Origin of the sequence: Cellulomonas chitinilytica (assembly GCF_016862675.1) — a bacterium.
Lineage (GTDB): Bacteria > Actinomycetota > Actinomycetes > Actinomycetales > Cellulomonadaceae > Cellulomonas > Cellulomonas chitinilytica.
This window is the reverse complement of sequence record NZ_BONK01000003.1, coordinates 340,985-387,663: the sequence shown is the minus strand read 5'-3', so window position 1 is coordinate 387,663 and position 46,679 is coordinate 340,985. Positions and strand designations below refer to the sequence as shown.

The window sequence follows — 46,679 nt, the reverse complement described above, 5'->3', positions numbered from 1 at the left end:
GGGCGGCTCGCCGTCAACGGCGAGCCGCCCGACTCCACGGTCAACTCTTGCTCAGGATCAGCGATTCCGCTTTTCCGGTCGCGTCTCGTCCTGCGGATCCACGAAGTGCTGGCCGCCACCGACGGCACCGGTCAGCTCGCCGTGGGCAGCCGCCGGGGCGAGCACGTCGTGCTCCCCGTGCGAGTGGGCCGCAGCCAGCTCGGCGGGCGTGACGGGCTCAATGCGGTCCTCGTAGAACATCTCCGAGAGGCGCTGGCGGATGCGGTCCGTGCGGTAGCCCTTGCGGCGCACACCGCGGGAGTCCTCCGCCGGCTCGATCTCGAGCGGGCGGATCGCGTCGTGCTGCACCCGCAGCCAGCGCTCGTGGGCGTCCAGCGGCTTGTGCACCTCGATGTACTCACCGCTCGCGAACCGCACGATACGGCCCGTCTCGTGGCCGTGGAGCACCAGCTCACGGTCCTTGCGCTGCAGCCCCAGGCAGATGCGCTTGGTGATGTAGAACGCGAACCACGGACCGAGGAAGAACAGGAAGCGGAACGTCCACGTGATGTCGTTGATCGACAGGTGGAAGTGGGTCGCGATGAGGTCGTTCGACCCGGCGAGCACCAGGATGAAGAACGCCACCAGCAGCGAGACACCGAACGCGGTGCGGAACGGGCGGTTGCGCGGGCGGTCGAGCACGTGGTGCTCCCGCTTGTCACCCGTCGCGAACGCCTCGACGAACGGGTACGCGGCCAGCAGCGTGAACAGGATCCCGGGCACGACCATCGCGGGGATGATGACGTTGAGCGGGATCGTGAACCCGGCGATGACGATCTCCGCCTGCCCCGGCATGAGTCGCAGCGAGCCCTCGAGGAACAGCATGTACCAGTCGGGCTGTGCGCCGGCCGACACGGGCGAGGGGTCGAACGGGCCGTAGTTCCACACCGGGTTGATCGCCATCGTGGCGCCCATGAGCGCGATGACGCCGAACACGATGAAGAAGTAGCCGCCGGCCTTCGCCGTGTAGATCGGGAACAGCGGGTAGCCGACGACGTTCGAGTTCTTGCGGCCCGAGCCCGGGTACTGCGTGTGCTTGTGCAGCACGACGAAGAACAGGTGCAGACCGATGAGCGCGAGGATCAGGCCCGGCACCAGCAGCACGTGCACCGTGAACAGGCGCGGGATCAGGTCCTGGCCCGGGAACTCGCCACCGAAGATGAAGTACGACATGTAGCTGCCGATGATCGGGATCGCCCGGACCACGCCGTCGGTGATGCGCAGGCCGTTGCCGGAGAGGACGTCGTCCGGCAGCGAGTAGCCCGAGAAGCCGGCGGCGAGCCCGAGGATCAGCAGCGTGAAGCCGACGACCCAGTTGAGCTCACGCGGCTTGCGGAAGGCGCCCGTGAAGAACACGCGCATCATGTGCGTGACGATCGCCGCCATGAAGATGAGCGCAGCCCAGTGGTGGATCTGCCGCATGAGCAGCCCGCCACGGACCTCGAACGACAGGCGCAGCGTCGAGGCGAACGCCTCCGACATCTCGACGCCCTTCATCGTCGCCCACGGTCCCTCGTACACCGTCTCGTTCATGCTCGGCACGAAGAACATCGTGAGGAACACGCCCGAGATCAGGATCGTGATGAAGCTGAAGAGCGCGATCTCGCCGAGGAGGAACGACCAGTGGTCGGGGAAGATCTTGCGGGCGAACGTCTTGACGGCGGTGCCGAGACCGGTCCGCTGGTCGAGGTAGTCCGCCGTGCCGGCCGCCGCGCGTGCCGTCCGGGTCGGGGTCGAGGTCGTCGTCGTCACTTGAGACGCTCCCAGAAGCTCGGGCCGATGGGCTCGTGGAAGTCGCTCTGCGCGACCAGGTAGCCCTCGTCGTCAACCGTGATCGGCAGCTGCGGCAGGGGCCGCTTCGCCGGTCCGAACACGACCTTCGCGCCGTCCGCCACGTCGAACGTCGACTGGTGGCACGGGCAGAGGAGGTGGTGGGTCTGCTGCTCGTAGAGCGCGACCGGACAACCCACGTGGGTGCAGATCTTCGAGTACGCCACGATCCCGTTGTAGGACCAGCCCTCGCGGTCCGGGGCCTCCTTGAGGTCCTCCGGGGCGAGCCGGACGAGCAGGACGACGGACTTCGCCTTCTCGTCGAGCGGGTGGGGCTTCTCGTGCAGGCCCTCGGGGATGACGTGGAAGACGGAGCCGATGGTGACGTCGGACGCCTTGATCGGCCGGCCGTCAGGGTCGGTCGTCAGCTTGAGGCCCTTGCGCCACATCGTGCGCTTGAACTTCGAGACGTCCCAGTCCTCGCCGATGTTGCCGATGAGCGGCAGCACGATCGAGAGCGGGAAGAGGGCGAGCGCACCGATCATCGAGACCTTGAGGACGCCTCGGCGGCCGATGGCCGAGTCCGCTGCGCCCTCCTTGAGGACCTCGACGGCCGCCTCGCGGGTCTCGTCGGTGCTGCGCTGCGCGTGGCGCTCCTCGGACTTCTCGTGGTCGTTCATCAGGGCCTTCGCCCAGTGCACGGCCGCGGTGCCGATGCCGAGCAGCGCGAACGCCATGCTCAGGCCGAGCGTGATGTTCGACCGGCGCATCGTCTCCGGCGACGTGCCCGGGGGGAACGCGAAGTACGCGACGATGAACGCGAGCGTGCCGAGGATCGAGATGGTGAACAGGAAGACGACCTGACGCTCGGCCTTCTTGTTCGCCTTCGGGTCGTTGTCCCCCAGACGCGGGTGGTGCTCCGGGTGGCCCGGGTCCTCGAACCGGTCGGGACCGGTCGTGTCGCGCAGTGCGACGTCGGTGGTGGCCTCGTGGCCGCTGTCGTGGTTGCTCACGAGGACTTCGCTCCGATCCACACTGCTGCGCCGATGAGCAGGCCGATGCCGACCACCCACGCCCACAGGCCTTCACTGACAGGTCCGAGACCACCGAGGGTCATGCCCCCGGGAGCCGTGTCGCCCTGCTGGTCGATGAACGCGATGATGTCGCGCTTGCCCTCGGGCGTGATGTTCGCGTCGTTGAAGACGGGCATCGACTGCGGGCCGGTCAGCATGGCCTCGTACAGGTGCCGCGGGGAGGTCTCCCACAGCTTCGGCGCGAACTTCCCCTGGGACAGCGCACCGCCCGCACCGACGGCGTTGTGGCACATCGCGCAGTTCGTGCGGAACAGGGCCATGCCGTTCGCGGGGTCGCCCAGCGCAGGGTCGACCTGCTCGTCCGTCGGGATCGCAGGGCCGACGCCGAGCGACGCGACGTAGGCCGCGAGCTGGCTGATCTGCTCGTCGTCGAACTGGACCGGCTTGGCCTCGATCTGCGGGCCGCTCATCTGCGCGGGCATGCGGCCGGTGCCGACCTGGAAGTCGACCGCTGCGGCGCCCACACCGATGAGCGACGGGCCGCTCTCGGTGCCGGACGCGGACGGCCCGTGGCAGGTCGCGCAGTTGGCCTGGAACAGCTTCTCGCCGGCCGCGATGTCGTCGGTGCTCGCCGTCACCGGCGCCGCGTCGGCCGATGCGGGTGCGAGCACCGCGTACAGGCCACCGGTGAGCAGCAGCGCCAGCAGGAGCAGCACGACCGGCGCACGCCGGTCTTGCCTGCGGGCTGCGAGTGCCTTCACGGATCGATCCTCGTCTCGCTCATGGGGGGTGGGGGCGGGTGCGCGGGCGACGATGCCCGCGCGGGTCACTTCAGCAGGTAGATGACCGCGAAGAGCGCGATCCAGACCACGTCGACGAAGTGCCAGTAGTACGACGTCACGATGGCGGTGGTGGCCTCGTGGTGGCCGAAGCGCTTGGCGGTGAAGGACCGGCCGAGCAGGAACAGGAAGGCGATGAGACCGCCGAGGACGTGCAGGCCGTGGAAGCCCGTCGTCAGGAAGAACACCGACCCGTACGGGCTCGAGGAGATCGTCAGGTTCTCGCTGACGAGCGCCGCGTACTCGTAGATCTGGCCGCCGATGAAGAACGCGCCCATGAGGTACGTGAGCGTCATCCACTCGTTCATGCCCCAGCGGTTCACCTGGAGCACGGAGCCGGTGCGCACCGGCTGGAAGCGCTCGGCGGCCCAGACGCCCATCTGGCACGTCACGGACGACAGCACCAGCACGGTGGTGTTGACCGACGCGAAGGCGATGTTGAGCTTCGCCGTCTGCACAGCCCACTCCTCGGGCACCGCTGCCCGGAGGGTGAAGTACATCGCGAAGAGGCCGGCGAAGAACATGAGCTCGCTGGCCAGCCAGACGATCGTCCCGACCGACACAGGGTTCGGACGGTTGACGCTCACGTGGGTGGCGGTGCGAGGGGCAGCCATGGCGGTCGACACGTTCGCCATTATGGCTGATGAGTGGTCCGCATGGGCCATAGGGCCCAGGTCGTGGCGAGCGTTAAATGTCACACCGTCAGGATCTGGGGGCCCGCGGCGGGGCAGGACGGCTGGTCAGGCCCGTCATTGAGCGGCAGAGCGGCCTTCACGGGGCCTCCATCGACCGCACACCGCCGGCGCACGGACGGTGGACCCGTCCAGACCGTCCCGACGCCGTGCTATGGCTGCTCCCGACCGGCTCCCGACCAGTTCCCGACCACGCGGCGGTAACCGCGCCGCGATCGTGGCCCGCCGTGCCAAGATTCCCCTCGGACGCACGTCGACGACGAGTGATGGGACGACCATGAGCACCGCGCAGCCCGACCGGACGACCGCCGCAAGCACCACCGGTCCGCGGATCCTGCTCTACAGCGACGACGTCGACACGCGCGCCGAGGTGCGCCTCGCCGTCGGGCGGCGCCTCGGCCGGGGCGAACCCGACATCGAGTGGGTCGAGGTCGCCACCGCGCCGGCCGCGATCACGACGACCGAGGCGGGGAACCTCGACCTGCTCATCCTCGACGGGGAGGCGGACAAGGTCGGCGGCATGGGCCTCGGGCGCCAGCTCAAGGACGAGGTCTACCGCTGCCCGCCCGTCCTCGTGCTGACCGGCCGGCCGCAGGACGCATGGCTGGCGTCCTGGTCGAACGCCGACGCCGCGGTGTCCCGCCCGCTCGACCCGATCGAGCTGCAGCGCGTCGTCGCCGAGCTCCTGGCGCGCCAGGGCGTCACCGGATGAGCGCCGCCACGACCTGGTCCGACCTGCTCACGGCGCTCGTCGCGCGCCAGGACCTGACAGCCGAGCAGACGTCCTGGGCGATGGACGAGATCATGCGCGGCGAGGCCACGCCGATCCGCGTCGCAGGCTTCCTCGTGGCGCTGCGTGCCAAGGGGGAGACGGTCGACGAGCTCACCGGGCTCGCCGACGCGATGCTCTCGCACGCCGTCCGCATCAGCGTCCCCGGCCGCACGGTCGACATCGTGGGCACCGGCGGGGACCGCGCGCACACCGTCAACATCTCCACCATGTCGGCGCTCGTCGTCGCCGGCGCCGGCCTGCGGGTCGTCAAGCACGGCAACCGGGCGGCCTCGTCGTCCTCCGGCTCCGCCGACGTCCTCGAGCAGCTCGGCATCCGGCTCGACCACCCGCCCGAGCGCGTCGCGGCGCTGGCCGACGAGGTCGGGATCACCTTCTGCTACGCCCAGGTGTTCCACCCCTCGATGCGGCACGCGGCCGCCGCGCGCGCCGGCCTCGGGATCGGCACGGTGTTCAACTTCCTGGGGCCGCTCACCAACCCGGCGCAACCCCAGTCAGGCGCCATCGGCGTCGCCGACCGCCGCATGGCCCCCCTCCTGGCGGGTGTGTTCGCTGGTCGCGGGACCGCCGCGCTCGTGTTCCGCGGGGAGGACGGCCTCGACGAGATCGCGCCCACCGGACCGACGCGGATCTGGGAGGTCCGCGCCGGCGAGGTGCGGGAGCACGTCGTCGACTGGACCGCCGAGCTCGGTGTGGGACACATCGACCTCGCCGAGCTGCGCGGGGCCGACGCCGCCTACAACGCGGACGTCGCGCGTCGCCTGCTCGACGGCGAGCACGGTGCCGTGCGCGAGACGGTCGTGCTCAACGCGGCCGCAGCGATCGTCGCGGACGCCTCGCTGCCCGGGCTCACCGAGGGCACGCTGCCCGACCGGCTGCGCGTCGCGGCCGACCTGGCCCGGCAGTCGCTCGACACCGGGGCTGCGGCCGACGTCCTCGCCCGGTGGCAGAAGGCCAGCGCCTGAGGCGCTGCCGTCGAGCTCCGGCTCAGTCCTCGAGCCCGAGGGCGAACGCCTGCTCCAGGTCGTGCTGCGAGTACGTCCGGAAGGCGATGTAGGTCTGCGTGCGGACGACGCCCTCGATCTTGCCGACCTTGTCGGCGATGACGTCGGCGAGGGCGTCGTGCTCGCGCACGCGGACGACGGCGATGAGGTCGACCTCGCCGGTCACGGAGTAGACCTCGCTCACCCCGCGGATCTCGGCGATCGCCGAGGCGACCTCGGGGATGCGGGCGGCGTCGGCGTCGATGAGCACGATGGCGGTCAGCATGCTCGCATCATGCCGCGCCGGGCGGTGCTGCGACGACAGGAACGCCGTGGTCCGCCCACGGGTGCGGGACGACGACGGGGACCGCGCTGCGGGCGTGCGTGAGCGAGGCGACCGCTGCGACGGGGTCACGGACCGCCTGGGCGGACCTCACCGGCGCCGCCCATCCGCCGTCCACCTCGACGAGTCGCACCCCTGGCTGCTCCAGCCAGGTCAGCACGAGGTCGGTCTCCTCAGGATGGGCGGCCGTGCAGGGGGCGACGGGCGCGGTCACGTGCTCTCCGGTGCTCTGGAGGGTCGCGACGACGGGCCGAGGGTCGGTCGCCCGGTCGGTCCGCGCCGTGCCGGCGAGGCGGCCGTAGCGCACGAGCACGATCTCCCAGCCTCCGTCGTCCACGCGGCGGGCCGCGACGAGCTCGGGGCAACGGGCGAGCGGCTCGAAGCGCTGGGCCCGCGCCGCGCCGCGGAGGAACGACGCGAGGCGGTCGCGGACCGACGCGGCCTCCTCGAACCGTTCCTGCGCGACCAACCACGTGAGCCGGTCGGCGTGCGCGCGGATCACGGGTCGGGGGTCGCTGAGCATGGCGGCGCGCACGAGCTCGACGACGACCCCGTACTCGACGGGGGACTGGTGCCCCGTGCACGGCGCACCGCAGCGTCCGAGCTCGGCCAGCACGCACGCCGACGCCGAGGGCGATGCGACGAGGGGAAGGCGCCGCGTGCACTGCCGGACCGGGAACGACTCGTGCAGGGCGTCCACCGCGAGCTGCGCCGACGACGTGCTGCCGAACGGCCCGATGTGCACGGTGCCCTCGTCGGCGCGGACCTCACGGACGACGGACAGGCGTGGGTACGGCTCGGCCGTGAGCCGCACCCACGGCATCCGCTCGGGGAAGCGCGACCGGCGGTTGTACCGGGGGGAGTGCTCCGTGATGAGTCGCAGCTCGCGGACCCGCGCCTCGAGGGGGGTCGCGCAGACCACCGGGTCGACACGTTCGGCGATGCGCACCATCTCCGTCATCCGCCGACGCTTCTCGGCGGCGGTGAAGTAGGACCGCACGCGCTGCCGCAGCGAGGTCGTCGACGTCCCGACGTAGAGCACCTCGTCGCGTGGACCGCGGAACAGGTAGACCCCCGGCGCGTCGGGCAGCCCGTCGGCGAGCGTGCGCTTGCGACGCACGTCGGACGGGACCGGGTCGGTCGCGGTGGCGAGGTCCTCGAGGTGCGTGACCCCGAGTGGGGCCAGCCTGCCCAGGAGGGCGTGCAGGACGTCCACGGTCGCCCTGGCGTCGGACAGCGCACGGTGGTTCGGGGTGACGGACGCCCCGAACAGGGCGGCGAGGCTCGAGAGCTTGTGGTTCGGCGCCTCGTCGCGCGTGACCACACGGCGGGCGAGCCGCACCGTGTCGACCACGCGGTGCCCGGGCCAGGCGTGCCCCGTCCGGGCGGCAGCCGCCTTGAGGAAGCCCACGTCGAACGGCGCGTTGTGCGCGACGAGGACCGCACCCCGGGAGAACTCGAGGAAGCTCGGCAGGACCTCCTCGATCCGCGGCGCACCGACGAGCATCGAGGTCGTGATGCCGGTGAGGACCTGGATGAACGGCGGGACGGGGCCGCCGGGATCCACGAGCGTCTGGAACTCGCCGAGCACCTCGCCGCCGCGGACCTTGACGGCCCCGATCTCGGTGATCGCGCACTCCGCCGGGGTGCCGCCGGTGGTCTCGAGGTCGACGACGACGAACGTGACGTCCGACAGCGGGGTCCCCAGGTCCTCCAGGCTCGGTTGCACGGGCCGTGCGCCGGGTGCGGGGGAGGCGTCCGCCCAGACGGGGCGCAGGCGGCGGACGGGCGGCATGGCGGGAACGGTACCCAGCCGGTCTGACACGACAGGGTGAGCCACGCCGGAGCCCGGCGCCACCTAGGGTGACGACATGACGGACCCGGGCGTCGACGCCGACCCGCCGCCCGCCGCACGCGAGACGGCGGACGGTCGTGACGTGCCTGCGCCACTGCGGGCGGTGCTCGTGCAGGCCGCGTCCGACGTGCTCGGCGCCCTCGACCCGGTCGAGATCCCTGCGACCCTCCGGGCTGTCCGCCAGTTCGCGCCCCGTCGGCGTGCGTCTGCGGGTGCCGGGCCGTTGTGGGCGGCGTTGTCGGACGACGCGTTCCGGGCGCGTGTCCGCCGGGCGTGGTCGGCCGACCACCCGGAGCCGGTGGACGAGGAGCGGGGACCGCTGACGCCCGGGTGGGAGGCGGCGGCGGGGGTGTGGCTCGCGGGAGACCCCGCGTGGCGCGAGCTCGTGCCCGCCGCACCGGAGATCGCCGACGACGCGGTGCCGCGGGCCGTCGAGGAGCTGCTGCGCGCCCAGGCCGACGTGGCGCGACTGCGGCTGGAGCTGACGCGCGCACAAGGTGACGCGCGGGGTGCCGCCGACGAGCTCGCCGCGCTCCAGCGCGACCTGCGCCGGCTTCGGTCCGACGCCGACCGGGCGCGCAGCGAGGCGCGGCGGGCCGCCGACGACGCCCGGGCCGTCCTCGAGACGGCGCAGGCCGAGCACCGGGCGGCCGCCGAGGAGCGGGCCGCGGCCGCGGCCGACCGGCGTGCCGCCGACACCGAGCGCACCGCGGCCCGAGCCGAGCTGCGGTCGGCCCGCAAGCTCGCGGACGCCCGGGTCCGGCTCCTGCTGGACACGATCGTCGACGCCGCGAGCGGGCTGCGCACCGAGCTCGCGCTGCCGCCTGCGGGAGAGCTCCCGGCGGACCTCGTGGCCCCGGCGCCCGACGGTGCACCGCGCCGACCGGGGTCCCGCGGCCGCTCGGTCGAGGACCCTGCGCTCCTGGACGAGCTGCTCCGTCAGCCGCGGGCGCACCTGCTCGTCGACGGCTACAACGTGTCGAAGTCGGGGTTCGGCGAGCTCACCCTCGTCGAGCAGCGGCACCGGCTGGTGGACGGCCTGGGACGGGTCGCCGCGCGGACCGGTGCGGAGGTGACCTGCTGCTTCGACGGGCAGGACGCCGCGCAGGCGCCGGGCAGCCTCGCCCGCGGTGTCCGCGTCCTGTTCTCCGCCGGTGAGATCGCCGACGACCTCATCCGCAGGCTCGTGCACGCGGAGCCGCGTGGTCGGGTGCTCGTCGTCGTCACGAGCGACCAGGAGGTCACGCGCGACGTCGAGGCCGACGGGGCGTGGGTGGTGCCGTCACCGACGCTCGTCGCACGGCTGCAGCAGCTCTGACCCGTGTCGGAGGTCGTCGCTACGGTCCCCGCATGATGATCGACTGCGACAGCTGCTCGGTGCGTGGCGCCGCCTGCACCGACTGCGTGGTGACCTTCCTGACCGTGACGGTCCGGCCGGGCGCCCTCGCCCCGGCGCCCCGCGTGCGCGCCGGGGTCGTCGAGCTCGACACCGCCGAGCGTCACGCGCTGGGCGTGCTCGCGGCGCAGGGGCTGGTCCCGCCCCTGCGCCTCGAACCCGCCGGATGAGTCAGTCGCGGTCGGACGTGTCGTACAGCGCCTCGACGTCCGAGGCGAAGTCCTTGAGCACCTCGCGACGCCGCACGCTGAGCTTCGGGGTCAGGTACCCGTCCGCGATCGTGAGGTCCCGGTCGAGGATCCGGTACTTGCGGATCGACTCCGCGCGCGAGACGGCGCGGTTCGTCTTCTCGACCGCCTTGTCGATGGACGCGAGGACGTCCGGGTCCTTGGCCGCCTCGTCGAGCGACATCGCCGGCTTGCCGTGCGCGGAGAGCCAGCCGGGCACGCCCTCGGGGTCGAGCGTGATGAGCGCCCCGATGAACGGCTTCTGGTCGCCGACGACGACGACCTGGCTGACGAGCGGGTGGGCCCGGAGACGGTCCTCGAGCACCGCAGGGGCGACGTTCTTGCCGCCGGCGGTCACGATGATCTCCTTCTTGCGTCCGGTGATCCGGAGGTAGCCGTCCTCGTCGATCGACCCGAGGTCGCCCGAGCGGAACCAGCCGTCCTCGAGCGACTCCCGGGTGGCGGTCTCGTTGGCGTGGTAGCCCTGGAACACCTGGATGCCCTTGATCTCGATCTCGCCGTCCGCGGCGATCCGCACGGACGTGCCCGGCAGCGGCAGGCCGACGGTGCCGATCTTCGTCTTCTCGGGGCGGTTCACCGTGGCGGGCGCCGTCGTCTCGGTCAGGCCGTAGCCCTCGAGGACGTGCAGGCCGAGCCCGCGGTAGAAGTGGCCGAGCCGCTCGCCGAGCGGCGCACCGCCCGAGATGGCCCACCTGGCCTGACCGCCGAGCGCTGCCCGCAGCTTGTGCAGGACGAGGACGTCGGCGACCTTGTGCTGCAGGCGCAGCCACGGGCTGGGCCCGCGCGGGGTGTCGAGCGCCCGGGAGTACACGATGGAGGTCTTCGCGGCTCGCTGGAAGATCGCTCCCTTGCCGCTCGATGCCGCCTTCTGCTCGGCGGAGTTGTAGACCTTCTCGAACACGCGCGGGACGGAGAGGATGAACGTCGGCCGGAACGAGCCGAGGTCCTCCACGAGCGTCTTCGTGTCGGGGGTGTGCCCGAGCACCGCGCCCGCCGGGATGCACAGCACCTCGATGAACCGGGCGAACACGTGCGCGAGCGGCATGAACAGCAGCGTCCGGGCACCCTCGCCCGCGACGACCTCGGCGAGGCCCGCGACGGTGTTCACGGTCAGCTCGGCGAAGTTGCCGTGCGTGAGCTCGACGCCCTTCGGCCGGCCGGTCGTGCCCGACGTGTAGATGACCGTGGCGACGTCGGCGAGGACCGCGAGACCGCGGCGGCGCGCGATCTCCGCGTCGTCCACCCCGGCGCCGGCGGCCACCAGCGCGTCGATCGCGCCGTCGTCGATGACGAGGACCTCGCGGACGTCGGGGGCGTCCGCGCGCACCTCCTCGACGACTGCGGCGTGGGTCGAGGACTCGACGACGAGGAGGGAGACGGCGGCGTCCGTGAGGATCCAGGACACCTGCTCGGCGGAGGACGTCTCGTACAGCGGGACGGGGACCGCACCGACGGCCCAGACCGCCCAGTCCAGCAGCGTCCACTCGTAGCGCGTGCGCGACATGATCCCGACGCGGTCGCCGGGCTCGACGCCCCGGGCGACGAGCCCCTTCGCCACGGCCACGACCTCGGCGTCGAGCTCTCGCGCGGTGAGCGGGATCCAGGGTCCGCCCGGCTGGGTCTTGTGCTCGACGACCACGCGGTCGGGGGTCCCCTGCACCCGCTGCGCGAGCAGGTCGTTGAGGTTGCTCGAAGGGTCGACCTCGACGAGCAGGGGGCTGTGGAACTCGTCCATTCTGGCTCCAGTGACAGGTGGCGAAGTGTGACGAGGATACGGGACGTTCGGCCTACTCCGAGTACCACTTACCTGGTACTCGGGGGGACCCGTCGGGCGGTCGAGGGGCGCTCCCGGACACGTGCACGAGCACGGTCCGCAGCCCGCTAGCGTGGGTCCGAGCGAACCGCACGACGGCGGTATCGGCACAGACGCGTAGGAGCACACACGGACATGCATGCCATCGGTGTGGACATCGGCGGGACCAAGATCGCAGCCGGGGTGGTCGACGAGCAGGGCACGATCCTGGCACAGACCCGTCGCGACACGTCGCCCGACGACGCGGCCGGGATCGACCGTGCGATCGCCGACGTCTACACCGAGCTGAGCGCGTCGTACGAGGTCAACGCGATCGGGCTCGCCGCCGCGGGCTTCGTGTCCGCCGACCGCTCCCAGGTCCTGTTCGCGCCGAACATCGCGTGGCGGGACTACCCGCTGCGGGACAACGTGGCCGCGCTGATCGGCCCGGGCGTCACCATCGTCGTCGAGAACGACGCGAACGCGGCCGGCTGGGCGGAGTTCCGCTTCGGTGCCGCGCGGGACGTCGACGACATGCTGCTGCTCACCGTCGGCACGGGTCTGGGCGGTGCGATCGTCACGAACGGCGAGCTCGTCCGTGGTGCGTGGGGCGTCGCGGCCGAGATCGGCCACATGCGCGTGGTCCCCGGAGGCCACTACTGCGGCTGCGGCCACGAGGGCTGCTGGGAGCAGTACGCGTCGGGCAGCGCCCTCGTGCGCGACGCCCAGGCGGCCGCGATCGCGCAGCCCGAGCGTGCCGCCCGCCTGCTCGAGCTGGCCGGCGGCGACGCCGAGAAGATCGTGGGACCGCAGGTGACGAAGGCGGCCGCGGAGGGCGACCCGCTCGCGATCGACCTGCTCGCCGAGCTGGGTCGCTGGGTGGGCGAGGGGGCCGCCTCGGCCACCGCGCTGCTCGACCCGGCCCTCATCGTGATCGGCGGCGGCGTGGCCGCGGCGGGCGACCTGCTGCTGGCCCCGGCGCGCAAGGCGTTCGACGAGCAGCTCTCGGGCCGGGGTCACCGGCCGGAGGCCGAGATCGTCACGGCGTCGATGGGCAACGACGCGGGCATGGTGGGCGCAGCCGACCTCGCCCGTCTCTGAGCCGGACCCCGGGGTCCGTCGCGACGTCGGATCCCGCGCGGGGTGACCTAGACGACGGCGCCGGAGTCGTCGTCGCCGGGGTCACGCCGGTGGGGCATGCGCCACACCAGCACGCCGACGCCGAGCACGAACACGACGGCTGCGGCCTGCACGAGCGCCTGCGGGGCCGAGCGCCACGCGACGACCACGACGAGCAGGAAGATCGGCATCCCGGCCGCCGCGAGCCACGCCATGGTGAGCAGCGGGTCGCCGCCGAGCACCGGTCCCGGGTCAGGGGGCACGAAGTGCTCCTCGGCGTCGACGGCCGCCTCGGCGTCGTCGTACTGCGAGGTGCCGTCCCAGTCGCGGCCGGTCATGGCCTCGTCCTGCGCCGGACGGATGACACGAGGCTCGGCGACCCAGGGCGCGACCGGGAACGACAACGACGGTCGCGCGGCGTCCGGCGGCGGAGCGTCCTCGGGCGCCGGGCTCGGCTCCTCGTCCTCGGACCCGTCGTACTCGGCGAGGTCACCGAGCTGTGCGACGATCGCGGCCCACTGCTCGTCGTCGTCCCCGCGCCCCTCCCGGGCGGAGCCGTCGGGCGTGGGTTCCGGCGCTCCGGCGTCCGGCGGCGGAACGGCGTCGTCGGGCTCGTCGGGGCGTGCGGCCATGGGAGCACTCTAGAGTCGGACGAGGCGTGTGGGTCGGGTGGAGAGGTGAGCTCTTGTTCTACTGGTTGATGAAGCGGGTCTTCGTGGGCCCGCTCCTGCACCTCATCTACCGTCCGTGGGTGCGGGGGGCGGAGCACGTGCCGTCGGAGGGCGCGGCGATCCTCGCGAGCAACCATCTCGCCGTGATCGACTCCTTCTTCCTGCCGCTCGTGCTCGACCGCGAGATCGTCTTCATCGGCAAGCAGGAGTACTTCACCGGACACGGGCTCAAGGGCCGGGTCACGGCGGGGTTCATGCGCGGGGTCGGGACGATCCCGGTGGACCGCGGGGGCGGCAAGGCGAGCGAGGCCGCGCTCAACACGGGACTGCGCCGGCTGGCGGCGGGGGACCTGTTCGGCATCTATCCCGAGGGGACGCGCAGCCCCGACGGGCGCCTGTACCGCGGGAAGACGGGTGTCGCCCGGCTCGCCCTCGAGTCCGGCGCACCGGTGATCCCCGTCGCCATGGTCGGGACCGACGTGGCGCAGCCCCTGGGGCGCAAGATCCCGAAGGTCATGCGCATCGGGGTCGTCATCGGCGAGCCGCTGGACTTCAGCCGGTACCGCGGCATGGAGAACGACCGGTTCATCCTGCGGTCCGTGAGCGACGAGATCATGTACGCGATCATGAGCCTGTCGGGCCAGGAGTACGTCGACGTGTACGCGGCGACGCAGAAGGCCCGTATCGCCACAGGTCACCCGGCTGTCGCCGGGTCCGCGGCCGACCACCTGCCCGTCGCCCCCGGCGGTCGCCCCGCGCCGGACGTCCAGGTGCCGGTACCGCCGCAGGACGACGCTCCCACGTCAGTAGGATGACCCGGTCGGCGTGAGCCGACCCAGCGCGCCGTCTGGCCTCGTCGTGAGGCTCTCCCGGGTGTCGCGCGTCCTGGCGGGCGTCACTGCCCGCCGTGAAGATCAACGAGAGGTGTGTCTCATGTCGGTTCGTCGCGTCGCCCTCCTCACCGCGGGTGGCTTCGCTCCGTGCCTGTCGTCGGCCGTCGGTGGGCTCATCGAGCGCTACACCGAGATCGCTCCCGACATCGAGATCATCGCCTACGAGCACGGCTACTACGGCCTCCTGCGCGGCGACAAGATCGTCATCGACGCGGAGACGCGCGCCAAGGCCGGCATCCTGCACCGCTTCGGCGGGTCGCCGATCGGCAACTCGCGGGTCAAGCTCACCAACGCCGCCGACTGCGTCAAGCGCGGCCTGGTGCAGGAGGGCCAGGACCCCCTGCAGGTCGCGGCCGAGCAGCTCAAGGCGGACGGCGTCGACGTGCTGCACACGATCGGCGGCGACGACACCAACACGACCGCGGCCGACCTGGCCGCCTACCTCGCGGCGAACGACTACGGCCTGACCGTCGTGGGCCTGCCCAAGACGATCGACAACGACGTGGTGCCGATCCGGCAGTCGCTGGGGGCGTGGACCGCCGCCGAGGAGGCCGCCGGCTTCGCCGCGAACGTCATCGGCGAGCACCGGTCGGGCCCGCGCATGCTCATCGTGCACGAGGTCATGGGCCGGCACTGCGGCTGGCTGACCGCCGCGGCCGCCGTCGAGTACCGCAAGTGGCTCGACCAGCAGGAGTGGGTCCCCGGCATCGGCCTCACGCGTGAGCGCTGGGACATCCACGCCGTCTTCGTGCCGGAGCTCGCGCTCGACATCGACGCGGAGGCCGAGCGGCTGCGCAAGGTCATGGACGAGCAGGGCAACGTCAACATCTTCCTGTCCGAGGGTGCGGGCATGCACGAGATCGTCGAGCAGCTCGAGGCGTCCGGCGCCGAGGTGCAGCGTGACCCGTTCGGGCACGTGAAGCTCGACACCGTCAACCCGGGCCAGTGGTTCGCGAAGCAGTTCTCCAAGAAGCTCGGCGCCGAGAAGACGATGGTCCAGAAGTCCGGCTACTACTCGCGTGCGGCGGCGGCGAACGCCGAGGACCTGCGGCTCATCAAGTCGATGACGGACCTCGCGGTCGAGTGCGCGCTGCGCGGCGAGTCCGGCGTCATCGGGCACGACGAGGAGCAGGGCGACGTGCTGCGCGCCATCGAGTTCCCGCGCATCGCGGGCGGCAAGGCGTTCGACGTGTCGCAGCCGTGGTTCGGCGCGCTCCTCGCCGACATCGGCCAGGAGCTGGTCCCGGCGGACCACTCATGAGCGTCGAGCCCGACCCGAAGGTCGTCGCCGGCCTCGACACGTGGCGCACCCTGCCGGCCGGGCAGCAGCCGAGCTGGCCCGACGCCGCTGCGCTCGAGGCGGTCTCGACGCGTCTCGCGACCCTCCCGCCGCTCGTCTTCGCCGGTGAGGCCGACGCGCTGCGCACGCAGCTCGCGGCCGCGGGTCGTGGTGAGGCGTTCCTGCTCCAGGGCGGGGACTGCGCGGAGACGTTCGCCGAGGCGACCGCGGACAACATCCGGAACAAGATCAAGACGATCCTCCAGATGGCGGTCGTGCTCACGTACGGCGCGAGCCTGCCCGTCATCAAGATGGGCCGGATGGCCGGGCAGTACGCCAAGCCGCGCTCGTCGGACAGTGAGACGCGGGACGGGCAGACGCTGCCCGCGTTCCGCGGCGACATCATCAACGGCTACGACTTCACCCCGGAGGCGCGCGTCCCGGACCCGCAGCGGCTGCTCGAGGCGTACCACACGTCCGCGTCGACGCTGAACCTCATCCGCGCGTTCACCACGGGCGGCTTCGCGTCGCTGCTGCGGGTGCACGAGTGGAACCGCGGGTTCACGACGAACCCGTCGTACTCGCGCTACGAGGAGATCGCGGCGGAGATCGACCGGGCGATCCGGTTCATGGCGGCCTGCGGCGCGGACTTCGAGGCGCTCCGGTCCGTCGACTTCTACTCGAGCCACGAGGGGCTGCTGCTCGACTACGAGCGGCCGCTCACGCGGATCGACTCCCGGACCGGTCTGCCGTACGACTGCTCGGCGCACTTCGTGTGGATCGGCGAGCGGACCCGGCAGCTCGACGGCGCGCACGTCGACTACTTCTCGCGCGTGCAGAACCCGCTCGGCATCAAGCTCGGTCCGACGACGACGGGTGACGACGCGCTCGCCCTGATCGACCGGCTCAACCCGAGCGGCGAGCCCGGGCGGATCACGTTCATCACGCGCATGGGTGCGGGCAAGGTCCGCGACCTGCTGCCCGGGCTCGTGGAGAAGGTCACCGCTGACGGCAGGCCCGTCACCTGGGTGTGCGACCCGATGCACGGCAACGGCATCACCTCGGCGTCGGGGTACAAGACGCGGCGGTTCTCGGACGTCATGGACGAGGTCGCCGGGTTCTTCGAGGTGCACCGTGCGCTCGGCACGGTGCCGGGCGGCCTGCACATCGAGCTCACGGGTGACGACGTCACCGAGGTGCTCGGCGGGTCCGAGGAGATCGACGACGAGGGTCTGGCGCGGCGCTACGAGACGCTCGTCGACCCGCGCCTGAACCACCAGCAGTCGCTGGAGATGGCGTTCCAGGTCGTGGAGCTGCTCCGCAAGGCGTGACCTGGGCAGGACGTGACGAAGGGCCGGGCCGCGACGGCGACCCGGCCCTTCGTGCGTCCGTGAGCTGCGCGGATCAGAACACGTTCAGCGTGATGGTGCTGCCCTTCGGGGCGGTCTTCCCCTCACCGCCCGCGGGGCTCTGCGAGTAGACGAGGTTCAGGGGTGAGATCCCCTGCGGGTGCTGCACCTTCACGACGAACCCGAGGTCCTCGAGCGCCTTCTGCGCCGTCTTGACGTTCTGGCCGTACGTGTTCGGCAGCGCGATCGGCTCGGGGCCCTTCGACACGACGACGTCGACGGTGTCGCCGCGGTGGCCCTGCGTCCCGGACGGCGGGTCCTGCGAGATGATCCGCCCAGCCTCGACGGTGTCGTGGAACGCCTCGGTCGCGACGAGCTTCATGTTGTCCGTCAGGAGCGACGCGGTCGCCTGCTCGACGGTGTCGCCGACGACCGACGTGATCGCGGCCGGGGCGGGTCCCTTCGAGACGACGAGCGTCACCTCGGTGCCACGGGTCGACTGCGTGCCCGGCGCGGCCGGCGTGCCGTCGGGGAGCGTGGCGCTGAGGACGTACCCGTTCGCGGCGGTGTCGTCGTACTTCGGCTCGTCGTACCGGGGTGTGAGGCCGGCCGTCGTGAGGGCGTTCGCGGCGTCCTTCTGGAGGACCAGGACGACACCGTCGGGCACCTGCACGTAGTCAGGCCCCTTGGACACGGTGAACACGACGACAGTGCCCTTGCGGACGCGGGAGCCGACGCCGGGTTCGGTGGCGAAGACGGTGTCGACCGGCGCGGCGGTGTCGAAGTCATGGGTCGCGTGGGCGCCCAGCCCGGCGTCCTCGAGAGCGGCCGTCACGGTGGCCTCGTCGCCACCGAGGACCCGTGGGACCGTGGTGAACGCGCCCGGCCCGGCCTGCACGTACCACAGGACGCCGGCGCCGACGAGAGCTGCCAGCACGGCGAGCACCACCCACCACCGAGCCCGGTGGCGACGCGCGTCGGTGGGGGCCGGGCGGTCCGGGGGCGCGTCCGCGGGCTGGACGCCGAGGCCGATGGGCAGCGCGACCGTGGCTCCGCGCGCCGACGACGCGTCGAGGCGGGTCGTCTCCTGCCCGTCCTCGTCGGCGGTGGTCGGCGTCGTGCCTTCGTCGAGGTCGTCGAGGTCGGTCTCGTCGGGGTCGGTCGCGAGGGGCAGCACGATCGACGGGGCGACGTCGGCACGGCGTGCGAGGGTCTCCGGGTCGAGCGCGGCCCGGGTACGGCGCAGCAGGACGAGCGCGGCGGCGGCGTCGACCGGCCGGTCGTCGGGAGCCCGTGCGGCGAGCGCCTGCACGAGCTCGTCGACCTCCATCGGAAGCCACGTGAGCTCGTCGCTCGGAGCGGGGACGTCGGAGTTGACGTGCTGGAACGCGACCTGGATGGGGGTCTCGCCGGTGAACGGCTGCCGACCGGTGAGCATCTCGAACAGCAGGATGCCGCACGCGTACACGTCCGTCCGGGCGTCGCTGGCGCCCCGGACGACGAGCTCGGGCGCGAGGTAGGCGACGGTCCCGAGGACGGTGCCCGTGGTGGTCGACGTCACCTCCGTGACTGCGCGCGCCAGTCCGAAGTCGGCGAGCTTGACGCGGCCGTCCGTGGCGAGCAGGACGTTCTCGGGCTTGATGTCACGGTGCACCAGGCCGGCGCGGTGTGCCGCCGCGAGCGCGTCGAGCACGCTCTCGCCGACCCGCAGCGCCTCCTCGACGGTGAGGGCGCCGCGCTCGCCGAGGCGCCGCCGCAGGTTGGAGCCGTCGACGTGCTCCATCGTGAGGTAGCTGGTCTCGCCGTCGACGCCCTGGTCGTAGACGCCGACGAGCCCCGGGTGCGTCAGGCGTGCGGCGGCGCGGGCCTCGCGGCGGAACCGCGCGACGAAGTCGCTGCCGCTGGCGCCCTCGGCGAGGTGCGGGTGCATCACCTTGAGCGCGACGTCGCGGTCGAGCCGACGGTCGACGGCGAGGTACACCGTCGCCATCCCGCCGCGGGCGATCCGGGAGACGACTTCGTACCGCCCGTCGACCAGGCGGCCCACGAGCGGATCGGTGACGGTGGCTCCCACGCGCAGGAGTCTACGGTCGGGCGTGCCCGGTTCGTCGGAGCCGGGGCCGCTCAGGCGAAGCGCGTCATGTGCGTCTGCACGTTGGCGACGTACCGCCGCGTGTCGGCGAACATGCCGTTGCGCTGCACGGACGCCGCACCCTGGTAGTAGCCGGCGATCGCGGTCGGGACGTCGGGGGACGTCCGCAGGAGCGCGCGCAGGATGGCGACGCCCGCTACGACGTTGTCGTCGGGGTTCAGCAGGTCGAGGCGCCGGCCCACCAGGTCCGAGGCCCAGGCGCCGGAGCTCGGGATGACCTGCATCGTGCCGATCGCGTTCGCGGGGGAGACCACGGCATGGTTGAAGCCCGACTCCTGGAACGCGATCGCCTGCGCGAGCGCGACGTCGACGCCCATGGCGCGCGCGGTGGCGGCGACCTTCGCCTGCATCGTGGCCTTCGACGGCACGCCGTTCGCGCGCAGCGTCGCGAGGTTCGTGTTGGCGGCGTCGACGACGGCGTCCGGGTACGTGCGACCGGCGAACGTGTTCCCGACGGCCTGGGGCGCGGTCCCGGGGATCGTGAGGGTCTGCCCGATCCGGATGAACGCGCGTGCGTCGAGCCCGTTCGCGGCGACGATCGTCGCGGCGCTCGTCCCGAGACGGGCGGCGATGCTCGTGACCGTGTCGCCCTTGACGACGGTGTACGTGCCTGCGGGGGCCGTCGTGGCGGCGGAGGCGGCCGGTGCGGTCGCGGTGGCGCCGGACGCGCCGGGGACGGTGAGCGTCTGCCCGATCCGGATGAACGCGCGCGCGTCGAGCCCGTTCGCGGCCACGATCGCGGCGACGGTGGTGCCCTGCTGGCTCGCGATACGGCCGACGGTGTCGCCCGCGCGGACCACGTAGGTCGCGGCCGGGGGAGCGGCGGCGGGGGCGGGAGCGGTGGCTGCGGCACGCGTACCCGCCGACGGGATCGTCAGCACCTGCCCGATCCGGATCTTCGAGACGTTCGCGAGGGCGTTCGCCTGCGCGATGGCCGCGACGGAGGTGCTCGTGCGTGCCGCGATGTGGCTGACGGTGTCCCCTGCCCGCACCGTGTACTGCTCGTCCGCGTGCGCGCCGGTGCCCGTGGCCGTGACGGCGACGGCGGCCAGTGCGAGCGTGGCCCCGGTACATGTGGCGGCTCGACGCAGTCCCTCGGAGGGGGCGTTGACGGACTGGGCCATGGCGGTTCCTTCGGTGGGGCTCGAGTGAACATGTGTTACTGGTGTGACAGGAGTGACAGAATGTGAACGTAGCCCAGCGACACGCATTCCGAAAGCGCGAGGGCGAATTGCGCGGCTGTAATTCATGCATGCGTACTCTTGTCGGGTGAATGACTCCCCGAGCACGCTCGATTCCCTGGTCGACGAGTGGCTGACGGTCCCTGACCTCTCCGAGCGGCTCGCCCTCGACGCGGGCAAGGTGCGCAGGCTGCTCCAGGAGCGCCGGCTCGTCGGGGCCCGCCGCGGCGAGCCCAAGGTCCTGTCCGTGCCGGCGCAGTTCCTCGTGGCCGGGCACCTCGCGAACCCGGCCGCACCGTCACGCACGGAAGGTGGTCCGCAGTGGACCGTGCTGAGCGCCCTGCAGGGCACGTTCACCGTGCTCGCGGACGCAGGTTTCTCCGACGAGGAGGCCATCGCCTGGCTGTTCACCGACGACCCGTCGCTGCCCGGCACCCCGATCGAGGCGCTGCGTGCAGGGCGCAAGACGGAGGTCCGGCGCCGGGCGCAGGCCGAGCTCTGACCTGAGGGACGCAGCGATCCCGTCCGGGTGCGGCCCCGGTCAGGAGTGGCGGTCGACCGCGGCGTGGGCGAGGGCGGCGAGCCGTGACCGCGCAGGCTCCGGCCAGGCGAGCCCGTCCATGACGGCGAACGCGCGACCGGAGAGGTCGTCGATCAGCTGCTCCACCTCGTGCGGTGCGCCCGTCGCGTCGATCGCCGACGTCAGCAGGTCGACGACGTCCGACGTCATGCCCCGGTCCCCGAGGTGCTCACGGAGCAGCGCGACGGTGCCGTCGTCGCCGGTCTCGAGCGCCCGGGCGAGCGACCGTGCGACCAGCACCGTGCGCTTGCCCTCCCGCAGGTCGTCGCCCGCGGGCTTGCCCGTCGCGTCGGGGTCGCCGAACACCCCCAGCAGGTCGTCGCGCAGCTGGTAGGCCTCACCGAGGGGCAGACCGAGTGACCGGCACGCGGCGAGCTCCGGCTCGTCGGCGTCCGCCAGCGCCGCGCCGAGGACGATCGGGTGCTCGACGCTGTACCGCGCCGACTTGGCCCGGATCACCTCCCGTGCGCGCGCCTCGTCGGCGGCCGGGTCGTCGCCCCAGGGGAGGGCCTGGGCGAGCACGTCGAGGTACTGGCCGATCGTCACCTCGGTCCGCATCAGGTCGAACACGGCGCGGGCGCGCTGGATGCGCGGCCACGGCTGCAGCGCGAGGGCGCCCGCGAACTCCTGCTCGCTCGCCACCAGGGTGAGGTCACCGAGGAGGATGGCGGCCGACTCGCCGAACTTGTCGGCGTCACCCGTGAAGCCGTGCGCCGCGTGGACCGCGGAGAAGGACCGGTGGGCCGCCGGGAAGCCACGGCGGGTGTCCGAGTCGTCCATCACGTCGTCGTGGAACAGCGCGGCCGCCTGGAACAGCTCCAGCGCGGCGCCGACGCGCAGGACGGCCTCGGCCTCGGGCGTGCCGGGCTGCCCCCCGTGCGCCCTCCAGGACCAGTAGCAGAACGCCGCGCGGAGGCGCTTGCCGCCGGACAGCATCTGCTCGACGGCGTCCGCGAGCACGTCGGCGTCGGCGCTCGCCACGGCGAGCACGGAACGCAGCTGCGCGACGTGCTGCTGGAGGATCGCGTCGACCCGGGGACGGACGTCCTCGACGTCGACGAGGGCGGGGACGTCCTGACTCACACCTGGCACCCTAGGGGACCGCGGCCCGGACCTTGCCACCGAGCGTGAGCGTGCGCTCGCCGTCACGGTCGAGGACGCCGACCACGAGCAGCTCGGTGCCGTCGGCGCGGGAGAACGTCGACTGCGCGGCGAGGCCGGGCTCGACGACCGGTGGCGCACCCTCCACGAAGCCCGCAGCGAGCAGCGGCGCGCGGACCGCGCCCATGAGGCCGTCGGTGTCCTGCGCGGTGCGCAGGTTCAGGCTGATCTGGACGAGGTCGGTCGTGGGCACCGGCTCGACCGAGGAGACGAGCACCGTGGCCCCCGCCGGGACGGGCAGGAGGTCGGCGGGGAAGCCGTCGGCCAGCGACCCGACCGTCGACCCGTCGCTCTCCGGGGTGCCGAGCAGGGTCTCGGTCGGCGCCGGGTCGGACTGCACCGCGGCAGCGGACCCGGTGGGGGCCAGCGCGGCTGGTTCGCTCGACGAGCACCCTGCGAGCGCCACGACGACGGCGACCGTGAGGCCGCCGGCGAGGCGGGCGCCGACGGCGCGGAGGCGAGGCATCGGGCCAGGGTAGTGGGCTGACCGGCGGCGCGCCGACGCGACCACAGGCCGCCGTGGTGCGTCTCGAGGCGACCACATCCCGGCGTCGAGGTCGTCGGCCCACAGCCCGGGAGCCGAGGCCGCCGCGGCGCGGCCGGCGTGCGATGGGCTGCGACGCATGCAGCCATCCGCCACGACTCTGCGCGTCAACGAACCCGCCGAGATCCTCGCCCTCGTCCCGCACCGCCTCGGGTTCCGCCCGCAGGAGAGCGTCGTCGCCGTGAGCCTGCGCCCGCCTCGCGGGCTCGTGGGCGTCGTCGCCCGTGTCGACCTCCTCCAGCTCGCCGACCCGCACGACGGCGCCGACCGTGCGCGCGCGCTCACCACGCTGCTCGACCGGGACGGCGCCACGCGCGTGCTGCTCGTCGTCTACACCGACGACGACCCTCGAGGTGCGGCCGAGCATCCCGCGCACCGCGCGGTCGAGCTGTTCCGCGAGGCGGCCGAGGCGCCCTTCGGCGACGTCGTGGTGTGGGTCGTGACGTCCACGGGCTACCTCGCGCTCGACTGCCGTGACGACTGCTGCCCGTCCGGCGGGCGCCCTCTGCGCGAGCTCGACTCGACGCAGGTGGGCGCCGAGCTCGTGCTCGCCGGGTCGGCGGTCGCCGACTCGCGCGCCGACGTCGCGACCATCCGGCCCGCGAGCGCCGAGCGGCGGCGCTCGGTGGCCCGGGTGCGGCGCCGGTGGGAGGCCCGTCGCGAGGAGGCGCTCCAGGCCGGCGAGGAGGCGGCAGCCCGGTGGAGGCTGGACTCGGTGGCCGCGTGGCGGGCCGCGGTGTCGCACGCGTGCGCCGGTCCGGCACCGGGCGGGGCCCCGTGGGGCCGCCTCGAGGCGGGGCTCGCCGACCGCCGTGTCCGGGACAGCGTCCTCGTCGCGCTCGTGCCCGGTACGGGTGAACTTCCGGAGCGGTGCGTCCGGGGTGCGGCACCGGCGCCGCGGGACGAGGCGGCGCTCGCCTCGGCGGTCGCGACGATCCTCGACCCGGGGTGCGCCGCGCCGCCGCCGGTGGTCGCCACGCGCGTCCACGAGGACGTGCTCGAGCACGTCGTGGCGCACGGACGCGCGGGTCAGCAGGCTCCCGCGCTCACGCTCCTCGCCCTGCTCGCCTGGTGGCGCGGCGACGGTGCGCGTGCCGCCGTGCTGCTCGACCGGGCCCTCGGCGACGACGGGCGCTACCGGCTCGCGCTCCTGCTGCACGGGCTCGTCGAGGCGGGCGTCGGGCCTGGTTGGACGCGCCGCGGGGCCTGACCGGGCGTGGATGCCGACCAGCGCTCGTCCTGCTCGCACGCCTCGGGTAGCGTCCGTTCCACGGCGTGTCCGGCCGCATCGACGAGGAGGACCGATGAGCATCGTGGTCGGCTACCTGGCCACCCCGGAAGGTCGGGCGGCCCTGGACGCGGCGGTCGACGAGGCGCGACGCCGCAGCACGAACGTCGTGGTCGTCGTGAGCGCGAGGCCGGACGAGCCGACCGACCAGCGTGCTCTGGTGGAGACCGCCCTCTCGCAGGTCGACGCGGACCTCTCCGGCGCCGGGATCTCGCACGAGGTCCGCCTCCTGGACGGCGGCGATGTCGCGGACGACCTCATCGCGACCGCGGAGGAGGTCGACGCCCAGCTCGTCGTGATCGGCCTGCGGCGGCGCAGCCCCGTCGGCAAGCTGATCCTCGGCGCGAACGCCCAGCGGGTGCTCTTCGACGCCCCGTGCCCGGTGCTGACCGTGAAGCCGACGTCGGCCTGACCTCGGTCGGCGAGCGGTCGGGTCACGCCGCGAACCGGTGGTTCGACGATCGGACGGCCACATCGGGAATCACCTGCGGGCCTCGCCCGTTGAACTAGGGCGTTGACTCGTCAAGGGCCGTCATCGACGCCCCCGACCGTGCCCGATGAGCCGTCCTGCCGGGACATCGTCGGTACAATGTCTGTCTACCTCCCGGACACGTCCCGGGTGTCTTGCTGCCGAAAGGTCGTTCGTGTCGTCCCAGACCCCGCATCCCGCACTTCCGCGTGAGTTCGAGCACCCCGCCATGCAGGACCTCGTGCTGCGCGGCCGGACGCACGGCAGCGTCGGAGCCGAGGAGCTGCGCTCCGCGTGCGAGCAGGCCGACGTCCAGGACGCCAAGCGGCTGCGCGCCGTCGTCCGCGGTCTCGCGACCGCCGGCATCGGTGTGCGCGAGCCTGCCGTGCCCGCCACGACGCGCGCCGTGGCCGCCACCAGTGCGAAGGCTCGGCCCTCGGCGAAGGCCGTGGTCGCCTCCGCCGACGGTACGGAGGAGGCCGTGAGCGCCAAGCCCGCAGTGCGGGCGACGAAGGCTGCCGCGACGAAGACCGCCGGCGCGAAGTCGACGGCCAAGGCTCCCGCGGCGACCAAGGCCGCCCCGAAGGGCGCGACGGTCGCCGATGCTCCCGACGTGGACTCCGAGGAGGAGCCCGAGGAGCTCGAGGACGTCGAGATCGACGTCACCGACGAGGTCGTCGCGGACGACGTCGACGTGGCCGAGGTCGTCGAGGCGGACGCGGACGGTGACGACTCCGAGGACGGCGAGACGGCGAAGCCCGCCGCTGCGGCCGAGGAGGAGGAGACCGAGGACAAGGGCTTCGTCTACTCCGACGCCGACGACGACGACGCCCCGGCGCAGCAGGTCGTCACCGCCGGTGCGACCGCCGACCCGGTCAAGGACTACCTCAAGCAGATCGGCAAGGTCGCGCTCCTCAACGCCGAGCAGGAGGTCGAGCTCGCCAAGCGCATCGAGGCCGGTCTGTTCGCCGAGGAGCGGCTCAACGCGGGCGTCGCGATGGAGCCCAAGATCCGTCGTGAGCTCGAGTGGATCGCGCAGGACGGCCGTCGCGCGAAGAACCACCTGCTCGAGGCGAACCTGCGTCTCGTCGTCTCGCTCGCCAAGCGGTACACCGGCCGCGGCATGCTGTTCCTGGACCTGATCCAGGAGGGCAACCTCGGTCTGATCCGTGCGGTCGAGAAGTTCGACTACACCAAGGGCTACAAGTTCTCGACCTACGCGACGTGGTGGATCCGTCAGGCGATCACCCGCGCGATGGCCGACCAGGCGCGCACCATCCGCATCCCGGTGCACATGGTCGAGGTCATCAACAAGCTGGCGCGCGTCCAGCGGCAGATGCTCCAGGACCTGGGCCGCGAGCCCACGCCCGAGGAGCTCGCCAAGGAGCTCGACATGACGCCCGAGAAGGTCGTCGAGGTCCAGAAGTACGGCCGCGAGCCCATCTCGCTGCACACGCCGCTCGGTGAGGACGGCGACAGCGAGTTCGGTGACCTCATCGAGGACTCCGAGGCCGTCGTGCCCGCAGATGCGGTGAGCTTCACGCTCCTGCAGGAGCAGCTGCACCAGGTCCTCGACACGCTCTCCGAGCGCGAGGCCGGAGTCGTGTCCATGCGGTTCGGTCTGACCGACGGCCAGCCGAAGACTCTCGACGAGATCGGCAAGGTGTACGGGGTCACGCGTGAGCGGATCCGTCAGATCGAGTCGAAGACGATGTCCAAGCTGCGCCACCCGTCGCGGTCTCAGGTGCTGCGCGACTACCTGGACTGATCCGCCGTTCGTCGACGCCCCGCTCCGCTCCTCGCGGCGCGGGGCGTCGTCGCATCTGGACCCGACCGTGCCGAGCGCGACCTGCCGTGCCGGACCGCGGCACCGGTGCGGTAGGACTGAGGGCATGTCGACGCGCTACGTCGTGCTGTACGAGTCCGCCGCGGACGTCCTGCGGCGTGCGCCCGACCACATGGTCGAGCACACCGCGCACTACGAGAGCTACGCGGCGCGGGGCCTGCTGGTCGGCATCGGGACGTTCGAGGACCCGGCCGTCAACGGCGCGATGTGCGTCCTGGTGAGCCGCGACGCGGCCGAGGAGTTCGCCGCCGGCGACCCGTTCGTGGTGCACGGGCTCGTGGTGTCGTACCGGATCCTCGCGTGGAACGACGTCCTCGGCTGACCAGCGACGCCGGTCGACGCGGCGCGACCGACCGGACCGCGACCGGGGACGCGATGGCCGGCGCGGCCGGCGACTGCGAGAGACGCGACGAGGCCCGGACCGTCCGGTCCGGGCCTCGTCGTCGTCTGTCGGGTCTGGCGACCGTCAGCGTGCGGCGCCGGCTCCCGCGCCGTGCTCCTCGAGCAGGCGCTGGGTCTCGTCGTGCACGTGTGTGGCGACCGCCTCGAACTTCGGGGCGTGCTCACGAGCGTGGTGCGCGCAGAAGAGCAGCTCGCCCACGGGCAGCACCACGCGAACGTAGGCCTGCGCGCCACAACGGTCGCAGCGGTCGGCTGCGGTCAGCGGTTCGGTCGTCGTCCCAGTCACGAATCCATACAACCATCCCGTTCCCACATCCATGGCACCCAGAGCGGGTGGTTCGCTGTGCGCGTACCCCGAGGAGGGTGAAGCACCCGCCGACGGCATGGTGCCGACGGCCTGTCAGGTGCGGCGGATACCATTCGGGCCGTGACGACGACATCTCCGCAGCAGGGCTACACCGCCCGGCACCTGTCGGTGCTGGAGGGTCTCGAGGCGGTCCGCAAGCGGCCCGGCATGTACATCGGGACCACGGACAGCCGCGGTCTCATGCACTGCCTGTGGGAGATCATCGACAACTCGGTCGACGAGGCCCTGGCCGGGCACGGCGACCGCATCGACATCGTGCTGCACGCCGACTCCTCCGTGGAGGTCCGGGACAACGCGCGCGGGATCCCGGTGGACGTCGAGCCGAAGACCGGTCTGACCGGCGTCGAGGTCGTGTTCACGAAGCTGCACGCGGGCGGCAAGTTCGGCGGCGGCTCGTACGGCGCGTCCGGTGGCCTGCACGGCGTCGGTGCGTCCGTGGTGAACGCCCTGTCCGCCCGCCTCGACGTCGAGGTGGACCGTGACGGCAAGACCCACCGGATGACGTTCCACCGCGGCGAGCCGGGCATCTTCGACGACGCCGCCGGTCGCGGTCCGGACTCGCCGTTCGAGCCGTTCGTCTCGGGCTCCGAGCTGGCGGTCGCCGGCAAGGTCGCCCGGGCGCGTACAGGCACCCGCGTGCGGTACTGGGCGGACCGCCAGATCTTCCCCAAGACGGCCGTGTTCTCGTACGACGAGCTCGTCACCCGGGCCCGGCAGACGAGCTTCCTCGTCCCCGGCCTCACGCTCGTGGTGCGCGACGAGCGGGGCATCTCCGGTACGCCGGGCGCCGACGGGCCGCACGAGGAGACGTTCTTCCACTCCGGCGGTGTCGTCGACTTCGTCGACCACCTCGCACCCGACGCCGCGGTGACGGACACGTGGCACCTGACGGGGACCGGGACGTTCACGGAGACCGTGCCGGTGCTCGACGACCGCGGGCACATGACTCCGCAGGAGGTCACCCGGACCTGCGAGGTGGACATCGCGCTGCGGTGGGGGACCGGCTACGAGACCGAGGTCCGCAGCTTCGTCAACATCATCTCGACCCCCAAGGGCGGCACCCACCTCGCCGGTTTCGAGGCGGGGCTGCTGCGCACGCTCCGCAAGGCCGTCGAGGCGAACGCCCGTCGGCTGAAGATCTCGGCCAAGGACGCCGCGACGGAGCGGATCGAGAAGGAGGACGTCCTCGCCGGCCTCACGTCGGTCGTGACCGTCCGGCTCGCGGAGCCGCAGTTCGAGGGCCAGACCAAGGAGGTCCTGGGCACGGCTCCCGTCCGCAACATCGTGGCGAAGGTCCTGGACACCGAGCTCGGCGCGATCTTCGTGTCGCCGAAGCGGGACCACAAGGCCCAGTCGAGCCTCCTGCTCGACAAGGTCGTCGGCGAGATGCGCGCGCGGCTGTCCGCCCGCAAGCAGAAGGAGATCTCGCGGCGCAAGAACGCGCTCGAGACGTCGTCGCTGCCGGCGAAGCTCGCGGACTGCCGGATCGACGACGTCGCCCGCAGCGAGCTGTTCATCGTCGAGGGCGACAGCGCGCTCGGCACCGCGAAGCTGGCGCGCAGCTCGGACTTCCAGGCGCTGCTGCCCATCCGCGGCAAGATCCTCAACGTCCAGAAGGCGTCCGTGACGGACATGCTGAAGAACGCCGAGTGCGCGGCGATCATCCAGGTGCTCGGCGCCGGGTCGGGCCGCACGTTCGACCTCGAGGCGGCGCGCTACGGCAAGATCGTGCTGATGACGGACGCCGACGTCGACGGCGCCCACATCCGCACGCTGCTGCTGACGCTGTTCTTCCGGTACATGCGTCCGCTCGTCGAGGCCGGCCGTGTGTACGCCGCCGTCCCGCCGCTGCACCGCATCGAGCTCATGGGTGGGCGGCGGAGCGACGACCCGGCGGACAAGTACATCTACACGTACTCGGAGGCCGAGCTGGCGACGACGCTGAAGCGGCTCGACCGGTCCGGGAAGAAGTACAAGGACGACATCCAGCGGTACAAGGGCCTCGGCGAGATGGATGCCGACCAGCTCGCGGAGACCACCATGGATCCCCGTCACCGGACGCTGCGACGGGTGACCGTCGAGACGGCGCAGCGGTCCGAGGAGATCTTCGAGCTGCTCATGGGGTCGGACGTGGCTCCCCGCAAGGACTTCATCGTCGCGGGCGCCCACGCGCTCGACCGGGGCCGCATCGACGCCTGACCGTCACGCGCCCGACGGGGCGAGCCGTCCGAAAGTCGGTTGCCGTCCCGTCGTGCCGCGGGAAGGGTGGCGAGCGTGACCGACACCTCGCTGTCCCCGCTCGCCGACCGTGCGGACGCCCCGGCCGCACCGCCTCGCCCGCCCGACGGCCTGGGCCTGACGTGGCGCCCGCTGCGGCGCGACGACGCCGAGGCCCTCACACGCCTGCTGAACGCCGTGGAGGAGGCCGACGGTGCGCCGTACCGGACGGCGGTCCCCGAGGCGCAGGAGCGGTTCGACGGCGACTGGCACGACCCCACGACGGACACGATCACCGGCGTCGACGCCGATGGCGTGCTGCGCGCGTACGCGCAGGTCACCGCCCTGCCCGGTGACGTCCGCACGATCCGTGCGTTCCTCGACGGCGGGGTCGACCCGCAGTGGCGGGGGCGGGGTGTCGGCCGTGCCGTGCTCGCCTGGTCCGAGGGGCGCGGGCGCCAGCTGCTGGCGCGCTCCACCGCGGCTGTCCCCGGGCGTCTGGCGGTGCACATCCAGGAGTCCGCGACGGCGACCGCGCGCCTGCTCACCGCGGCGGGCTTCCGGCCCGTCCGGTACTACGACGACATGCGCCGCTCGCTGGCCGAGCCGCTGCCTCTCGCGGACCCGCCCGCCGGCATCCGTCTGGTGCCGTGGAGCGCCGACCTCGAGGAGCAGGTCCGGCTCGCGCACAACGAGGCCTTCGCCGACCACTGGGGGAGCGAGCCCCGCAACGCCGAGCAGTGGGCGCAGCACCGCAGCATGTTCGCCCCCATGTGGAGCACGGTCGCGGTCGACGAGGCCACCGGCGAGGTCGCCGGGTACCTGATGTCCGGCCGGTACGAGCAGGACTGGGCGGTGAACGGCTTCTCGTTCGGGTACGTCGAGCTGCTCGGCGTGCGGCCCGGATGGCGGCGCCGTGGGCTCGCGCCGAGCCTGCTCGTCGCGGCGATGACCGCGTACCGGGCGGACGGCATGCAGTACGCGGTGCTCGGCGTGGACAGCGCGAACCAGTCCGGCGCGCACGGTCTGTACGAGCGGCTCGGGTTCGAGGCGCAGCACCGCGAGATCATGTACTCGATCGAGCTCTGAGCAGGTCGTCGGCACCGTCCGCGAAGCCACCCGGTGGCCGCGTCGAACCTGCCACCGGGCAGGCGGCCCGGGGGTTAGCATCGGCCCACGCCCGGACGACGAGGTCCGGGCATCGGCATGCCGGACGACGACGTCCGGTCCGCGAGGAGGTCGCTGTGGTGCGCACGCTGTCCACCGCCGCACGTGCATGGGTCGGGGCGTTCGTCGTCGTGAGCGTCGTGCTGCTCGTCGCGCGGCTCGTCGGCGCGGACGCCGTCGGCGAGGTCGCCCAGTGGCTCGCGATGCCTGCGCTGGCCGGTGTGCTGCTCTCCGTCGCGCGGTGGCCGCGGGGCCGGCTGGTCAACCTGGTCGCCGTCGCGCTCGGGCTGTCGTGGCTCGGCGACCTGCTGCCGGCGTTCGCGGGGGAGCAGGCGTTCCTCGTGATGGTGGGCTGCTTCCTGGCGGCGCAGATCGTCTACGTGGTCGCGTTCACGCCGTACGCGCGCCGGTCCGTCGTGCACCGCCGGCCCGTCGCGCTCGTCGCGTACGGCGCGGTGCTCGTCGGGCTGGTGGCGGTGTGCGCGCCGCACGCCGGCGGCCTGCTGGTCCCGGTGGCGGTGTACGGGGGCTGCCTGGTGTCGATGGCCGTCCTCGCGACGGGTCTCGGGCGGACGGCTGGCCTCGGCGCGGCCGTGTTCGTCGTGTCCGACTCGCTGATCGCGCTGGAGCAGTTCGTGCCCGGCTGGTCCCTGCCGGGGCAGGACTTCTGGGTGATGCTCACCTACCTCGCCGGGCAGGCGCTGCTCACCGCCGCCGTCCTGCAGCACAACCTCGCCCAGCGCAAGGCCCCGCCCGTGCCGGTCCGGCTCGCGGTGCCGCAGGCGGCGAAGCGCGACAACGTGACCGTGCTCGTGTAGGTCAGCCGATCGCGTGGACCGGTGCGCCGAGGGGCGTACCGGACCCGTCGCGCCGGGGGTCCGGCACGGGCAGGTCGATCGGCTGGCCCGCCGAGCCGCTGGCCCACGCCGGCGCCGCGCCGACCCACGCGAGGATCAGGGCGTCCTCGCCCTTGAGGAACCGGTGCGAGCGGACGCCGCCCGTGGCCCGGCCCTTGCCCGGGTACGCGTCGAAGGGGGTGACCTTCGCCGCGCCCGCCTGCGTGCCGGGGAGTGCGGTGGACGACCCCGACACCGTGACCAGGACGGCCTCGGACGCCCGGTCCTCGGGCACCGCGGCGAACGCCACGACCCGGTGCCCCGGGGCGAGCTTGATGCCCGCCATGCCTCCTGCCGCACGGCCCTGCGGACGGACCGACGAGGCGGGGAAGTGCAGGAGCGACGAGTCGGAGCTGACGAGCACGAGCTCGTCGGTCTCGCGCACCGCGACCGCGCCGACGACCGTGTCGTCGTCCTTGAGCGCGATCACGTCCCACGCGTCCCTGTTGCCCGGCACGTCCCCCTGGGCGACGCGCTTCACGGTGCCCTGGGCGGTGGCCAGCGCGAGAGTCGGCGCGTCGGTGGCGAGGGAGGTGAGGGCGACGACCTGCTCGCCGGGTTCTACGGCGACCACCTCGGCGAGCGGCACGCCGCCCGACAGCGACGGGTGCCCGTCGGTCGGGGGCAGCGCGGGCAGGTCCAGGACGGAGAGCCGCACGACACGACCGCGGGAGGTCACGGCACCGATCTCGGCGCGCGCCGTCGTCGGCAGATATGACGCCAGGACGTCGTGGCGGGCACGACGCGTGCCGTCGTCACGGACCGGCTCCTCGTCGCCCGCGGTCCGGGCGAGCAGCCCCGTGCCGGACAGCAGCACCCAGCAGGCGGTGTCCGCGATCTCCAGCGGTGCCGCGGAACCGCGGGCCGCCGGCGCGCCCGTGACGGTCGCGCCGCCGGCGGACTCGAGCAGCACCGTGCGCCGCGGGGTGCCGTACGTCGCGGCCGCCTCCGCCATCTCGTCCGAGACGACGGTCCGCAGCCGGGCGTCGTCCGCGAGGATCGCCTGCAGCTCCGCGATCTCCTCGGTGAGCTGCTGCTGCTCGCGCTCGAGCTCGATGCGGGAGAACTTGGTGAGGCGGCGCAGCCGCAGCTCGAGGATGTACTCGGCCTGCGGGTCGGACAGGTCGAACACGGTGCGCAGGCGCCCGCGCGCCTCCTCGGCGTCGTCGGACGTGCGGATGACCTGGATCACCTCGTCGATGTCGACGATGGCGACGAGCAGGCCCTCGACGAGGTGCAGGCGCTCCTGCCGGCGACCGAGGCGGTGCGTCGTGCGCCGGCGTACGACCGAGATCCGGTGGTCCACCCAGACCTGCAGCAGCTCGCGCAGCCCCAGCGTGCGGGGCTGGCCGTCGACGAGCGCGACGTTGTTGATCGAGAACGAGTCCTCGAGCGGCGTGTACCGGTAGAGCTGCTCGAGGACCGCCTCCGGGTTGAAGCCCGTCTTCACCTCGATCACGAGGCGCAGGCCGTGCACGCGGTCCGTGAGGTCGACGGCGTCGGAGATGCCGGAGAGCTTCTTGGACTGCACGCCCTCCTTGATCTTCTCGATGACCTTCTCGGGCCCGACCGTGTACGGCAGCTCCGTGACGACGATGCCCTTGCGGCGCGGCGTCACGTTGTCGATGCGCGCGGTGGCTCGCGTCCGGAACGCCCCGCGGCCCGTGCGGTAGGCGTCGCGGACGCCGTCGAGCCCGACGATCTTCCCGCCGCTCGGCAGGTCCGGCCCGGGCACGAAGCGCATGAGGTCGTCGAGCGTCGCGTCGGGGTGCATCACGAGGTGGCGCGCGGCGGCGACGACCTCGACGAGGTTGTGCGGCGCCATGTTCGTCGCCATGCCGACCGCGATGCCCGACGCGCCGTTGACCAGCAGGTTCGGCACGGCCGCCGGCAGCACCTCCGGCTGGGTCAGCTTGTTGTCGTAGTTCGGGACGAAGTCGACGACGTCCTCGTCGAGCCCCGCCGTCATCGCGATCGCCGACGGCGCCATCCGCGCCTCGGTGTACCGGGCCGCAGCCGGGCCGTCGTCGAGCGAGCCGAAGTTGCCGTGCCCGTCGACGAGCGGCAGGCGCAGGGAGAACGGCTGCGCGAGACGCACCATCGCGTCGTAGATCGCGGCGTCGCCGTGCGGGTGCAGCTTGCCCATGACCTCGCCGACGACGCGCGCCGACTTCACGTACGGACGCTCCGGCCGGAGGCCCATGTCCGACATCTGGAAGAGGATGCGGCGCTGCACGGGCTTCATGCCGTCACGCGCGTCGGGGAGCGCACGCGAGTAGATGACCGAGTACGCGTACTCGAGGAACGAGCCCTCCATCTCGGTCGCGACGTCGATGTCGACGATGCGCTCGACGAGGTCCTCGGGGGGCAGGTCGGGGGTCGCGGGGCGGCGCGCCATGCGTCTGTGCTCCTCGGTGCGGGTCGGTGGTGCGGCGTCCATTGTGGACCGTCCGGCGGCGCAGCCCGGCACCGGCGCGCGGATCGGTGCGGACGTGGGACGTCCCGCCGCTAGCCTGGCGAGCATGGCAGTCGTCGCAGGAGACGCCGCCCCCTCGGGCCGACCCGCGTACCCGGCCGCGTGGGAGGCGGACGTGGTCCTCGCCGACGGCTCCACGACGCACGTCCGCCCCATCCTCACCACCGACGCGGACGCGCTCCAGACGTTCCACGTGGGCCAGTCCGAACGGTCCACGTACCTGCGGTTCTTCGCACCGCTGCAGCGGCTGCCCGAACGGGACCTGCAACGGCTCGTCACCGTCGACCACGTCGACCGCGTGGCGCTCGTCGCGGTCGCGAGCGACGGCAGCGGCCTCGAGCACATCCTCGGCGTCGCCCGGTACGACCGCGTCGGCACCGACGAGGCAGAGGTCGCGTTCAACGTCGCGGACGCGGTGCAGGGCCGCGGGCTCGGGTCCGTCCTGCTCGAGCACCTCGCCGCCGCGGCGCGCGAGCGTGGCGTCCGGCGGTTCGTGGCGGAGGTCCTCCCGCAGAACGGCCGCATGATCGCCGTCTTCCGGGAGGCCGGCTACGAGGTGCGCCAGCGCACCGAGGACGGCATCGTCGCGGTCGGCTTCGACATCGACCCCACCGACCGGTCGCTCGCCGTGATGGCCGACCGGGAGCACCGGGCCGAGTCGCTGTCGATGCGCGCGCTCCTCGAAGCCCGCTCCGTCGTCGTCGTCGGACCGGGGCCGGACGCGGACGCGACGCTGCACGGCCGCCAGGCCGCCCGGGCCCTGCAGAACCTCACGGCGTCAGGGACCGGCGTGTCCGTGCACGCTGTCGGCCTGCCCGCCGACGTCGCCGCAGACGCCGGCGTGAGGCTGTACCCGCAGGTCCACGACGTGCCCGGGCCCGTGCAGCTCGCGGTCGTGGCCGTGCCCGCACCCGAGGCGGTCCCGGTGGTGCGAGCGCTCGGCACGCTCGGAGTGCGCGGCGTCGTCCTGCTGTCCGCGGGCTTCGGCGAGACCGGGCCCGACGGGCTCGAGCTGCAGCGCACGCTGCTGCGCACCGCGCACAGCGCCGGCATCCGGGTCGTCGGGCCTGCGTCCTACGGGCTGCTCAGCCTCGGCGAGGACGTCACGCTCAACGCGTCGCTCGCCGCCGAGCAGCCCGACCGGGGCAGGATCGGGCTGTTCTGCCAGTCCGCACCGCTCGCGGTCGCACTGCTCGCGGCGGTCCGGCGGCGGGGGCTGGGCATCGCCGAGCTCGTCTCGTCCGGCCACCGGGCGGACGTCTCCGGGAACGACGTCATGCAGTTCTGGGGCGACGACGACGGCACGGACGTCGTCGGCCTGTACCTGGAGTCGATCGGCAACCCCCGCAAGTTCTCCCGCATCGCGCGGCGGCTCGCGCTGACCAAGCCCGTGGTCGTCGTCACCGCCGGACGGTCGGGCCAGGTCGTCCCGCCCGGTCACGCCGTGCGGCCCACGTACGCACCGCCCCGGACCCTCGAGGAGGTCCTGCGCCAGGCCGGCGTCATCCGCGTCGACAACACCCACCAGCTCCTCGATGTCGCCCAGCTCCTCGCGCACCAGCCGTTGCCCGCCGGCCGCCGCACCGCGATCCTCGCGTCGTCCGCGTCCGTCGCGGCGCTCGTCGCGGAAGCGGCGTCCGCGAGCGGGCTGCAGGTGTCCGGGCTCGTCGAGCTCCTGCCGGAGGACGCCGACGACGAGACGGTCCGCTCGACGGTCGGGCGGCTCTACGCCGACCCCGAGAGCGACGTGGTGCTCGTGGTCAGCATCCCGACCGTCGGCGACGTGTCGTCCACCCTGCCGTCGTCGGTCGCGCACGCCGCCGCGTCCACCGGGAAGGCGACCGCCGCGTGCCTCCTGGACCTGCACGGCATCACCCCGGCGCTCACGGCGCCCGGCGGCGACGGCCGCTCGTGGACGGTCCCTGCCTACAGCACCCCGGAGGACGCCGCCCTCGCCCTCGGCCGGGCGGCACGCTACGCCGTGTGGCGGGCAGGGGACCGCGGACGACCGGTGCACCCGACCGGCGCGGACACCCGGGCGGCGCGGCGGCTGGTCGCCCGGTGGCTCGGCGAGCCGGGCGTCGGGGCCGTCCTGCCTCTCGACGCCCTGCGCACGCGCGAGCTCCTCGCCACCGTCGGCGTCGACGTGCTGCCCTCCTACCCGGTGCACGACGCCGACGAGGCGGTCGACGTCGCCCGGGCGATCGGCTGGCCCGTCGCGGTCAAGACGACCGTGCCGGCGCTGCGGCACCGCGCCGACCTGGGCGGTGTCCGGCTCGACGTCGCCGACGAGGTCGAGCTCCGGGCCGACGTCGAGGCGGTCCTCACGCTCGCGGCCGCCCACCGCGGCGACGCGACCGACGCCCCGCTCGAGGTGCAGTCGATGGCCCCGCACGGCTCGGCGTGCGTCGTCCGCTCCGCGGAGGACCCGCTGTTCGGGCCCATCGTGAGCTTCGGCCTCGGGGGCGACGCGTTCGACCTGCTCGGCGACGTGACCTACGGCTTCCCGCCCCTGACCGACGTCGACGTGGGGGAGCTCGTCCGTTCCGCCCGCGCGACGCCGCGGCTGTTCGGCTACCGCGGCCTGCCGGCCGTCGACGTGGCGTCCCTGGAGGACCTGATCGCCCGCGTCGCGGTGCTCGCGGACGACCTGCCCGAGCTGAGGATGCTCGAGGTCAACCCCGTGGTGGTGTCCGAGCACGGCAGCGTGGCGCTCGGGGCCCGTGCGACCCTCGCCCCCGCCGACCGGACGGACGCCACGAGGCGGCTGGCCAGCACGTGACGGGCGGCGTCATCCGGGTGGCTGCCGGACGACGCCCTGCGAGGTGGGAGGATGAGCGGGTGCCTGCCGTCTCCAACGACCTGCGCGGCGACCTGCACCGCGCCGGCTACTACCCGGACCTCGTGGCCGACGTCCTCGACGTCGCGCTCGCCGACGAACCGGTGGTCGCCCACCTCGTCCATCCCGAGACCACGTTCGACGCCGCGGAGGTCCGTCGCCACGTGACGGTCCTCGCGCTCACGCCGACCCGTCTGGTCGTGACCCACGTGGACGACCATCCCGCCGACTCGGAGCACCCGTCGGCCAGCGCCTCCGCCACGACCGAGGCCGTCCCGCTCGCCGAGCTCCGGTCGGTCGCGGTCACGCACGTCGTGCCCAGCCCGGAGCAGCACGTGCCCGGCAGCCCGGCGACGGAGCTCACGCTCGTGATCGGGTGGGGTGCGGTGTCGCGGGTCGACCTCGAGCCGGCGACGTGCGGCGACCCCGCCTGCGACGCCGACCACGGGTTCACGGGCACGATGACGCCCGACGACGTCGTCGTGCGCGTCAGCGCCGCCGCCGAAGGCGTCGACTCCGTCCGTGCCGCGGCCGCGTTCGCCCGTCGCCTCTCGGCGGCGAGCACCCGTCCGCGATGACGGCGACCGAGCGCGCGACGGTCGAGACGAGCGCCACGGACCGGTTCGCCGCGGCGGACCTCGTCCTGCCGGGCTCGTCGTGGCCGTGCCTGGGCAACGTCCTGCCCGCGGTCGCAGGGGCGCTCGGCGTCGACGCCGTGCCCGGGGCCGGCGACGCGCGGACGACCCTCGGTCTGCCGACGGCGTCGCGGGCGTGCGTCGTGCTGGTCGACGGCCTCGGCTTCGCGAACCTCGCCGACCGCGCCGGGCACGCGCCGTTCCTGCGGGGCAGGCTCGGTGGATCGACGCCGCTGACGAGCACGTTCCCGTCGACCACGGCGACCGCGATGGGCACGTTCGGCCTGGCGGAGCCGCCCGGCGGCACGGGGATGCTGGGCTACACGGTGCGCGTCCCGGGCACGGGCACGCTCGGGAACCTGGTCTCGTGGACGGGCCTCCCGCCCGCGCGCGAGTGGCAGCCTGCGCCGACGGTGTTCGAACGCCTCGCCGACAGCGGCACGCCTGTGACCAGCATCGGACCGGCCAGGTTCGCCGGGTCGGGCCTGACGGAGGCCGCCCTGCGCGGCGCGGCCTACCGCACCGCCGAGAGCCTCTCCGACCGGGTCGACGCGACGCTCGACGTGCTGCGGCGCCCCGGCGTCGCGTACCTGTACTGGGGCGACGTCGACAAGGCCGGCCACCACCACGGCTGGGGCTCGAGCCAGTGGGGCGACGCGCTCGCCGACCTCGACGCGGAGCTCGGCCGGTTGGCCCGGCGGCTCCCGCGCGACACGGTGCTCGTCATCACGGCCGACCACGGCATGGTCGACGTCGACCGCACGCTGCGGTGGGACGCCGGGACGCACCCCGTGCTGTCGACCGACGTCGCGCTGGTCGCCGGCGAGCCGCGAGCGCTGCACCTGCACCTCGACCCGGGGGCCGACGCCGACGTCGTCGCGAAGCGGTGGCGTGACGTGCTCGGCGAGCACGCCGTCGTGGTGACGCGCGACGAGGCGGTCGCGTCCGGCTGGTTCGGTGCGGTCACGCCGCGCGTCGAGCCCGTGGTCGGACAGGTCGTCGTCGCGATGACCGGCCGTGCCACCGTGGTGGACTCCACGACCCAGACGGCCGCCTCGCTCGAGCTCGTCGGCGTGCACGGCTCGCTGACCCGGCACGAGATGCTCGTGCCCTGCGTGGTCGTGGCATGACGACGGAAGGTGCGTGACCGTGGCCGAGCTCGTGTTCTTCTCCGGCACGATGGACTGCGGCAAGTCGACGCTCGCGCTGCAGATGCACCACAACCACGCGGCGCGCGGTCGTGACGGAGTGCTGTTCACCCGGCACGACCGGGCCGGGACGGCGACGATCTCGTCCCGGCTGGGGCTGACCCAGCGGGCTCACGAGGTGGGCGACGACACGGACTTCTGGTCCGAGGTCATCACCCGCCGGACGCACGGCCGGGCCGTCGACTACCTCGTCGGCGACGAGGCGCAGTTCTACACCGCGGAGCAGGTCGAGCAGCTCGCGCGCGTGGTCGACGAGCTCGCCGTCGACGTGTACGCGTTCGGCATCTCGACGGACTTCCGTGCCCGGCTGTTCCCCGGCTCGGCGCGCCTCGTCGAGCTCGCCGACCGGGTCGAGGTGCTGCAGGTCAGGGCCCTGTGCTGGTGCGGTGCGCGGGCGACGCACAACGCCCGCACCGTCGGCGGCACGATGGTCGTCGAGGGGGCGCAGGTGGTCGTCGGGGACGTCGCGGCCGGCGCCGACGAGGTCGGGTACGAGGTGCTGTGCCGACGGCACCACATGCGTCGGATGACCGCGGCGGCCGCACGTGCCGCCTCACCGAGCCCGCAGACGCTCGGCCTCGCGCCTGCCGCCGACCAGGGACGCCTGCCGCTGGACGCCTGACCGCTTCCGCCTACTCGGGCTTCGCCCCGAACACGATCTCGTCCCAGCTCGGGACCTTCGCGCGGCCCCGGCGGGCACGTGGCCGCTCGGCGTGCACGTCGTCCTCGGCCGGTGCGTCGACCACCGACGGCTCCGCGGCGGGCACGGGCAGCACCACGGCCTCGGCCTCGTGGTCGGCGTCCACCGGGTGCGCGCCCGGCACCGATTGCTCGAGCCGCTGGAAGTCGAACGCGTGCTGCGGCCCGAACCCCTCGAACTCGTCGGTGTCGTCGTCCTCCAGCTCGAGCGCCTGCCGTGTGCCGCGTCGGGCGCGCAGGTCGTCGAGCAGCGTGTGCGTCTCGTCGACCGGGTCGGGCTCGGGCGCGGACGGTGCGACCAGGTCCCCGGACAGCACCGAGCCGTCCGCCTGGAAGTCGAACACGACGTCCCGCACGGCGGCCAGGTGCCGGCGGGACACCGGCTCGTCGGCGATCTCGGTCTCGGAGAGCCACCGGGCCTCGTCCTCGTCGGCGACGACGGTCCGCCGCGACGCGTCGAACGTCCAGCGCGCCTCACGGGTCTCGTCGGCGACCGAGAAGCGGGCGAAGACGGTCCACGGCCCCGACGCCTCACGGGCCGCGTCCCAGGCGAGCGACGACAGGTCGACGCCACGCGTAGCGAGCCGGTCGGTCACCAGGTCGCCGAGGGTCGGCGCGCCGGCGTCACGACCGACGCGCGTGCCGCGGGCCTGCTCCGCGACGTACTCGCGCTCCGCGAGCACGGGCCCCTCGTAGCGGCGCACGTGCTCCACGGGGATGCCCGCGGTGTCGGCCACCTCCTGCGTCGTCGCCCCGGCCCTGATCCGCGCCTGGATCTCCCGGGGGCTCAGCGTCCCCGCGCTCTCCGCGCGCAGCTGCTCCAGCTGCGGCCGGTCACGGCGCACGGCAGCCCGCAGCGCCTCGTCGATGCGCAGGCGGAACTGCTCGCCGCCCGGGCCCACGAGGACCAGGTGCTCCCCGTCCTCGTGCAGCCCCTTGAGCTCGAGCTCATTCATACGACCTCCCGGTACCTCGGGAAGAGCCTGCCACCTCTCGGCGCGCGCCGTGCGGATCCGCGGCGGTGCGCCGCCCGGGAGGTGCGCGCTGCGATGATGCGGGACGTGATCACCGAGATCCCGCTCGAGCCCGTCCTCGAGATCGGCGGCGTCTTCGTCGGCGCGATGGCAGGGGCGCTCGCGGGGGTGCGCAAGCAGCTCGACGCCTTCGGCATCCTCGTGCTCGGCTGGGCCGCGGGCCTCGGCGGCGGCATGCTGCGGGACGTCCTCATCGGGGCCGTGCCGCCGGTCGGGATCTCGGACTGGCGGTTCATCGTGACCGCGGTGCTCGGCGGGACGGTCATGTACTTCTTCCACCCGCGCCTCGAGCGCGCCCGGCGGTTCATCGTGGTGCTCGACGCGGGGGCGCTCGCGCTGTTCACGGTGGTCGGCACGCTCAAAGGTCTCGAGTACGGTGCGACGCCGGTCGCGGCCGCGCTGGTCGGGGTCATGACGGGCGTCGGCGGGGGAGTGCTGCGTGACCTGCTCACCGCCGAGGTGCCCGTCGTGCTGCAGGACCGGCAGCTCTACGCGACACCGGCCCTGCTCGGCGCGACCCTGACCGTCGTGCTCGCGGAGCAGGGCGTGCTCGGCACCGCGGGCAGCGTCGCGATCGTGCTCGGGGTGTTCGCGCTGCGGGTCGCCGCCCTGCGCCTGCGGCTGAGCGTGCCCGGTCCGTGGCGGGGGAAGGCGGGGCTCTGACGCCGTCCGGCAGGATGGACGACGTGACCGACCTCCCGATGGCAGCGGACCAGGTGGACGAGCTCGTGGCGATCGCCGAGGGGCTCGCGCGCGAGGCGGGGCGGATGGTGCACGAGGGCCGCCCCGACCGCGTCGAGGTGGCCGCCACGAAGTCGAGCGCGGTCGACGTCGTGACGGCGATGGACCTCGCGTCGGAGGAGCTGCTGCGCCGCCGGCTGGGGGAGCTGCGGCCGCGGGACGGGATCCTCGGTGAGGAGCAGGGGTTCGTGCCGGGGACCTCGGGTGTCACGTGGGTCGTGGACCCGATCGACGGCACCGTCAACTACCTCTACGGCATCCCGTCGTACGCGGTGTCGGTCGCCGCGGTCGTCGGCCCGGCCGGCGACGACGGGCGTGCGCCCGACCCGGCGACGTGGACGGTGCTCGCGGGGTGCGTGCACGCCCCGTCCGACGGTCGCACGTTCACCGCCGGCCACGGTCGGGGCGCCTACCTCGACGGTCGCCGGCTCAGCATCGGCGAAGCGCGCCCGCTGAGCGGATGCCTGGTCGGCACGGGCTTCGGATACCTCGCCACGCGTCGGCGTTCCCAGGCGCGCGTGCTCGTCGAGCTGTTGCCCCGAGTACGTGACATTCGTCGCAACGGTTCCGCGGCGATCGAGCTGTGCACGCTGGGGTTCGGAGGTCTCGACCTGTTCTACGAAAGGGGTCTCGCGCCGTGGGACCTGGCGGCCGCCGGACTCGTCGCGCAGGAGGCAGGCGCCCTGGTCACAGGCCTGCGCGGGCGTCGTGCGGGTGTCGACATGACCGTGGCCGGGCACCCCTCGCAGGTGGCCGAGCTGGTGGGTCTTCTCGAAGAGATGCGGGCCGACTCGGACATGTGAAAACGGGCGCGAGAGGCCCCCACGAATGTGGTCACGTGTCCGTGTTCGCAACCGCGCCGGATGTGGTGCAGAATCCCACCGCGCACGGGAACAAAACCTGTCTCTGCGGCATTGATCCCGCGTACGACAATCCACCTGGACCACGGAGTGTGACGCCACACATGGCTACCGACTACGACGCCCCGCGCAAGACCGAGGAGGACCTGAGCGAGGACTCGCTCCAGGAGCTCCAGACTCGGCGCTCGGACAAGAACTCTGGCGTGGTGGACGAGGACGAGACCGAGGCCGCCGAAGGGTTCGAGCTCCCTGGTGCCGACCTCTCGGGCGAAGAGCTCTCCGTGCGGGTCCTGCCCCGGCAGGCGGACGAGTTCACGTGCTCCCACTGCTTCCTGGTGCACCACCGCAGCCAGCTCGCCTACGAGCGCGACGGGCACCCCGTCTGCTCGGAGTGCGCTGCCTGACGCTGCGCGCAGCACCGATCGACCCACGCGACGGCCGATCACCCTCACGGGTGGTCGGCCGTCCGTCTGTGGGAGCGTGACCGCAGGCTGCCGCGCCGCCCAGGCGGCGCGGACGGGTCAGGCGCCGCGGACGGCGGCGACGAGCTCGGCCGGACGCCGCGACGACACCACCCAGTAGGGCGTCGGGTCCCGCGGGTCGTGCACCTCGACGCGCACGGCCGTCGGCACCCAGCCGCGGTGGCACAGGTGCGCCCGCGCATCCAGGCGCGGCCCGAGCTCGGCCCGCGTCGCCACAGCGTCCAGGGCCCGCGCGTCGCCCAGGAGGGCGAGCGGGATGCGGGCGGAACCCGCACGCAGCATGCCACCGGAGACCTCCACCACCGGTGACGTGCGCAGCAGGGCGACCGTGCCCACGGCCACCGTGAGCGCCGCGACCGCCGCACCCGCTGTGGCGTCCACCGGGACGAGCGCGATCCCGACCATCACCGCGACGACCCCCAGCAGGACCCACGCCAGGGCACCGGGCCACAGCCGCTCGGAGTACGCGGGCGACGTCCCCGACGGGACCGGGCCGGTCTCGGGGCCGCTCGCGGGCGCGGGAAGGCGGTCGGGCACGTCGGGCATGGCCCCAGCATCCCACCCCTGCCGGTAGGGTCGGGCCCCGTGACGGCCGAACCCAGCACCGAGGTGCTCCTGCTCCGCCTCGACCCGGACCTCCCCGCCCCGGCGTACGCGCACCCCGGTGACGCCGGTGCCGACCTGGTCGCCCGGGTCGACGTGACGTTGCCGCCGCAGGGTCGGGCGACCGTCCCGACCGGCGTCGCGATCGCGCTGCCCGACGGCTTCGCGGCGTTCGTGCACCCGCGCTCGGGCCTCGCGGCGCGGCACGGTCTGACGATCGTGAACGCTCCGGGGACGGTCGACGCCGGGTACCGCGGCGAGATCGCCGTGACGCTGCTCAACACCGACGCCCACGAGCCCCTCGTGCTGCACCGCGGTGACCGCATCGCGCAGCTCGTGGTGCAGCGCGTCGAGCGGGTCCGGTTCGTGGACGTCGAGCGCCTGCCCGGCTCGCACCGCGGCGAGGGCGGCTTCGGCTCGAGCGGCGGCTGGAACGCACCGAGCGAGTCCCGCGGCACCGCAGAGGTGGCGGGCTAGGTGGCCGCCGAACGCGGGGCTACCGTTGCCAGGTACGGCACGCACGTGCGTGCCGAGGAGGAGTGAGTCGTGGGTCTGTTCCGGCGTGGCGGCAAGGACTCCGCCACCGACGACGTCGCCGAGCCCACGGGCGCGGACGACGTGAGCACCGACGAGACGACCGAGGAGGCGCCGCCGCTGCCGGTGCGCACCTCGGGTCCGTGGGACGTCGACGAGGTGGACGACGAGCTGCCGCGGGTCGACCTCGGCGCGATCCGGCTCCCCGGTGTCCCGGGCATGGAGCTGCGCATGGAGATCGACAAGGCCACCAACGTGGTCTCGGCGGCCTCGGTGCTGCTCGACGGCTCCTCGCTGCAGGTGCAGGCCTTCGCCGCCCCCCGGCGCGAGGGCATCTGGGACGAGATCCGCGCGGAGATCGCCGAGTCGGTCAGCCAGCAGGGCGGCTCGGTCGACGACCTGCCCGGGCCGTTCGGGCGGGAGCTGCTCGCTCGCCTGCCCGTCCGTACGCCCGAGGGCCGGACGGGTCACCGCCCGGCGCGCTTCATCGGCACGGACGGCCCGCGCTGGTTCCTGCGCGGCGTCCTGTCGGGTCGCGCCGCGGTCGAGCCCGAGGCCGCCCAGACGCTCGAGCAGGTGTTCGCCGGGATCGTCGTGGTCCGCGGCACGGAGGCGCTGCCGCCCCGCGACCTGCTGCAGCTGCGCCTGCCCGGTCCGGCGGCCCCGGCCGCCGAGGCCGCCGAGGCCGCCGAGGCCGCCGAGCAGGCGCCCGGGTTCGACCCGTTGACCCGCGGACCGGAGATCACGGAGATCCGATGACGCTCAAGGACCGCCTGCGCAAGGTCGTCGCCTCGCAGGCCGAGATCGAGGCCGACGAGGAGCGGGCCGACGCGGTCCGCGTCGTCGGCTGCACGCCCGTCGACCAGCTCACGAACCGCTCGCGCGCGAGCGTGTCGGGCGTCATCCGCTCGGTGACCCTGCGTCCGCGTGAAGGCGTCCCGGCGCTCGAGGCCGAGCTCTACGACGGCAGCGGGACCCTGGACCTCGTGTGGCTCGGACGCCGGGAGATCGCCGGCGTCGCGCCGGGCCGCCGGGCGAAGATCGAGGGGCTGGTGTGCCTCGTCGACGGCCGCCGGACCGTGTTCAACCCGAAGTACGAGCTGCGGCCGCGTCCCGGTGAGTGAGCGCGAGCACCCCCAGGAGCAGCCGCAGGAGACCCGCGTGGACCACGCGCTCGAGGCGGTCGACGACGTCGTGCAGCCCGAGGAGGGCGGCCTGCGCGGGATGCGGGCGCTGACCGGCGAGGAGTTCTCCGCCGCGGACGCCGTCGGCGGGGTGCGCGGGGTCGTCGAGTCGGTGGCCCCCGGGCTGCTCTTCGTCGTCGTGTACCTCGTCACGGGGCAGCAGCTCACGCCCGCGCTCGTCGCCGCGTCCGCGGCCGCCCTCGTCGCGGTCGCCGTGCGGCTCGTGCAGCGCACGCCCGTCACGCAGGCCTTCTCCGGGCTGCTCGGTGTGGGCATCGGCGTCATCTGGGCGTGGAAGTCCGGGCAGGCGCAGAACTACTTCCTGTACGGCCTGTGGGTCAACGTCGTGTACCTCGTGGGGACGCTCGTGTCGATCCTCGTGGGCTGGCCCCTCGTGGGGCTCGTCGTCGGCCTGTTCCACAAGGACGGCCCGATCACCGGCGGCACGTGGGGGGCGGCCGTCGCGTGGCACGACGACCGGGCCCTGCGTCGGCGCTACGCGCTCGCGACGTGGCCGTGGGTGGCCATGTTCGCCGCCCGGCTCGCGGTTCAGGTGCCGCTGTACCTCGACGCGGAGGTCGGGTGGCTCGGCACGGCGAAGCTCGTCATGGGCATCCCGTTGACGGCCCTCGCGCTGTGGATCAGCTGGACGCTGGTCCGCGGGTCAGGATCTGCTCCAGCTCGGACTCGTCCGCGTCCCGTCCCGTGACGAACAGCAGCTCGTCGCGGGCCTCGAGCGTGTCGTCGGGGCTGGGCGCGATCGGGCGGGTGTCCCGCACGATGCACGCGAGCACGGTGTCCTCGGGCCACTCGACCTGACCGACGCGCACGCCCGCGAGCGGCGAGTCCTCGGGCAGCGTGAGCTCGAGGATGTCCGCGCGGGACTGGTGGAACGTGAAGATCCGGACCAGGTCGCCGACGGTCACGGCCTCCTCGACCATCGCCGTCATGATCCGGGGCGTCGACACGGCGACGTCCACGCCCCAGGCCTCGTCGAACATCCACTCGTTCTTCGGGTTGTTCACGCGCGCCACGGTGCGCGGGACGCCGAACTCCGTCTTCGCGAGGAACGCGATGACGAGGTTCGCCTTGTCGTCGCCCGTCGCGGCCACCACCACGTCGCACTCGTCGGCCTTGGCCTGGCGCAGCGTCGGCAGCTCGCACGCGTCCGCGAGGAGCCAGTCGGCGTCGGCGACGGACGCGACGCGCATCGCGGACGGCTGCCGGTCGATGATCGTGACCTCGTGGTCGTGGCCCAGCAGCTCCCGGGCGATGGACCGTCCGACGGACCCGGCGCCGGCGACGAGGACCCTCACTCGGTCACCGCCGGCGCGTTCGCGAGGGTCCGCTCGACGAAGGCGGCGTCGTCGGCCTTGAGCAGCACGTGCACGGTGTCGTTCTCCTGGAGGACGGTGTCCGACGTCGGCAGCACGCCGTCGCCGTAGCGGGTGAGGTAGGCGATCCGTGAGCCGCTGGCGGACTCGAGCGCGCGCAGCGGGCGACCGATCCAGCCCTCGTGCACGTCGACCTGGGCGAGCTGGATCTGCCCGGACGAGTCGCGGTAGTCGTCCGTGGCGCCCATCGGGAGCATCCGGCGCAGCACCTGGTGCGCGGTCCACCGCACGGTCGCGACCGTGGGGATGCCGAGGCGCTGGTAGATCTCGGCGCGGTGCGGGTCGTAGATGCGCGCGACGACGTTCTCGATGCCGAACGTCTCGCGCACCACGCGGGCGGCCAGGATGTTCGAGTTGTCGCCGTCGGAGACGGCCGCGAACCCGAACGCGTCCTCGATCCCCGCCTGGGTCAGGGTGTCGCGGTCGAACCCGAGGCCCGTGACCTTGTTCCCGCCGAACTCGGCGTCGAGGCGGCGGAACGCCTCCGGGTTCTGGTCGATGACCGCCACCGAGTGGCCGTTGCTCTCGAGGGTCTGCGCGAGCGTCGCGCCGACGCGGCCGCATCCCATGATCACGAAGTGCACGAGGCGCACGCTATACCGTGCCGGCGTCGCGGGGTGCAGCGCGG

The 46,679-nt window shown here is 73.1% G+C and carries 45 protein-coding genes; 27 read left to right on the top strand and 18 right to left on the bottom strand.

Annotated elements, in window-relative coordinates; translation table 11 throughout:
* Positions 1-57 precede the first annotated feature (57 nt).
* The 4 genes from qcrB to ctaE all read right to left on the bottom strand — a co-directional run bounded on the left by qcrB (position 58) and on the right by ctaE (position 4,317).
* Positions 58-1,791 carry a cytochrome bc1 complex cytochrome b subunit gene (gene qcrB / locus Cch01nite_RS06475; RefSeq protein WP_203750060.1) on the bottom strand — a complete coding sequence of 578 codons (1,734 nt, stop codon included), beginning with the start codon at positions 1,789-1,791 and terminating at the stop codon, positions 58-60.
* Positions 1,788-2,822 carry a cytochrome bc1 complex Rieske iron-sulfur subunit gene (qcrA, locus tag Cch01nite_RS06470; protein ID WP_203750057.1) on the bottom strand — a complete coding sequence of 345 codons (1,035 nt, stop codon included), beginning with the start codon at positions 2,820-2,822 and terminating at the stop codon, positions 1,788-1,790. The genes qcrB and qcrA overlap by 4 nt, the downstream gene beginning before the upstream one ends.
* Positions 2,819-3,604 (bottom strand): cytochrome bc1 complex diheme cytochrome c subunit, encoded by a 786-nt coding sequence (qcrC, locus tag Cch01nite_RS06465; protein WP_203750054.1) that lies wholly within the window; start codon positions 3,602-3,604, stop codon positions 2,819-2,821. The genes qcrA and qcrC overlap by 4 nt, the downstream gene beginning before the upstream one ends.
* Before the next feature lie 65 nt (positions 3,605-3,669).
* Entirely contained in the window at positions 3,670-4,317 is a 648-nt protein-coding gene (gene ctaE, locus Cch01nite_RS06460; protein ID WP_203750051.1) for an aa3-type cytochrome oxidase subunit III, read from the bottom strand.
* Between the two features lie 334 nt (positions 4,318-4,651).
* On the opposite strand from ctaE, the gene Cch01nite_RS06455 reads away from it, so the two are divergent.
* Positions 4,652-5,086, top strand: coding sequence for a response regulator transcription factor (locus Cch01nite_RS06455; RefSeq protein WP_203750049.1), 435 nt, complete (start codon positions 4,652-4,654; stop codon positions 5,084-5,086).
* Positions 5,083-6,129: an anthranilate phosphoribosyltransferase gene (gene trpD, locus Cch01nite_RS06450; protein ID WP_203750046.1), complete on the top strand. Its 1,047-nt coding sequence runs from the start codon at positions 5,083-5,085 to the stop codon at positions 6,127-6,129. The genes Cch01nite_RS06455 and trpD overlap by 4 nt, the downstream gene beginning before the upstream one ends.
* Positions 6,130-6,151: 22 nt before the next feature.
* On the opposite strand, the gene Cch01nite_RS06445 is transcribed toward trpD, so the two are convergent.
* Positions 6,152-6,433, bottom strand: coding sequence for an Lrp/AsnC family transcriptional regulator (locus tag Cch01nite_RS06445; protein WP_203750043.1), 282 nt, complete (start codon positions 6,431-6,433; stop codon positions 6,152-6,154).
* Positions 6,434-6,440: 7 nt separating this feature from the next.
* The gene (locus Cch01nite_RS06440) at positions 6,441-8,285 is read right to left on the bottom strand and encodes a DEDD exonuclease domain-containing protein (protein ID WP_203750041.1); all 1,845 of its coding nucleotides are present in this window, start codon (positions 8,283-8,285) and stop codon (positions 6,441-6,443) included.
* 76 nt (positions 8,286-8,361) lie between these two features.
* Between Cch01nite_RS06440 and Cch01nite_RS06435 the strand changes: the two genes are divergently transcribed.
* On the top strand, positions 8,362-9,663 hold the full coding sequence (locus tag Cch01nite_RS06435) for an NYN domain-containing protein (protein WP_203750039.1): 1,302 nt from the start codon (positions 8,362-8,364) through the stop codon (positions 9,661-9,663).
* A 32-nt stretch (positions 9,664-9,695) separates the two neighbouring features.
* The gene (locus Cch01nite_RS06430; RefSeq protein WP_203750037.1) at positions 9,696-9,911 is read left to right on the top strand and encodes a hypothetical protein; all 216 of its coding nucleotides are present in this window, start codon (positions 9,696-9,698) and stop codon (positions 9,909-9,911) included.
* A 1-nt stretch (position 9,912) separates the two neighbouring features.
* On the opposite strand, the gene Cch01nite_RS06425 is transcribed toward Cch01nite_RS06430, so the two are convergent.
* The gene (locus tag Cch01nite_RS06425; RefSeq protein WP_203750035.1) at positions 9,913-11,724 is read right to left on the bottom strand and encodes an AMP-dependent synthetase/ligase; all 1,812 of its coding nucleotides are present in this window, start codon (positions 11,722-11,724) and stop codon (positions 9,913-9,915) included.
* Between the two features lie 213 nt (positions 11,725-11,937).
* Between Cch01nite_RS06425 and Cch01nite_RS06420 the strand changes: the two genes are divergently transcribed.
* Positions 11,938-12,882: an ROK family glucokinase gene (locus Cch01nite_RS06420; protein WP_203750032.1), complete on the top strand. Its 945-nt coding sequence runs from the start codon at positions 11,938-11,940 to the stop codon at positions 12,880-12,882.
* A gap of 47 nt (positions 12,883-12,929) precedes the next feature.
* Here Cch01nite_RS06420 and Cch01nite_RS06415 read toward each other — a convergent pair whose 3' ends face one another.
* Positions 12,930-13,532, bottom strand: coding sequence for a hypothetical protein (locus Cch01nite_RS06415; protein WP_203750029.1), 603 nt, complete (start codon positions 13,530-13,532; stop codon positions 12,930-12,932).
* A gap of 53 nt (positions 13,533-13,585) precedes the next feature.
* On the opposite strand from Cch01nite_RS06415, the gene Cch01nite_RS06410 reads away from it, so the two are divergent.
* The 3 genes from Cch01nite_RS06410 to Cch01nite_RS06400 all read left to right on the top strand — a co-directional run bounded on the left by Cch01nite_RS06410 (position 13,586) and on the right by Cch01nite_RS06400 (position 17,074).
* Positions 13,586-14,386: a lysophospholipid acyltransferase family protein gene (locus tag Cch01nite_RS06410; protein ID WP_239069976.1), complete on the top strand. Its 801-nt coding sequence runs from the start codon at positions 13,586-13,588 to the stop codon at positions 14,384-14,386.
* Positions 14,387-14,504: 118 nt separating this feature from the next.
* Positions 14,505-15,725: a pyrophosphate--fructose-6-phosphate 1-phosphotransferase gene (locus tag Cch01nite_RS06405; RefSeq protein ID WP_203750026.1), complete on the top strand. Its 1,221-nt coding sequence runs from the start codon at positions 14,505-14,507 to the stop codon at positions 15,723-15,725.
* Positions 15,722-17,074, top strand: a complete 1,353-nt coding sequence (locus Cch01nite_RS06400) for a class II 3-deoxy-7-phosphoheptulonate synthase (protein ID WP_203750023.1) — start codon at positions 15,722-15,724, stop codon at positions 17,072-17,074. Before Cch01nite_RS06405 ends, Cch01nite_RS06400 begins: the two co-directional genes overlap by 4 nt.
* Before the next feature lie 73 nt (positions 17,075-17,147).
* Here the strand turns inward: Cch01nite_RS06400 and pknB are convergent, their stop codons facing one another.
* Together pknB and Cch01nite_RS06390 are read right to left on the bottom strand one after the other, a co-directional pair.
* Positions 17,148-19,166 (bottom strand): Stk1 family PASTA domain-containing Ser/Thr kinase, encoded by a 2,019-nt coding sequence (pknB, locus tag Cch01nite_RS06395; RefSeq protein WP_203750020.1) that lies wholly within the window; start codon positions 19,164-19,166, stop codon positions 17,148-17,150.
* A gap of 50 nt (positions 19,167-19,216) precedes the next feature.
* Positions 19,217-20,368 (bottom strand): LysM peptidoglycan-binding domain-containing protein, encoded by a 1,152-nt coding sequence (locus Cch01nite_RS06390; RefSeq protein WP_203750017.1) that lies wholly within the window; start codon positions 20,366-20,368, stop codon positions 19,217-19,219.
* A gap of 145 nt (positions 20,369-20,513) precedes the next feature.
* On the opposite strand from Cch01nite_RS06390, the gene Cch01nite_RS06385 reads away from it, so the two are divergent.
* On the top strand, positions 20,514-20,927 hold the full coding sequence (locus Cch01nite_RS06385; RefSeq protein WP_239069974.1) for an Rv2175c family DNA-binding protein: 414 nt from the start codon (positions 20,514-20,516) through the stop codon (positions 20,925-20,927).
* Positions 20,928-20,966: 39 nt separating this feature from the next.
* Here the strand turns inward: Cch01nite_RS06385 and Cch01nite_RS06380 are convergent, their stop codons facing one another.
* Positions 20,967-22,088, bottom strand: a complete 1,122-nt coding sequence (locus tag Cch01nite_RS06380) for a polyprenyl synthetase family protein (RefSeq protein ID WP_203750012.1) — start codon at positions 22,086-22,088, stop codon at positions 20,967-20,969.
* 10 nt (positions 22,089-22,098) lie between these two features.
* Entirely contained in the window at positions 22,099-22,632 is a 534-nt protein-coding gene (locus Cch01nite_RS06375) for a hypothetical protein (protein ID WP_203750011.1), read from the bottom strand.
* Positions 22,633-22,789: 157 nt separating this feature from the next.
* On the opposite strand from Cch01nite_RS06375, the gene Cch01nite_RS06370 reads away from it, so the two are divergent.
* From Cch01nite_RS06370 to Cch01nite_RS06355, 4 genes are all read left to right on the top strand, one after another.
* The gene (locus tag Cch01nite_RS06370) at positions 22,790-23,920 is read left to right on the top strand and encodes a DUF4192 domain-containing protein (RefSeq protein ID WP_203750009.1); all 1,131 of its coding nucleotides are present in this window, start codon (positions 22,790-22,792) and stop codon (positions 23,918-23,920) included.
* A 94-nt stretch (positions 23,921-24,014) separates the two neighbouring features.
* Positions 24,015-24,410: a universal stress protein gene (locus Cch01nite_RS06365; RefSeq protein ID WP_203750006.1), complete on the top strand. Its 396-nt coding sequence runs from the start codon at positions 24,015-24,017 to the stop codon at positions 24,408-24,410.
* Between the two features lie 286 nt (positions 24,411-24,696).
* The gene (locus Cch01nite_RS06360) at positions 24,697-26,235 is read left to right on the top strand and encodes an RNA polymerase sigma factor (RefSeq protein ID WP_203750153.1); all 1,539 of its coding nucleotides are present in this window, start codon (positions 24,697-24,699) and stop codon (positions 26,233-26,235) included.
* A 124-nt stretch (positions 26,236-26,359) separates the two neighbouring features.
* Positions 26,360-26,635, top strand: a complete 276-nt coding sequence (locus Cch01nite_RS06355) for a YciI family protein (RefSeq protein WP_203750004.1) — start codon at positions 26,360-26,362, stop codon at positions 26,633-26,635.
* 144 nt (positions 26,636-26,779) lie between these two features.
* Here Cch01nite_RS06355 and Cch01nite_RS06350 read toward each other — a convergent pair whose 3' ends face one another.
* A complete protein-coding gene (locus tag Cch01nite_RS06350; RefSeq protein ID WP_203750001.1) occupies positions 26,780-27,034 on the bottom strand; it encodes a DUF7455 domain-containing protein in 255 nt (84 codons plus the stop codon).
* 108 nt (positions 27,035-27,142) lie between these two features.
* On the opposite strand from Cch01nite_RS06350, the gene Cch01nite_RS06345 reads away from it, so the two are divergent.
* From Cch01nite_RS06345 to Cch01nite_RS06335, 3 genes are all read left to right on the top strand, one after another.
* Positions 27,143-29,281 carry a DNA gyrase/topoisomerase IV subunit B gene (locus tag Cch01nite_RS06345; RefSeq protein ID WP_203749998.1) on the top strand — a complete coding sequence of 713 codons (2,139 nt, stop codon included), beginning with the start codon at positions 27,143-27,145 and terminating at the stop codon, positions 29,279-29,281.
* A gap of 75 nt (positions 29,282-29,356) precedes the next feature.
* Entirely contained in the window at positions 29,357-30,388 is a 1,032-nt protein-coding gene (locus Cch01nite_RS06340; RefSeq protein ID WP_203749995.1) for a GNAT family N-acetyltransferase, read from the top strand.
* A 155-nt stretch (positions 30,389-30,543) separates the two neighbouring features.
* Complete coding sequence (locus tag Cch01nite_RS06335; RefSeq protein ID WP_203749992.1) at positions 30,544-31,284, top strand: lysoplasmalogenase; 741 nt, start codon at positions 30,544-30,546, stop codon at positions 31,282-31,284.
* Between the two features lies 1 nt (position 31,285).
* Here Cch01nite_RS06335 and Cch01nite_RS06330 read toward each other — a convergent pair whose 3' ends face one another.
* The gene (locus tag Cch01nite_RS06330) at positions 31,286-33,760 is read right to left on the bottom strand and encodes a DNA gyrase/topoisomerase IV subunit A (protein ID WP_203749990.1); all 2,475 of its coding nucleotides are present in this window, start codon (positions 33,758-33,760) and stop codon (positions 31,286-31,288) included.
* Between the two features lie 124 nt (positions 33,761-33,884).
* On the opposite strand from Cch01nite_RS06330, the gene Cch01nite_RS06325 reads away from it, so the two are divergent.
* The 4 genes from Cch01nite_RS06325 to Cch01nite_RS06310 are packed head-to-tail and all read left to right on the top strand — an operon-like array spanning position 33,885 to position 39,142.
* Positions 33,885-36,620, top strand: a complete 2,736-nt coding sequence (locus Cch01nite_RS06325; protein WP_203749988.1) for a bifunctional acetate--CoA ligase family protein/GNAT family N-acetyltransferase — start codon at positions 33,885-33,887, stop codon at positions 36,618-36,620.
* A 59-nt stretch (positions 36,621-36,679) separates the two neighbouring features.
* Complete coding sequence (locus Cch01nite_RS06320; RefSeq protein ID WP_203749986.1) at positions 36,680-37,255, top strand: DUF5998 family protein; 576 nt, start codon at positions 36,680-36,682, stop codon at positions 37,253-37,255.
* Positions 37,252-38,442 carry an alkaline phosphatase family protein gene (locus tag Cch01nite_RS06315; RefSeq protein ID WP_203749984.1) on the top strand — a complete coding sequence of 397 codons (1,191 nt, stop codon included), beginning with the start codon at positions 37,252-37,254 and terminating at the stop codon, positions 38,440-38,442. The genes Cch01nite_RS06320 and Cch01nite_RS06315 overlap by 4 nt, the downstream gene beginning before the upstream one ends.
* 19 nt (positions 38,443-38,461) lie before the next feature.
* Positions 38,462-39,142 (top strand): thymidine kinase, encoded by a 681-nt coding sequence (locus tag Cch01nite_RS06310; protein WP_203749982.1) that lies wholly within the window; start codon positions 38,462-38,464, stop codon positions 39,140-39,142.
* 10 nt (positions 39,143-39,152) lie between these two features.
* Here Cch01nite_RS06310 and sepH read toward each other — a convergent pair whose 3' ends face one another.
* Positions 39,153-40,175 (bottom strand): septation protein SepH, encoded by a 1,023-nt coding sequence (gene sepH / locus Cch01nite_RS06305; RefSeq protein ID WP_203749979.1) that lies wholly within the window; start codon positions 40,173-40,175, stop codon positions 39,153-39,155.
* A 96-nt stretch (positions 40,176-40,271) separates the two neighbouring features.
* On the opposite strand from sepH, the gene Cch01nite_RS06300 reads away from it, so the two are divergent.
* The 3 genes from Cch01nite_RS06300 (at position 40,272) to Cch01nite_RS06290 (ending at position 42,258) form a co-directional block, all read left to right on the top strand.
* A complete protein-coding gene (locus Cch01nite_RS06300; protein WP_203750150.1) occupies positions 40,272-40,916 on the top strand; it encodes a trimeric intracellular cation channel family protein in 645 nt (214 codons plus the stop codon).
* Between the two features lie 14 nt (positions 40,917-40,930).
* A complete protein-coding gene (locus tag Cch01nite_RS06295; RefSeq protein WP_373309801.1) occupies positions 40,931-41,797 on the top strand; it encodes an inositol monophosphatase family protein in 867 nt (288 codons plus the stop codon).
* A gap of 161 nt (positions 41,798-41,958) precedes the next feature.
* The gene (locus Cch01nite_RS06290) at positions 41,959-42,258 is read left to right on the top strand and encodes a DUF4193 domain-containing protein (protein WP_203749977.1); all 300 of its coding nucleotides are present in this window, start codon (positions 41,959-41,961) and stop codon (positions 42,256-42,258) included.
* 117 nt (positions 42,259-42,375) lie between these two features.
* Here the strand turns inward: Cch01nite_RS06290 and Cch01nite_RS06285 are convergent, their stop codons facing one another.
* Complete coding sequence (locus Cch01nite_RS06285) at positions 42,376-42,882, bottom strand: DUF3093 domain-containing protein (RefSeq protein ID WP_203749974.1); 507 nt, start codon at positions 42,880-42,882, stop codon at positions 42,376-42,378.
* A gap of 39 nt (positions 42,883-42,921) precedes the next feature.
* Here Cch01nite_RS06285 and dut point away from each other — a divergent pair, with 39 nt between their 5' ends.
* The 4 genes from dut to Cch01nite_RS06265 all read left to right on the top strand — a co-directional run bounded on the left by dut (position 42,922) and on the right by Cch01nite_RS06265 (position 45,366).
* Positions 42,922-43,416: a dUTP diphosphatase gene (dut, locus tag Cch01nite_RS06280; protein ID WP_203749971.1), complete on the top strand. Its 495-nt coding sequence runs from the start codon at positions 42,922-42,924 to the stop codon at positions 43,414-43,416.
* Positions 43,417-43,485: 69 nt separating this feature from the next.
* Complete coding sequence (locus Cch01nite_RS06275) at positions 43,486-44,232, top strand: DUF3710 domain-containing protein (RefSeq protein WP_203749969.1); 747 nt, start codon at positions 43,486-43,488, stop codon at positions 44,230-44,232.
* On the top strand, positions 44,229-44,597 hold the full coding sequence (locus Cch01nite_RS06270; RefSeq protein WP_203749967.1) for an OB-fold nucleic acid binding domain-containing protein: 369 nt from the start codon (positions 44,229-44,231) through the stop codon (positions 44,595-44,597). The genes Cch01nite_RS06275 and Cch01nite_RS06270 overlap by 4 nt, the downstream gene beginning before the upstream one ends.
* Before the next feature lie 100 nt (positions 44,598-44,697).
* Positions 44,698-45,366, top strand: coding sequence for a DUF3159 domain-containing protein (locus Cch01nite_RS06265; protein ID WP_203750144.1), 669 nt, complete (start codon positions 44,698-44,700; stop codon positions 45,364-45,366).
* Here Cch01nite_RS06265 and Cch01nite_RS06260 read toward each other — a convergent pair.
* Positions 45,299-45,973 (bottom strand): potassium channel family protein, encoded by a 675-nt coding sequence (locus tag Cch01nite_RS06260; protein WP_203749965.1) that lies wholly within the window; start codon positions 45,971-45,973, stop codon positions 45,299-45,301. The two genes, Cch01nite_RS06265 and Cch01nite_RS06260, sit on opposite strands and share 68 nt — an antisense overlap.
* Positions 45,970-46,620, bottom strand: a complete 651-nt coding sequence (locus tag Cch01nite_RS06255; RefSeq protein WP_203750141.1) for a potassium channel family protein — start codon at positions 46,618-46,620, stop codon at positions 45,970-45,972. Before Cch01nite_RS06255 ends, Cch01nite_RS06260 begins: the two co-directional genes overlap by 4 nt.
* Positions 46,621-46,679 lie beyond the last annotated feature (59 nt).

Excerpts from the sequence above, each read along its gene's own strand:
- Cch01nite_RS06445 (WP_203750043.1), bottom strand. The coding sequence starts at position 6,433 with ATGCTGACCGCCATCGTGCTCATCGACGCCGACGCCGCCCGCATCCCC.
- Cch01nite_RS06440 (WP_203750041.1), bottom strand. The coding sequence starts at position 8,285 with ATGCCGCCCGTCCGCCGCCTGCGCCCCGTCTGGGCGGACGCCTCCCCC.
- Cch01nite_RS06270 (WP_203749967.1), top strand. The coding sequence starts at position 44,229 with ATGACGCTCAAGGACCGCCTGCGCAAGGTCGTCGCCTCGCAGGCCGAG.
- Cch01nite_RS06455 (WP_203750049.1), top strand. The coding sequence starts at position 4,652 with ATGAGCACCGCGCAGCCCGACCGGACGACCGCCGCAAGCACCACCGGT.
- Cch01nite_RS06355 (WP_203750004.1), top strand. The coding sequence starts at position 26,360 with ATGTCGACGCGCTACGTCGTGCTGTACGAGTCCGCCGCGGACGTCCTG.
- Cch01nite_RS06365 (WP_203750006.1), top strand. The coding sequence starts at position 24,015 with ATGAGCATCGTGGTCGGCTACCTGGCCACCCCGGAAGGTCGGGCGGCC.
- Cch01nite_RS06290 (WP_203749977.1), top strand. The coding sequence starts at position 41,959 with ATGGCTACCGACTACGACGCCCCGCGCAAGACCGAGGAGGACCTGAGC.
- Cch01nite_RS06415 (WP_203750029.1), bottom strand. The coding sequence starts at position 13,532 with ATGGCCGCACGCCCCGACGAGCCCGACGACGCCGTTCCGCCGCCGGAC.
- Cch01nite_RS06265 (WP_203750144.1), top strand. The coding sequence starts at position 44,698 with ATGCGGGCGCTGACCGGCGAGGAGTTCTCCGCCGCGGACGCCGTCGGC.
- Cch01nite_RS06350 (WP_203750001.1), bottom strand. The coding sequence starts at position 27,034 with ATGGATGTGGGAACGGGATGGTTGTATGGATTCGTGACTGGGACGACG.
- Cch01nite_RS06400 (WP_203750023.1), top strand. The coding sequence starts at position 15,722 with ATGAGCGTCGAGCCCGACCCGAAGGTCGTCGCCGGCCTCGACACGTGG.
- sepH (WP_203749979.1), bottom strand. The coding sequence starts at position 40,175 with ATGAATGAGCTCGAGCTCAAGGGGCTGCACGAGGACGGGGAGCACCTG.
- Cch01nite_RS06420 (WP_203750032.1), top strand. The coding sequence starts at position 11,938 with ATGCATGCCATCGGTGTGGACATCGGCGGGACCAAGATCGCAGCCGGG.
- trpD (WP_203750046.1), top strand. The coding sequence starts at position 5,083 with ATGAGCGCCGCCACGACCTGGTCCGACCTGCTCACGGCGCTCGTCGCG.
- Cch01nite_RS06330 (WP_203749990.1), bottom strand. The coding sequence starts at position 33,760 with ATGGCGCGCCGCCCCGCGACCCCCGACCTGCCCCCCGAGGACCTCGTC.
- Cch01nite_RS06425 (WP_203750035.1), bottom strand. The coding sequence starts at position 11,724 with ATGGACGAGTTCCACAGCCCCCTGCTCGTCGAGGTCGACCCTTCGAGC.
- Cch01nite_RS06315 (WP_203749984.1), top strand. The coding sequence starts at position 37,252 with ATGACGGCGACCGAGCGCGCGACGGTCGAGACGAGCGCCACGGACCGG.
- Cch01nite_RS06390 (WP_203750017.1), bottom strand. The coding sequence starts at position 20,368 with ATGGCCCAGTCCGTCAACGCCCCCTCCGAGGGACTGCGTCGAGCCGCC.
- Cch01nite_RS06370 (WP_203750009.1), top strand. The coding sequence starts at position 22,790 with ATGCAGCCATCCGCCACGACTCTGCGCGTCAACGAACCCGCCGAGATC.
- Cch01nite_RS06255 (WP_203750141.1), bottom strand. The coding sequence starts at position 46,620 with ATGGGATGCGGCCGCGTCGGCGCGACGCTCGCGCAGACCCTCGAGAGC.
- Cch01nite_RS06325 (WP_203749988.1), top strand. The coding sequence starts at position 33,885 with ATGGCAGTCGTCGCAGGAGACGCCGCCCCCTCGGGCCGACCCGCGTAC.
- Cch01nite_RS06360 (WP_203750153.1), top strand. The coding sequence starts at position 24,697 with ATGCAGGACCTCGTGCTGCGCGGCCGGACGCACGGCAGCGTCGGAGCC.
- Cch01nite_RS06405 (WP_203750026.1), top strand. The coding sequence starts at position 14,505 with ATGTCGGTTCGTCGCGTCGCCCTCCTCACCGCGGGTGGCTTCGCTCCG.
- ctaE (WP_203750051.1), bottom strand. The coding sequence starts at position 4,317 with ATGGCGAACGTGTCGACCGCCATGGCTGCCCCTCGCACCGCCACCCAC.
- Cch01nite_RS06430 (WP_203750037.1), top strand. The coding sequence starts at position 9,696 with ATGATGATCGACTGCGACAGCTGCTCGGTGCGTGGCGCCGCCTGCACC.
- Cch01nite_RS06300 (WP_203750150.1), top strand. The coding sequence starts at position 40,272 with ATGCGGGACGTGATCACCGAGATCCCGCTCGAGCCCGTCCTCGAGATC.
- Cch01nite_RS06285 (WP_203749974.1), bottom strand. The coding sequence starts at position 42,882 with ATGCCCGACGTGCCCGACCGCCTTCCCGCGCCCGCGAGCGGCCCCGAG.
- Cch01nite_RS06375 (WP_203750011.1), bottom strand. The coding sequence starts at position 22,632 with ATGCCTCGCCTCCGCGCCGTCGGCGCCCGCCTCGCCGGCGGCCTCACG.
- Cch01nite_RS06435 (WP_203750039.1), top strand. The coding sequence starts at position 8,362 with ATGACGGACCCGGGCGTCGACGCCGACCCGCCGCCCGCCGCACGCGAG.
- Cch01nite_RS06295 (WP_373309801.1), top strand. The coding sequence starts at position 40,931 with ATGGACGACGTGACCGACCTCCCGATGGCAGCGGACCAGGTGGACGAG.